We start from the raw sequence: 57,671 nt of genomic DNA on the forward strand, positions 1-57,671 counted from the left end.
TGTTGCTCCAGCGGCTGCCGCCGCCAAGCCGGCACTGCAACAAGTTGCTGCTCCCGGCAAGCCAAGCCTGGAAAACCGTCCTGAAGAGCGCGTGCCGATGAGCCGCCTGCGCGCGCGCGTGGCCGAGCGTCTGCTGCAATCGCAAGCAACCAACGCGATCCTGACGACCTTCAACGAAGTCAACATGCAACCTGTGCTGGACCTGCGCGCCAAGTACAAGGACAAGTTCGAAAAGGAACACGGCGTCAAGCTGGGCTTCATGTCCTTCTTCGTCAAGGCGGTTGTGCACGCACTGAAGAAGTACCCGATCGTCAATGCATCGGTTGACGGCAACGACATCGTCTACCACGGTTACTTCGACATCGGCGTTGCAGTCGGTTCGCCACGCGGTCTGGTGGTTCCGGTTCTGCGCGATGCGGATCAGATGTCCATCGCCGACATCGAAAAGAAGATCGGTGAATTCGGTCAAAAAGCCAAGGACGGCAAGCTGTCCATCGAAGAACTGACCGGCGGCACGTTCACCGTGTCCAACGGCGGCACCTTCGGTTCGATGCTGTCGACACCGATCATCAACCCACCGCAATCGGCGATTCTGGGCATCCACGCCACCAAGGATCGCGCAGTGGTTGAAAACGGTCAGATCGTCATCCGTCCGATGAACTACTTCGCCATGTCTTACGACCATCGCATCATCGACGGCCGCGAAGCCGTGTTGAGCCTGGTCGCCATCAAGGAAGCGCTGGAAGATCCGGCACGCTTGTTGTTGGATCTCTAATTATCAGGACCTGAAACAAGGCGCAGGGAAAACAGAGAAGCCGGATCATCGTCCCTCTGTTCTCTCGGCGCCTTTTTTCTCTTTTGTATTGGTGCCGGACCGTGATCGGTCTGCGCACATTCAAAAACGCACTAGGATAAAACTATGAGCAAAAATTTTGACGTGGTCGTCATCGGCGGCGGCCCTGGCGGCTACATCGCTGCAATTCGCGCAGCACAACTGGGTTTCAACACCGCGTGTATCGATGAGTGGAAAAACGAGAAGGGCGGTCCTGCACCAGGCGGCACCTGCACCAACGTCGGCTGCATTCCGTCGAAGGCGCTGCTGCAATCGTCCGAGCACTACGAGCATGCCGGCCATGCGTTCAAGGATCACGGTATCGACGTCAAGGGCCTGAGCCTGAACCTGCCGCAAATGCTGGGTCGCAAGAACACCGTCGTCAAGCAAAACAACGACGGCATCCTGTACCTGTTCAAGAAGAACAAGGTCACCTTCTTCCATGGTCGCGGCAGCTTCGTCAAGGGCGACGCCAACGGCTACGAAATCAAGGTCGCCGGCGCAACTGAAGAGTCGATCACTGCCAAGCAAGTCATCGTCGCCACCGGTTCCAATGCACGCGCATTGCCGGGCGCACCGTTCGACGAAGAACTGATCCTGTCGAACACCGGCGCGCTGGCCATCACCGAAGTCCCGAAGAAGCTGGGCGTCATCGGCGCCGGCGTGATCGGCCTGGAAATGGGTTCGGTCTGGCGTCGTCTGGGCGCGGAAGTCACCGTGCTGGAAGCGCTGCCGACATTCCTCGGCGCAGTCGACGAGCAAATCGCCAAGGAAGCGCAGAAGCTGTTGGCCAAGCAAGGCCTGACAGTGAATCTGGGCGTCAAGATCGGCGACATCAAGGCCGGCAAGAAAGACGTCAGCGTCGACTACACCGACGACAAGGGCAATGCGCAAAAGGCCGTGTTCGACAAGCTGATCGTGTCGATCGGCCGTACCCCGAACACCACCGGCCTGAACGCTGAAGGCATCGGCCTGAAGCTGGATGAGCGCGGTTTCATCGCCGTCGACGGCGACTGCAAGACCAACCTGCCGAACGTGTGGGCGGTGGGGGACGTCGTGCGCGGTCCGATGCTGGCGCACAAGGCGGAAGAAGAAGGTGTTGCCGTTGCCGAGCGTATCGCCGGTCAACACGGTCACGTCAACTTCAACACCATTCCCTGGGTCATCTACACCTCGCCGGAAATCGCATGGGTCGGCAAGACCGAGCAGCAACTGAAGGCTGACGGCGTTGCTTACAAGGCCGGCACTTTCCCATTCCTGGCAAACGGTCGCGCACGCGCACTGGGCGATACATCGGGTATGGTCAAGTTCCTGGCGGATGCCAAGACCGACGAAATCCTCGGCGTGCACATCGTTGGCCCAATGGCGTCGGAACTGATTTCCGAAGCCGTGGTAGCGATGGAATTCCGTGCCTCCGCCGAAGACATCGCACGTATCTGCCACGCTCACCCATCGTTGTCCGAAGCAACGAAGGAAGCCGCACTGGCAGTCGACAAGCGCGCGCTGAACTTCTGATGAATCGGGTTTACCTTTACTGGTAAACTCCGGTCATCATCGATGGGCGAGCCTGGCTCGCCCATTTTCGTTTTAGTCGTTCCCGTTTTCACAAAGTCGGCCATCCCGGATGCTCCGGATGACGCGAATTAAAAATAAAGATCAACCATGGATGTCCGCGAATTCTACGATCATGCACTAAGCGAGCGTGGTTTCACATCAGACGAGGCGCAACAGCGCGCGATCGATCGTCTGCAGCGCGCCTATGAAGAATGGGTCGCGTTCAAATCGCAGCGCTCCAGCACCTTCAAGCGGCTGATCAATCGCCCGGACGTGCCGCGTGGCGTGTACATGTGGGGCGGTGTGGGGCGCGGAAAATCCTTCCTGATGGACAGCTTCTATTCGGTCGTGCCGCTGGTGCGCAAGACGCGTCTGCACTTTCATGAATTCATGCGCGATGTGCATCATCAGCTTGACGAACTCAAGGGCATCGCCAATCCGCTCGATGAAGTCGCGCGCCGCATCGCCAAGAAATATCGCCTGATCTGCTTCGACGAATTTCACGTGTCGGACATCGCCGACGCGATGATCCTGTACAACCTGTTGACTGGCTTGTTCGACAATGGCGTGTCGTTCATCATGACCTCGAACTACCAGCCGGAGACGCTCTATCCCGACGGCCTGCATCGCGATCGCATGCTGCCGACCATCAAACTGCTCAACGAAAAACTCGACGTGATGAACATCGACGCCGGCGTCGACTATCGCAAGCGCGCGCTGGAGCAGGTCAGGATTTATCATTCGCCGCTCAATGCCAAGACCGACAGCGAGCTGCGCGAAGCGTTTGCCGCCGTGGCGGAAACCGCCGACGAAGATACCCGCGTGCACATCGAAGCCCGCGAAATCCGCGCCTTGCGCCGCGCCGGCAGCGCGATCTGGTTTGATTTTGCGACCTTGTGCGGCGGACCGCGCTCGCAGAATGATTACCTGGAAATCGCCAGCCGTTTCCAGACCGTGATTTTGTCGGGCATTCCCCGCATGTCGGCGGCGATGTCGTCCGAGGCGCGCCGCTTTACCTGGCTCATCGACGTGTTTTACGACCACAAGGTCAAGCTGATCATGTCGGCGGAAGTAGAGCCTGAGGAGCTTTACACCGCAGGCACGCTGTCAAATGAGTTCCACCGCACGGTTTCACGTATCATTGAAATGCAATCGCGCGAATATATGGATTCCGAGCGCCGTCTCGCCGCCGATAAGCTTTCCTGAATATGGACAAGGGTTACATGCATTTATTTTTTGAACATTCTTCCCGTCGATTGCTGGCTTGCGCCGTCGTGTGGCTGACGCTGTTGCCGTTGACCGCGTCGGCAGCGGAGCACGTATATGGAACGCCGGGGCAACCGACGTTCGACCAGCGCCATCCGTCCGGATCGATTCAGTCGGCCGATGCTGCTGACGACATCCTCATCGAGGCGGACAAGGAGCGTCAGGTCATCAACGATCAATACATCGACGATCAGCGTGCCTGCTACCGCAAGTTTTTCGTGGCTTCCTGCCTGGAGGATGCCAAGGAGCGCAATCGTGTCGCCGTGAGGCAGGTGCGCGATGTTGAAGTCGAAGCCAATGCCTACAAGCGCCAGGCCAAGGCCGATGAGCGCGACAAGTCGCTGGCCGAGCAGCACGCCAAGGACGAACAAGAGGCCCTGCGTCGCGCACAAGACCAAAAGGAAAAGGCTGCGGCCTCCGAGCGAAAGATACAGGAGAGCATGGCCAAGCAGAAGCAGGTGACGGAGCGCGAAACCCAGACTGCAGGTCAGGCCGACCTGCGTGTGAAAGCCCATGAAGCGCAAGTGCGCCAGAAGCAGGCCGAAGAAGCCGCCAAGGCGCCGCAACGGGCTGCCAATGAACAGGCCTACAAGGAAAAAGTAAAGCAGGCGGAAGCACACCGCAAGGAAGTCGAAGCCAAGAAGGCCGAGAAAGAACGCGAGCGTGCCGCCAAGCAACGGCAGGCGCCTGCTGCCGCCCCGGATCCGGCAGCGCCGAGCGCGACGCCGTCCAAATAAACCGTCCATGCTGCCGCTCGAGGGCGGCAACGATTGTTGACCGGCAGCAGGTGGATTACACTATCAGCAGTTCTTTTCCTTGGTCGCGGCTGTTTGCAGCCGCTCGCCATTTTTGTAATAGAAGCCACCATGACCATGACGCACCGCGAAGATATACAGCGCCGTATTATCGAATTGGAAGTCGAACATCGTGACCTGGATGCGGTGATCGACATGCTTTCGCAGGAAACCCGTCATGAAGAATTACAATTGCGTCGTCTGAAGAAGCGCAAGCTGCAATTGAAGGATCATATTGTGTTGCTGAAAATGCAATTGACTCCCGATATTCCGGCCTGATCGTCATCACCCGTTCGTGATTTTTGCGGCTGTCCTGTAAGCCTTGTGCATGAAAAGGCCGTATCGGACCTGAGCGACAATTCTTGTCGATGGCCCGTCCGGACAATATCCGGCAGCGCTTCTTTCATCCATTCCCTTGTTGTCCGGTTTAACCTCTTTACAGGCATTAGTCAGTGAGTTCCATCGAAGATACCGCAGCACCCGTTCCACATGGTATCCATGATGCCGAGGTTGAGCAGCTTTTCGGCGCAGGCGGCCCGTTGGGCGGCCAGGTGGGCAGCTACCGTCCGCGCCACTCGCAAACAGAAATGGCCAAGGCCATTGCCGATGCCATCGCCGGTCAACGCACGCTGATCGCAGAAGCCGGCACCGGCACCGGCAAGACCTTTGCCTATCTGGTGCCTGCCTTGCTGTGGGGCGGCAAAGTCATCGTGTCGACCGGCACCAAGAACTTGCAGGACCAGCTTTACCTGCGCGACATCCCCACCGTGCGCAAGGCCTTGAGCGCGCCGGTGTCGGTGGCCTTGCTCAAGGGCCGCTCCAATTACGTCTGTCACTTTCATCTCGAACGCACGCTGCAAAACGGTCGCATGACATCGCGCGACGACGTCGCTTATCTGCGCGAAATTTCGCGCTTCATGAAGACCACGTCGTCCGGCGACAAGGCCGAATTATCCAAGGTGCCGGAGACCGCGCCGATCTGGAATCTGGTCACCTCGACCCGCGACACCTGCTTCGGCGCCGAGTGCCAGTACTATCAGGATTGCTTCGTCATGAAGGCGCGCAAGGAAGCGCAGCAGGCCGACATAGTGGTGGTGAATCATCACCTGTTCTTTGCCGACGTCGCGCTCAAGGACACCGGCGTGGCCGAGCTGCTGCCGACCGCCAATACCGTGATCTTCGACGAAGCGCATCAGTTGCCGGAAACCGCGACGATGTTCTTCGGCGATACCGTGTCGACCTCGCAAGTGCTGGAACTGTGCCGCGACGTGCTGGCCGAAGGCCTGTCGCATGCGCGCGACGGCGCCGATTGGGCCAAGGTGGTGGCGCCGGTCGAAAAAGCCGCGCGCGATTTGCGGTTGGCGTTCCCGGAAGATATCGTGCGTCTGGCGGTCAACCAGATCGCGCCGTCGAGCGTGTTCTTCCCGGCGCTGGAAACCTTGCGCGACAAGATGGATGAGATGATCGCGGTCCTGGAGAAGCAAGCCGAACGGGCCGAGACCATCGAGCAGTGCCGCACTCGCGCGATCGAGCTGTCGCACCAGCTCGATAGCTGGAACGGCGCGCAAGACAAGGCCACAAGCGAAGATGGACAGGCTTACGTGTTGTGGGTCGAGGCGTTCACGTCGTCGCTGCAACTGCATCGCACGCCATTGTCGATTGCGCCGATTTTCAACAAGCAGCGCGAAGGCGTGCCGCGCGCGTGGATCTTCACCTCGGCGACGCTGGCCGTGAAAAACGATTTCAATCACTACACTTCGCAGATGGGGTTGTGGGACGAACCTGCGCAATCGTGGCCGAGCCCGTTCAATTATGAGCAGCAGGGCTTGCTGTATGTCCCCAATAATCTGCCGCAACCCAATTCGTTTGAATACACCGATGCGGTGGTCGATGCCGCCTTGCCGGCGATCATTGCCGCCGGCGGCAGAACCTTCCTGTTGTGCACGACCATACGCGCCGTCAATCGCGCGGCCGAGCGCCTGCGTCAGGAATTCGAGACGCGCGGTTTGCCGTTCCCGTTGATGGTACAGGGAGAAGCGGGCCGCACCGAATTGCTGGATCGTTTTCGCGCCGCCGGCAATGGCGTGTTGATCGGCAGCCAGAGTTTCTGGGAAGGCGTCGACGTGCGCGGCGATGCACTGTCGCTGGTGATCATCGACAAGCTGCCGTTTTCGCCGCCTGACGATCCGGTGCTGGCGGCGCGGATTGCCGAACTGGAAAAACAAGGCTTGAGCGGTTTCATGCACCATCAGTTGCCGGCCGCCATCATCAACCTGAAGCAGGGTGCGGGGCGTTTGATTCGTGACGAGAGCGATCAAGGCGTCCTGATGATTTGCGATCCACGGCTCATCTCGAAGGCGTATGGCCGTCGTATCTGGCAAAGCCTGCCGCCGTTCAAGCGCACCCGCGAAATTGGCGCGGTGGAAGATTTCTTCGCGCGCCGCGCCGCGCTGGCTGCGGCTCCCGACGTCGCTGAATCCTGATCAATTTCAAGAGCGGCGGCGTATCCGGCATCTGCAATTTCCTGGATTGGGCCAAGGATGCCAAAGGCCGTCCCAAGCGTTCTCAGGGCAGCAAGATTTCGCTCGCAAGACGCTATTTCTGTACGAATTTGACGGGGGCGTTCGGTTAAAATGGCGGGATGAAAATTTTAATCAGTAACGACGACGGCTATCAGGCTCCAGGCATCCTGGCGCTGGCTGATGCCTTGTCCGCAATTGCCGAGATCACGGTGGTCGCACCCGACAGCAATCGTTCGGGCAGCTCCAACTCGTTGACGCTGGACCGCCCGTTATGGGTTGAGCGCGCCGGCAACGGTTTTTATTATCTCAATGGCACGCCGTCGGACTGCGTGCACGTCGCCTTGACAGGTTTGTTGCCGGAACGTCCCGACCTGATCGTCTCCGGGATCAACCAGGGACAGAACATGGGCGACGACACCTTGTATTCCGGCACGGTGGCGGCGGCGACCGAAGGCTTCCTGTTTGGCATTCCGGCGATCGCCTTTTCGCAGTTGCACAAGGGCTGGCAGCATCTCGACAGCGCTGCGCGCACCGCGCGCGACATCGTCGAGCGCCAGTTCGAGGAACTCGCCAAGCCTTATCTGCTGAACGTCAACATTCCCAATCTGCCGTATGCGCAGTTGAAACCTTGCGTGGCGACGCGACTCGGCAAGCGGCACACGTCCGAGCCGGTCTACAAGATGCGCGATCCGCATGGCAAGGACATCTACTGGATCGGCCCGGCCGGTGCCGTCAAGGACGCGGGCGAGGGGACGGATTTTCACGCCACTGCGCAAGGACATGTGTCGATCACGCCGCTCCAGATCGATCTGACGCATACGGCGCAACTGGCCAGTCTGAAGAAGGCTTTGGCATGACCGGCAAATCGAGTCGCTTCCCCTTGTCCTTGTCTTCGGTGGTCGAGAAGAAAGGCAAGTCGTCGGCAACGGTTTCCGGCAAGACGTCGACGCAGTCCGCCGCGCCGACGCGCACCGTCGTGACGCCGCAGACGGCGACCAGAAACGCGGCCCAGGATTCCGGTCGCCAGGCGGCCAGGGCACAGGCTGCGCAATCCGCGCAGCCGGTCGGCAAGCCTGCCGCGCGGAGCGCCTTGCCGACGCCGATCCCGACCGCCAACCGGCAAGCGCCGCTGGTGTCGGATGCCGTTCGCAAAGCCATGGTGGCGCGCGTAGCCAGGCAGGGCGTGAGCGACGCCAAGGTATTGGCCGCAATGGAAGCGGTGCCGCGGCACATGTTCATGGAGCCGGCGCTGTCGAGCCAGGCTTACATTGATGCATCGTTGCCGATCGGACATCATCAGACGATCTCGCAGCCTTATATCGTTGCCCGCATGATCGAAATCATGCGCGACAACAATAAAGGCAAGGTGCTCGAGCGCGTGCTGGAAATCGGTACCGGTTGCGGTTACCAGGCGGCGGTGTTGTCGCTGGTGGCCAAGGAAGTGTATTCGATTGAGCGTATCAAACCGTTGCATGAACTGGCCAAAACCAATTTACGACCGCTGCGCATCGCCAACATCCGCTTGCATTACGGAGATGGTATGCTAGGTCTGCCGCAGGTGGCGCCGTTCGACGGCATCATTCTTGCCGCGGCCGGCCTGGAAGTGCCTCAGGCTCTGCTGGAGCAGCTGGCGATAGGCGGGCGTCTCGTGGCGCCGGTCGGGGGGCGTCAGCAAATGCTGCAGTTGATAGAGCGCATCGGCAAGTTTGAGTGGACCAGCGAAACCCTGGAAGAATGCCATTTCGTGCCTCTGCGTCCCGGCACGGTGTAACAAGAAATAGAAAAAGCAGCACAGCCACGGCAACAGGGTGCAGGATCAGGCCTTGCTTGTCCCGATGAACTTCTCGCGCAAGGCGCGGGTCAACGTTATCGTTGTACAAAATTAATGTAATGAGCATGAAAAAAATTCGTTTGGTTTGCTTGGGGATTACCGTCAGTCTGCTTGCAGCGTGTTCGACTACGCCGCGTACCGCGGCCCCTGTCGTGGATCGTACGGGGAGTTCCGCCAAGCCTGTTGTCGACGCGACCAAGCCGGCGGCAGCTGTCGCGGCAACGCGTCCTGATGGAAAAGGTTATTACACCGTGAAGAAGGGCGATACGTTGTACCGCATCGCATTGGAGTCGGGGCAAAGTTATCGCGACATCGTCGCATGGAACAATCTGACCAATCCGAACGACATCAAGGTCGATCAGGTGCTGCGCGTGACGCCGCCTGATGGCGTGCAAACCGGCGCAGTCGTGGTCGGCGGCACGTCGGGAGGGATCGAGGTCAAGCCGTTGGGCGCTTCGACGCCTGCCAACAACGGTATCGCGGCGCCGGTCGCCGGCGTTGGCAGCAACAAGATCGGCCCGCGCGGGGACAAGCGTGCTTATTCGGACAGCACATTGGCTGAGATGGAAAAACCGGATACGGCGCCGACCAGCGCAGCTGCGGCAGCGCCGGCAAAGACCGAGCCGGCCCATGCGGCGGACAAACCGGCGACTGCGCCTGCAACTGCGGCGCCGGCAGCTGACGACGACGCCGTCTCATGGATGTGGCCGGCCGAAGGCAAGGTCGTCGGCACGTTCGACGGCGGCAAGAAGGGCGTCGACATTGCCGGCAAGAGCGGCCAACCGGTGCTGGCGGCCGGGGCAGGCAAGGTCATGTATGCCGGCAGCGGCATCCGCGGCTACGGCAATCTGGTGATCGTCAAGCATACGAACAATCTCTTGTCGGCCTATGCGCACAACAAGACGATATTGGTGAAGGAAGGGCAAGCAGTAACCAAGGGGCAGAAAATTGCCGAGATGGGGAATTCGGATAGCGACAGCGTCAAGCTGCACTTCGAAATTCGTCAACAAGGCAAACCTGTCGATCCGTCGAAATATCTTCCGCCACGTTAGCGTATGAGCTCACGCCCTCACGATCACCTGCCAGATGAAGAGTCCCGATCGGACGATCCAGTCGAGCCATTGGATGCCGCCGACGATCTGGAAGTGATTGACGAGGGCGAGCCTTCAGAAGGCGATGGGGACGCAGAAGTTGTCGTCGCCGTCGAAGGTGTCGAGGAACTGAAAAAGGTCCTCGCCGCGGAACTCTCTACCGATACCACTCAGCATTACCTCAATCAGATTGGCACGCGACCGTTGCTGACTGCTCCAGAAGAGCTGTATTTCGCCACGCTGGCCAAGCAGGGCGATTTCGCTTCCCGTCAAAAAATGATCGAACACAACCTGCGTCTGGTGGTGTCGATTGCCAAGCATTACATCAATCGCGGCGTGGCCTTGCTGGATCTTATCGAAGAAGGCAACCTCGGCCTGATGCGCGCCATCGACAAGTTCGAACCCGAGCGCGGCTTTCGCTTTTCGACCTATGCCACGTGGTGGATACGCCAGAGCATCGAGCGCGCCATCATGAACCAGGCGCGCACGGTGCGTTTGCCCGTGCACATGGTGCGCGAACTGAACCAGATCCTGCGCGCCAAATACCATCTGGAAGCGCAGCAGCATGACGGCCGCGACGCCACCGCCGAAGACATCGCTCATCTTGTCGATCGACCGGTTGAAGACGTGCAGGACGTCCTGACGCTGTCCGAGCATGCCGCTTCGCTCGATACGCCGTTGGACAACGATCCTCAGGCCAGCCTGATCGATCTGCTGCCTGGTTCGAACGATGAAAATCCCGATACCCAGGCGGAATCGCATGAGATGTCGATATTGATCCGCGACTGGCTCAAAAATTTGCCGGATAAACAAAGAATCGTCATTACGCGCCGTTTCGGCCTCGACAACGACGACCCCTCGACGCTGGAGCAACTGGCGACCGAGATGGGCATCACCCGCGAGCGTGTACGCCAGGTCCAGCAAGAGGCGCTCATCAAGCTCAAACGCACGCTGGTCTCACGCGGCGTCAGCAAGGATGCGCTGTTTTAGCTTCCCTCCGCTCCCCGGATCGCCGACAATAGCGGTTTTGGTCTTCTAAGGTTGCGACGGCGGCCGTATTCATAGTTTCTATGCAGCAAAATATCATCGATATCAAAGCCCTTGACATGGACGGGCGCGGCGTCGGCCATCTGGCGAACGAGGATGGCACTCAAGGCAAAGTTGTGTTCGTAGAAGGCGCGTTGCCGGGAGAGCAGGTCAGCTTCCATTCTTATCGTAAGAAACCGAAGTGGGAAGCCGCCACCATGACGGCCTTGCATCGCGAATCTTCATTGCGCGTCAAACCGCAGTGCGATTATTTCGGCATTTGCGGCGGCTGCGCAATGCAGCATCTGGAGCCTTCCGCGCAAGTCGCCATGAAGCAACGCGTACTGGAAGACAATCTGTGGCATCTCAGTAAACTCAAGGCTGAAACCATGTTGCGCCCCATCTACGGGCCGACCTGGGGTTATCGCTATCGCGCGCGGATATCGGTCAAGAACGTGGTCAAAAAAGGCACCGTGCTGGTTGGTTTTCATGAAAAAAAATCGCCCTTCGTGAGCGACATGAAAACCTGCGAAATCTTGCCGCCGAACGTTTCTGCGATGCTGGTGCCGCTGCGTCATCTGATTGGTTCGCTGTCGATCATTGAGCGCCTGCCGCAAATCGAACTGGCGATTGGCGAAGGTGATGACGGGCAGAAAACGACGGTGATGGTGCTGCGCGTGATGGAGCCGCCGAGCGCCGAGGATGAGGTCAAGCTGAAGGCTTTCGCCGACGAATACAAGGTCGAATGGTGGCTGCAACCCAAGGGGCCGGATACCGCCTATCCTTACTATCCGCCGCAGTCGAATCTGCACTACACCTTGCCTGAATTCGGCATCCGGATGCCGTTCAAGCCGACCGATTTCACCCAGGTCAATCATCAGATCAATCGCGTGCTGGTGGCGAGAGCCTTGCGTTTGCTGGATGCGCAGCCGGACGATCGTGTCGCGGATCTGTTCTGCGGGCTGGGTAACTTCACCTTGCCGATTGCGACGATGGCAAAAGAAGTGGTCGGCATCGAAGGAAGCACCGCGTTGACCGAGCGTGCGGCCGAAAATGCCGAGGTCAACAATGTCGCCGGGAAGACGTCGTTCCATTGCCGCAATCTGTTCGAAGCGACGACGGAGGATTTTGTCGCCTTGGGCAAGTTTGATCGCATGCTGATCGATCCGCCGCGCGAAGGCGCGTTGGAAGTCTGCAAAGCCATTGCCGGTCTTGGCGAGCGGCACGCACATTTGAAGCCCAAGCGTATCGTCTACGTGTCGTGCAATCCCGCGACCTTGGCGCGTGATGCCGGTGAGCTGGTGAATGGCGGTGGTTACCGCCTGAAGCTAGCCGGTGTGGTCAACATGTTCCCGCATACGGCGCACGTGGAATCGATGGCGATTTTTGATTTGGACGAATGAATCGATTCGTTGCCTGGTTGAGCTGAAGGCGTAAAAAAGCCGACCGGAAGGTCGGCTTTTTTTATTGGGAACGCCGGATCAGTCGCGGTTGCCGCCAAAGATGCCGAGAATCGACAGCAGGTTGACGAACACGTTGTACACATCCAGGTAAATACGCAGTGTTGCCGAGATGTAATTGGTTTCGCCGCCGTTGATCACTTGTTGTACGTCAAACAAGATGTAAGCGGAGAAGATCGCAATGGCAACCACGGAAATCGTCAGTTGCAGCGCCGGCAATTGCAGGAAAATATTCGCCAGCGAGGCGACGATGATCACCAGCAAACCGGCAAACAGCCATTTGCTCATGCCCGAGAAGTCGCGCTTGGACACCGTGGCGACGGTCGCCATCGCACCGAAAATCAGCGCTGTTCCGCCGAACGCGGTCATGATCAGCGAGCCGCCGTTGGAAAATCCCAGCGTGTATTCGATCAGGCGCGACAGCATCAGCCCCATGAAGAAGGTGAAGCCGAGCAGGACGGCAACGCCCAGTCCCGAATTCTTGGTCTTTTCGATTGCGTAAAAGAAACCGAACGCCACTGCCATGAAGACGACGAAGCCGATCATCGGGCTGCCGGCGAACATGCTGAAATGCATTTGCACGCCCAGCCATGCGCCCAGTACGGTCGGGATCATGGACAATGCGAGCAGCCAGTAAGTGTTGCGCAGCACACGGTTGCGTGCGACGGCGGCGGTGCTGACAGTTTCAAATGCGTTTTGTGGGTATTGGCTCATTCTTCCTCCAGTTGCGTTAAATGCGAACCAAGCATAGCACGATGGTCCTGTGTAAGACAGGATTGGGGGTGCGAAGTTCTGCGAGGGATTTTCTCCCGGATTTGTCAGAATGTCATGCTTTGCAGCGAATTAGGCTGATAAATGGCCTTTTCATGGTAGAATCAAAGGTTGATTGAATTGTTGATTAACGGCTTTAACCCTTTCTTTTTATTGGAGTTTTTACACATGGCAATTGAACGCACCCTGTCGATTATCAAACCGGACGCAGTTGCGAAAAACGTGATTGGTCAGATTTATTCCCGTTTCGAAAACGCCGGCCTGAAAATCATCGCTGCGCGCATGATTCACTTGTCGCGTGCGGAAGCTGAAGGTTTCTACGCGGTTCACCGCGAGCGTCCTTTCTTCAAGGATCTGGTTGACTTCATGGTCTCCGGTCCTGTGATCGTGCAAGCCCTGGAAGGCGAAAACGCCATCCTGAAGCACCGCGACCTGATGGGCGCAACCGATCCGAAGAAGGCAGAAAAAGGCACGATCCGCGCCGATTTTGCTGACTCGATCGACGCCAACGCAGTGCACGGTTCCGACGCAGCAGAAACAGCCAAGGTTGAAATCTCGTATTTCTTCCCGGCGCTGAATATCTATTCGCGTTAATTTGCAGCAAGTTGTCCTTGATGTTTAGTGATCTATGCATCAAGGTTAACGAAAAGTGGTACATGTCATGACAACAGCTCTCACCAATCTGCTGGATCTGGATCCCGCGCAACTCGTCGCTTACTGTGGCGAGTTGGGTGAGAAGCCGTTTCGCGCCAAACAATTGCAACGTTGGATACACCAGTACGGTGTCGCCGACTTTGCCGAGATGACCGATCTCGCCAAATCACTGCGTGAAAAGCTGTCCACGCGCGCGTTCGTCGCAGCGCCGGCCATCATCAGTGATCATACTTCTACCGATGGCACCCGCAAATGGCTGGTGGACGTCGGCAACGGCAATGCCGTTGAAACCGTATTCATTCCCGAAGAAACCCGCGGCACCCTGTGTATTTCGACCCAGGCCGGCTGTGCAGTGAACTGCCGCTTTTGCTCGACCGGCAAGCAGGGTTTCAACCGCAATCTGAGCGTCGGCGAAATCATCGGCCAGCTCTGGATGGCCGAGTTTGAGTTGCGCAAGACCAAAGGTATTGAAGCCGGCCCGAAAGGCGAGCGCCAGATCACCAACGTGGTGATGATGGGCATGGGCGAGCCTTTGCTGAATTTTGAACCTACCGTTACCGCGCTGAAGCTGATGCTCGACGATAACGCGTACGGTCTGTCGCGCCGCCGCGTGACTTTGTCGACCAGCGGCGTGGTGCCGATGATCGACAAGCTGTCGCAGGAATGTCCCGTGGCCTTGGCTGTGTCGCTGCACGCATCGAACGATACTTTGCGCGATGGCCTGATTCCCCTGAATAAAAAATATCCGCTGCAAGAACTGATGGCTGCCTGCAAGCGCTATCTGGAATTCGCGCCGCGTGATTTCGTCACGTTTGAGTACTGCATGCTCGATGGCGTCAACGACAGCGACGCGCATGCGCGCGAGCTGGTCGCGCTGGTGCAGGGCGGCGGCGACGGCAAGGCCGCCGTGCCGTGCAAGTTCAATCTGATTCCTTTCAATCCCTTCCCTGAATCGGGATTGAAGCGTTCGCACAATCCTCGCATCAAGGCGTTTGCCCAGATTTTGATGGACGCGGGTCTCGTCACGACCATTCGCAAGACGCGCGGCGACGATATCGACGCCGCGTGCGGCCAGTTGGCCGGCGAAGTGAAGGATCGCACGCGCGTGCAGGAACGCATGCAAAAGATGACCGAGTATCAGCAAAAATTCGGCAAGGATTTCGGCCGCATCGTGGAGATATCCGGGTGAGGGGAGGTTGGCAGAACAGTGTTGTTGCCTTTGCGCTGGCGCCTGCTTTGCTGCTGACTGGATGTGCATCTTCCAAGTCCGACAAGGCTGCTGCCGCCGTTCCTGATCACTCTGCTCCCAGTCTTCCGCGCGTTGCGGTTCGCGCCGATGCGCAAACGCGCGCCGACATCCGTTTGCAACTGGCGATCGGGTATTACGAGCAGCGTCAGTTTGCAGTGGCCGTGGAAGAAGCCGGGCTTGCCTTGCAGGCCGTTCCCGATTTTGCCGACGCCTATAGCGTGAGAGCGCTGGCTTACATGGACATGGGACAGCCGAAGTCGGCCGAAAGAGATTTTTTGCAGGCGATCAGGCTGGCGCCCGGCAATCCGGACTTTGTCAATAACTACGGCTGGTTTTTGTGCAGCGACGGTCGTGCTGCTGAAGCAATGCCGCTTTTCGAAGCGGCGATCGGCAATCGTTCGTACCGGTCGCCCGGCAAGGCGCTCGCCAACGCCGGTGCCTGTAGTCTGAAATTGCAGGATGCAGAGGCAGCGGAACGCTATTTTGCGCGCGCTTTTCAGTATGAACCTGCCAGTCTTGCGACGAATGTGAATCTGACCAAATTGTATTTCGACCGGCGTGAGTTCGAGCGTGCTCGCTTTCATATCGGTCTTGCAGCAAAGAATAACGTCCTGGATGTTCAGGCACTATGGCTTGCCATCAGGATTGAACGTAAACTAGGCAATCAATCAGCCGAAAATGATCTGGCGGTGCAGTTGCGCCGCCGCTATCCGTCTTCGTCAGAATACGCGGCTTATCAACGTGGAGCATTTGATGAGTGATCAGCAGGGAAATGAAGCGCCCGTCCCCGAATTCGTATCGGGAACAGAAGAGGTAAGGCAGGTCGCATTACCCGGAGCGCAATTGGCGGGACAACGCCAGGCCAAGGGCTGGTCTGTAGAACATGCAGCAAGTCAGCTGAAGTTTGCAACACGACAAGTTATCGCCCTTGAGGCCGATAACTATGCGGCTTTGCCGGGGCCTGTCATCGTCAGGGGGTTTGTACGAGCCTACGCCAAGTTGCTGGGGCTGGACGCCAATGCATTGGTGGCGCTGCTGCCGCAGGAAGGTTCGGCGCATAACGCGGCTATCGTGCCGCAACGCACGCTGTCGACACCGTTTTCGGAGTCGCCGCTGCCTCTCGGGAATCGCAGCAAAATCTCGCCCGGCTTGATCGTGGGCGGCATTTTGGTGGTTATCCTGGCCGGTGCGGCAGTGGCTGTGCATGAGACCGATGTGTTCGACGGCATACCGCAACTGGCCTGGCTGAAATCAGCCGGCAACAAGGCCGCTACAACCGAAGAGCCGCAAGCGCAGGCCCAGGCGCAGGCGGAAACGCAGGATTTGCCTCCGGAAGTTCAGGACGGTTCGGACAAGAGCAAGCTGGAGAAGGTGGAGTCGGCGGTGGCAAGCGCGACGAACTCGGCGATCACGAATGTGTCCGAACGAGTGGCAAGCGTGGTCTCGGCGCAGTCGCCTCAGCCTGAAGCCGCTCCTGCAGAGAAACCCGCAGCGTCGGCTCAGCCTGCCGCTGCCGCTGCCGTTACGTCAGCGCCGGTGAATCCGACCTCTCCTGTAACCGGCGGGCTGAATATCAGCAACAGCAAGGATTTGCTGCGACTGACTTTCCGTGAAGACTCGTGGGTCGAGATTCGCCGCAACGACAAGACGACCATGATTTCCCGTCTGCTGAAGGCCGGCACCTCGGAGTCGTTCGATATTACCGAGCCGGTAACGCTGGTGATCGGCAATGCCGCCGGTGTTGATGCCAGCCTGCGCGGTTCCAGGCTGGATTTGCAGACTAGCAGCAACAGCAATGTGGCTCGTCTGAGTTTGAAATAAACAAGTATGTCATCTTCATTTTCTCCAATTGCATCAGGTCCGCTGGCTCGTCGCCAGAGTCGCCGCGCGGTCATCAGCTATGGTGCGCGTCAGGTTGTCGTCGGCGGCGGCGCACCCGTGATGGTGCAGTCGATGACCAACACGGACACCGCCGACGCCATTGGCACCGCGATCCAGATCAAGGATCTCGCGCGCGCGGGCTCGGAAGTGGTGCGCATCACGGTGAATACGCCGGAAGCGGCAGCTGCGGTACCGGCGATTCGTGAACAATTGGATCGCATGGGCGTGGATGTGCCGCTGGTCGGCGATTTCCATTACAACGGCCATACGCTGCTGAACGATTATCCCGATTGCGCGCAGGCGTTGTCGAAGTACCGCATCAATCCGGGCAATGTGGGAAAAGGCGCCAAGCGCGACACCCAGTTTGCGCAGATGATCGAAGTCGCTTGCCGCTACGACAAGCCGGTACGCATCGGCGTCAACTGGGGCAGTCTCGACCAGGCGCTGCTGGCGCGCATCATGGACGAAAACGCCCGGCGCAAAGAGCCGTGGCCCGCCCAGGCGGTGATGTACGAAGCATTGGTGACCTCGGCGATTGAAAATGCCCAGCGCGCCGAAGAGCTCGGCATGGCCGGCGACAAGATTATCCTCTCCTGCAAGGTCTCCGGTGTGCAGGACCTGATTGCGGTGTATCGCGAACTGGCACGCCGTTGCGATTATCCTTTGCACCTGGGGTTGACCGAAGCCGGCATGGGCAGCAAGGGCATCGTTGCATCGACTGCGGCTTTGTCGGTATTGCTGCAGGAAGGCATCGGCGACACCATCCGTATTTCGCTGACGCCGGAACCGGGTGGCGACCGTACCCGTGAAGTGATCGTCGGCCAGGAAATTCTGCAGACCATGGGCTTGCGCAAGTTCACCCCGATGGTAATCGCTTGTCCCGGTTGCGGCCGGACGACATCGACGGTGTTTCAGGATCTGGCAGACAAGATCCAGACCTATCTGCGCGATCAGATGCCGGTCTGGAAAGGCGTTTATCCCGGCGTCGAGAGCATGAACGTTGCCGTCATGGGCTGCATCGTCAACGGTCCCGGCGAATCCAAGCATGCGAACATCGGCATCAGCCTGCCGGGCACGGGGGAGTCGCCTGCCGCGCCGGTTTTCATCGACGGCGAAAAACGCATGACGTTGCGCGGCGATCGCATCGCGGAAGAGTTCCAGTCCATCGTATTGGAATACGTGCAATCGCATTACAGCAAACAATCCGCGGCCTGAAGGGTCGCGCTGGTCGTCGCAACCGCGGGAAAGCCTGTGTTAAGCCCGTCTGTTGCCGGCGACATAACCTTACTGAATACAAGCATGTCTGAAAACAAGAAAATCGAAAAAATCGTCGGCGTCAAAGGAATGAACGACATTCTTCCCGCCGACGCGCCGTTGTGGGAACTGTTTGAGAACACCGTGCATTCGGTGTTGAAGAGCTACGGCTTCCAGCAGATCCGCACGCCCATCGTTGAACCGACCGCCTTGTTCTCGCGCGGCCTCGGCGAAGTCACCGACATCGTCGAAAAGGAAATGTATTCCTTCACCGATTCCATGAACGGAGACAATCTGACCCTGCGTCCGGAAAACACCGCCAGCGTGGTGCGCGCGGCGCTTGAGCACAACCTGACCTACGACGGTCCCAAGCGTCTCTGGTACGCGGGCCCGATGTTTCGTCATGAGCGTCCGCAACGCGGCCGTTATCGCCAGTTCCATCAGGTTGGCGCCGAAGCCCTGGGTTTCACCGGCCCGGATATCGATGCCGAGTTGATCATGATGTGCCAGCGCCTGTGGGATGATCTCGGCTTGCAGGACATCCGCCTGGAGCTTAACTCCATCGGCAACGCCGAAGAGCGCAACAAGCATCGCGCCGATCTGATCGCCTATTTCGAACAGCACAAGGAGCTGCTCGATGCGGATGCGCAACGTCGCCTGCATTCGAATCCGCTGCGCATTCTGGATACCAAGAATCCGGCGATGCAGGACATGGTCAACGGTGCGCCCAAGTTGCTGGATTATCTGGGCGAAGAATCGCGCACGCATTTCGAAGGCGTGCAGAAGATCCTGAACCACAACAACATTCCATTCACGATCAATCCGCGCCTGGTGCGCGGCATGGATTATTACAATCGCACCGTGTTCGAATGGGTGACGGATCAATTGGGTTCGCAAGGCACCGTTTGCGGCGGCGGTCGTTACGATCCGCTGATCGAAATGTTCGGCGGCAAGCCGACGCCGGCCTGCGGCTTTGCCATGGGCGTCGAGCGTCTGCTGGAGCTGATGAAGGCCAGTGGCGAACAATACGCGCCGAACCAATGCGACATCTATCTGGTCCATCAGGGCGAAGCCGCGCAACTGCAATCCTTTGTCATGGCGGAAAGATTGCGCAGTGCGGGGCTGGATGTTGTGCTACATTGCGCATCGGCGAGCGCCGGCGGCAGCTTCAAATCGCAAATGAAAAAGGCCGATGCCAGCGGTGCGGCGTTTGCGGTCATTATCGGCGAAGACGAGGTGACGAATGCAACGGCGACGGTAAAGAACCTGCGCGCGGCGGAAGGCGAAAGCAACCAGGTCACGGTGCCATTCGATGGCGTGCCGGACTATGTGGTGGATCAGATCGTCGGCGACCACGACCATGATCACGACCACGTTCATTATCACCCTTAATTTTTAGACATATTTCATGGCATACGATCTCGAAGAACAAGAACAGTTGGCTTCCATCAAGGCATGGTGGAGCAAGTACGGCAATCTTCTGACCTGGGTGTTGATCATCGCGCTGGCCGCTTACGCCGCCTGGACCGGCTGGAATACCTATCTGAACAAGCAATCCCAGCAAGCGTCGCAGCTCTACGATGAGCAGTTGCATGCGGTGGAAGCGAAGGACAACGCGAAGGTCTTGCGCGCCGCCACCGACATGCAGGACAAGTTCAGCGGCACCGCCTATGCGCAGATGAGTGCGCTGGTGGCGGCCAAGGCGGCATTCGAGGCCAACGATGTCGATAATGCCAAGAAGCAGTTGCAATGGGTCATCGACCACGGTCGCGACGCGGAATACAAGGCGATCGCGTCGATTCGTCTGGCCGGCTTGCTGCTGGACGCCAAAGCCTACGACGAGGGGCTCAAGCTGCTGGCCGGTGATTTTCCTGCGCAGTTTGCCGGTGCAGTCGCCGATCGCAAGGGCGACATTCTGGTGGCGCAGGACAAGCGCGATGATGCGCGCGCTGCGTATCAACTGGCGCTGGACAAGACAGATCAGCGCAGCCCGGGCCGTCAGCTGATTCAATTGAAGCTTGACGCCATCGGCGGCGCTCCAGCCAAGGCTGCGGCCTGATCATCGCCATAACCGCACTCCAACATCGTGAAATTCGGTAAGAGGAAAAACAATATGCGTCGTGAGTCACAAGTCGTTTCCAAGCGTGCAGGTTCGTTGGCTGTCAAACTGGGGGCTCTGGCTGCAGTCGCCGTGTTGTCGGGCTGCTCGCTGTTTTCCAGCAAGAAGGAAGTGAATCCGCCGGCGGCATTGGTCGAGTTCAAGCAAACCTTGCGCACCACGACCGTCTGGACGGCTTCGGTGGGCAAGGCCGGCAATTTCCAGTTCAGCCCGGTTTATGCTGCCGACAGCATTTTTGCTGCCGGGGCTGACGGCACCGTCACGCGCCTGAACGCGGCGACCGGTCAAGCGATGTGGCGCATCAGCGCCGGCTCGCTGACTGCCGGTGTGGGCAGCGACGGCAATACGGTTGCCGTGGTGGGCGAGAAGGGTGTCGTCCAGGCTTTTGACGCCAGCGGCAAGTCCTTGTGGAAGGCGTCGGCGCCAACCGAAGTATTGTCCGCTCCTGCTGTCGGCTACGGTCTGGTGGTGGTGCGCAGCATCGATAACCGTATCACCGCGTTCGATGCGGAAAACGGCACCCGCCGCTGGAGCATCCTGCGACCGTTGCCGACGCTGACGCTGCGTACGGCGCCAGGCATCGTCCTCGACTCCCAAAGCGCTTATGTCGCCTTGCCGGGCGGTCGTTTGTCGGTGTTGGCGTTGAATAACGGCGGCCCGCGCTGGGAAGTCGCCGTGGGCGATCCGCGCGGCACGACTGAACTCGAACGTATTGCCGACGTGTCCGGCGTGCCGGCGCTGGGCGTGCGCGATGTGTGCGCAGTGGCTTATCAGGGACGTATCGGCTGTTTCGATGTCGGCAATGGCAACGTTCGTTGGGGCAAGGAATTTTCCAGCGATTCCGGCCTGACGCTGGATGGCCAATATGTTTTTTCCGCAGACGACAAGGGTGGTGTCAGTGAGTTTTCCCGCGATACCGGCGCCTCGATGTGGCATAACCCCAAATTGTCTTATCGCCGCCTGTCGGCACCGATTGCGGTTGGCAAAGCGGTCGCAGTGGGAGATTATCAGGGTTACATCCATTTCTTGTCGCGCGACGATGGTTCGTTCGTCGCCCGTACGAGTACTGACGGCAGCCCGATTCAAGTGACGCCGATTGCCGCTGGGCAAAACGTCGTTTTTCAAACTCAAGCAGGAACACTGGTCGCCTTGGCGGCAGAATAATATTTAATGAAGCCGGTTATTGCACTTGTTGGTCGTCCCAATGTCGGTAAGTCGACATTGTTTAATCGGCTCACCCGTTCGCGTGATGCGCTGGTCGCAGACTTGCCCGGGTTGACCCGGGATCGTCACTACGGCGAAGGCCGGGTCGGCGAGCGCCCCTTTCTGGTGATTGATACCGGCGGTTTCGAGCCGGTCGCCAAAGAGGGCATCATGTATGAAATGGCCAAACAGACCAAGCAGGCCGTGGTCGAGGCCGATGTCGTGGTATTCATCGTCGATGGTCGTCAGGGGCTGACCCCGCACGATAAAACCATCACCGATTTCCTGCGCAAGTCCGGACGTTCGGTCATGCTGGTGGTCAACAAGGCCGAGGGCATGAAGTACACCTCGGTGACGGCCGATTTCTACGAGCTTGGCCTAGGCGATCCTTATGTGATCTCCGCCGCGCATGGCGATGGCGTCGCCGATCTGGTCGATGAAGCACTGGATATCGCCGTTGCCCAGCGTCCCGATCTCGGTGAAGAAGTCGATGTCGCGCGCGGCATCAAGATTGCCATCGTCGGCCGTCCGAATGTGGGCAAATCGACGCTGGTCAACACCTTGCTGGGCGAAGAGCGCGTCATCGCGTTCGACATGCCGGGCACCACGCGCGACTCGATCGAAATCCCGTTCGAACGCGACGGCAAGCAATACACGCTGATCGACACGGCGGGTATCCGCCGTCGCGGCAAAGTGTTCGAAGCGATTGAAAAATTCTCCGTCGTCAAGACCCTCCAGTCGATCTCGGAAACCAACGTCGTCCTGCTGTTGCTCGACGCACAGCAGGATATCTCCGAGCAGGACGCGCACATCGCCGGCTTCGTGCTGGAGTCGGGACGCGCGCTGGTGGTGGGCGTCAACAAGTGGGATGGTCTGCAAAGCGATCGTCGCGACGAGATCAAGATGGATCTGGAGCGCAAGCTCAGTTTCCTGTCGTTTGCTAAATTCCATTTCATCTCGGCGTTGAAATCGACCGGCATCGGCCCGTTGATGAAATCCATCGATTCGGCCTACGCCGCCGCCATGTCCAATCTGACCACGCCCAAGCTCACGCGCGCCCTGATTGAAGCAGTCGAACATCAGCAGCCGCGCCGCAAGGGATCGATCCGTCCCAAACTGCGCTACGCGCATCAGGGCGGCATGAATCCGCCTGTCGTGGTGATTCACGGCAACGCCCTTGAGGGCGTGGACGACAGCTACAAACGCTATCTCGAAAAGCATTTTCGTGAAACTTTCTCGCTGGTTGGCACTCCACTTCGTATCGAGTTCCGCTCGAGCAAGAATCCTTTCGTTCGCCAGGATAATAAATAGTCGTCAATCTTGGCGGTACGTAGGAAATCGTTTACATTCATAACGCATAGATTGGTAAAGCACTTGAAATTTTCTCAGGTGCCTCCAAATCCTAATCACAACAACACAGTGGAGCTGCCATGAGCAACAAAGGGCAATTGTTACAAGACCCATTTCTTAACGCCTTAAGAAAAGAACACGTCCCCGTTTCCATCTATTTGGTAAACGGCATCAAACTGCAAGGTCATGTGGAGTCGTTCGACCAGTACGTCGTCCTGCTGCGCAATACCGTCACGCAAATGGTATACAAACATGCCATTTCCACCGTCGTTCCAGCACGTGCCGTCAATTTGAGTCTCGATTCGGCAGAATCGGAATAATGGCTTATTCAGCCGGCTTTACGCCGTGTGCATTTTGATATGCGTGCCGCGCTAGTCGGCCTGGATTTCGGCAAAAGCGATTTTGCCGCTAGTCTGGATGAGCTGTTTCTGCTGGCAAAGTCCGCTGGCGCCGAGCCCGTTACCACCATTACGGGCAAGCGCGCCAGTCCGGACGCAGCCTTATTTGTCGGTTCGGGCAAGGCTCAGGAAGTCGCTGACGCCGTCGCCGATCTGCAACTCGACATTGTTATCTTCAACCACGCTTTGTCTCCTGCCCAGCAGCGCAATCTCGAGCGCGTGCTGAAGACGCGCGTGCTCGATCGCACCAGCCTGATTCTCGATATCTTTGCCCAGCGAGCCAAAAGCCATGAGGGCAAGGTTCAGGTCGAGTTGGCGCAGTTGCAACATTTGGCGACACGCCTGATTCGCGGCTGGACTCACTTGGAACGGCAAAAGGGCGGTATCGGCCTGCGCGGTCCCGGCGAAACCCAGCTGGAAACCGACCGCCGCTTGCTCGGCGACCGCGTCAAGGCATTGCGCGGGCAATTGGCAAAGTTGCACCGCCAGCACGCTACGCAACGTCGCGCTCGCGGGCGCAACGATACCTTTTCCGTGTCCCTGGTCGGCTATACCAATGCCGGCAAGTCGACGGTCTTCAACGCCATGGCCAAAGCCGGCGTGTATGCCGCCAACCAGTTGTTTGCCACGCTGGACACGACCTCGCGTCGCGTCTATCTGGGCGAAGTCGGCCATGTCGTGATTTCCGATACGGTCGGCTTTATCCGCGAGCTGCCTCACCAGTTGGTGGCGGCCTTCCGCGCGACGCTGGAAGAGACCATACACGCCGATTTGCTGCTGCACGTGGTCGATGCGGCAAGCCCGGTCCGGATGGAGCAGATCGAACAGGTCAATCTGGTGCTGAAAGAGATCGGCGCGGATCATATTCCGCAGATTCTGGTCTGGAACAAGATCGATGCCGCCGAGCTGGAACCGGCAGTCGAGCATGACGAGTATGGTAGAATCCACCGGGTTTTTATTAGTGCGAAAACCGGTGCAGGCCTGGATTTGTTGCGGCAGGCAATTGCCGACTCACTCAGGTCTTCGATCGAGGCGCGCCGAGGTGCGCAGTCTCAGGTTGTCGATTCTCAAGATGTGCACGCGCATTAGGTCGCTTCAGTCGTTCGTCGGGCGCTTTGATTGAGCCTGATAAGCCAGATTAAGTCGTTCCCGAAGTTGGCGGGCATTCCCTTTTGATTCAATTTAATAATTAAGCCGGATCGCAACGCATGCTTGTTTCTCTATTCAAAAAACTCGGTTTGACATTCTCGCTGAACGACCCTCAATGGGGGCGCGGTTCGCAAGACGACAACAACCGTCAAAATCAGAATAACGGCGGTAATGGCAACAAGAAGCCGGAAGACGGTCCTCCGGATCTCGACCAGCTCTGGCGCGATTTCAACCAGCGCGTGAGCCGCCTGTTCGGCAAACGCGGCGGTGGCGGCTCCGACAACGGCGACGGCAATTTCAATCGCGGCGACATCAAGGGCGCGGGCATCGGTGTCGGCGTCATCGCGGTGATCGTCGCCTTCCTCTGGCTGGCCAGCGGTTTCTTCATCGTGCAGGAAGGCCAGACCGCAGTCGTCATGACCTTCGGCAAGTACAGTCACACCACGCTGCCAGGCTTCAACTGGCGTTGGCCGTATCCGGTGCAAAGCCACGAAATCGTCAACGTTTCTCAAGTACGTACGGCTGAAATCGGCTATCGCAGCAATGCCAAGAACAAGCAACTCAAAGAAGCGCTGATGCTGACCGATGATGAAAACATCATCGACATCCAGTTCGCCGTGCAATACAAACTCAAGAACGCCGCCGAATGGCTGTTCAACAACCGCGATCAGGACGAAACCGTGCGCCAGGTTGCTGAAACCGCCATTCGCGAAATCGTCGGCCGCAGCAAGATGGACTTCGTTCTCTACGAAGGCCGTGAAAAGGTGGCGCTCGACGTCGGCCAGCTGATGCAACAGATTCTGGACCGCTACAAGTCCGGCGTGCAGATCACTAACGTCACCATGCAGGGCGTACAGCCGCCGGAGCAGGTGCAGGCTGCATTCGATGACGCCGTCAAGGCCGGTCAGGACCGCGAGCGCCAGAAGAACGAAGGTCAGGCTTACGCCAACGACGTGATTCCTAAGGCCAGCGGTGCGGCATCGCGCTTGCTGGAAGAGGCTGAAGCCTATCGTTCGCGCATCGTCGCCAACGCCGAGGGCGATGCAGCGCGTTTCAAGCAGGTTCTGGACGAATACCAGAAAGCCCCGGCCGTCACGCGCGATCGCATGTATCTGGAAACCATGCAGCAGATCTTCACCAATACGACCAAGGTCATGGTGGACGCCAAGAGCGGCAACAACCTGCTGTATCTGCCATTGGATAAACTGATCCAGCAAACAGACAACGCCAACGTCGCCAAGCCGGCGACCGCACCGGCTGCCTCAGCGGCGCCAACACTTCCAGGAAACGATACAGTGTATCCAGTCGATGTTCAGCGCGATTCCCGCAATCGGGATGCGCGCGATTCCCGTGATCGTGAGGTGCGCTGATGAGCCGCCTGATTACCAGCGTTATTGCCGTCATCGTTGCCCTCTGGCTGCTGTCTTCGACCATTTTCGTCGTCGAGCAACGCCAGTCGGCCATCGTGTTTGCCCTCGGCGAGGTCAAGCAGGTCGTGACCGAGCCGGGCCTGCACTTCAAACTGCCGCCGCCTTTCCAGAACGTGATTTACCTCGACAAGCGCATCCAGACCCTGGATACGCCTGACGCCGACCGTTTCATCACGGCCGAGAAGAAAAACGTGCTGGTCGACTCCTTCGTCAAATGGCGTATCGTCGATCCGCGTCTGTACTTCATCAGCTTCGGCGGTGACGACCGTCGCGCCCAGGATCGTCTGTCGCAGATCGTCAAGGCTGCCCTGAATGAAGAAATCACCAAGCGCACCGTGCGCGAAGTGATCTCCGGCGAACGCGGCAAGGTGATGGATGCGATTCAGCGCAAGGTAGCCCTCGAGGCCAAGCAGATCGGCGCCGAGATTATCGATGTGCGTCTGCGCCGTGTCGACTATGTCGACCAGATCAATAATTCGGTCTACGACCGCATGAAGTCCGAACGCGCTCGCGTCGCCAATGAATTGCGTTCCACCGGCGCCGCCGAGTCGGAAAAGATTCGCGCCGATGCAGATCGTCAGCGCGTGGTCATCCTGGCCGAAGCGTATCGCGATGCCGAAAAGATTCGCGGCGCCGGCGATGCCAAGGCTTCCCAGATTTATGCCCAGGCGTTCGGGCAGAATCCCGAGTTTTACAAGTTCTACCGCAGTCTTGAGGCGTACCGCGCCAGTTTCAAGAACCGGCATGACTTGATGGTGGTGGATCCCAATTCCGAGTTCTTCAAATATTTCAAGGGTGTGGGAGGCATCAGCACCAAGAAATAAGGCAAGACCGAGAGCAAGATCGTAATATGTGGGTTTGGGATGGTATTGGACTGATGCTGCTTGTTGAGGGCATCTTTCCATTTTGTAGCCCGCATATTTGTTTCCCTGATTGAATGCGATTTTTACAAGGCATGCACGTCATTTGACGTGTGTGCCTTGCCGCGTGTAAGAAGGGCGTGGCTCAGGCAGGTTTTACGCACGTTGTTAAACATATTTTTCTGATTGATTCGTTTTATGCCGAACTGGCTTCTTCCCGAAAACATCGCCGATGTCTTGCCGTCCGAAGCGCGCAAGATTGAGGAATTGCGTCGTCGCATGCTCGACAATTTCCGCCTGTACGGCTACGAAATGGTCATGCCGCCGCTGCTCGAATATCTTGAGTCCCTGCTGACAGGCGCCGGGCAGGATACCGACCTGCGCACTTTCAAGCTGGTCGACCAGCTGTCGGGGCGCACGCTGGGTGTGCGCGCCGACATGACCACGCAAGTAGCGCGCATCGATGCGCATCTGCTCAATCGTGACTCCGTGACTCGCCTGTGCTATGCCGGCAGCGTGCTGCATACGCGTCCTTCCGGCCTGCATGCGACGCGCGAGCCGCTGCAGATCGGCGCCGAGATCTACGGTCACGCCGGCCTGGAAGCCGATGCGGAGATCCAGGAACTGGCGTTGGCCTCACTGGCGCTGGCCGGCATCGCCAAGGTGCGTCTGGATTTGTGCCACGTCGGCGTGTTGCGCGCGATCATCGCCAATGACGACAAGGCCGGCAAGCAGGCGGCGCAGTTGTTCGGATTGCTGGAAGCCAAGGATATTCCCGGCTTGCAAGTGTTGACCAAAGATTATCAGCCGGTCACGCGCGACGCCTTGCTGGCGCTGCCGGGGTTATACGGCGACAGCGAAGTCATCGAACGCGCGCGCAAAGCCTTGCCGTCGTTGCCGGGCATTGCGCAGGCGCTGGACGAGTTGACGGCGCTGGCGCAACTGGCCGGTGAAGCCAACGTCACCATCGACCTGGCGGATTTGCGCGGCTATCACTATCACAGCGGCGTGATGTTTGCGGCCTATGTGCCGGGCCTGCCCAATGCGGTGGTGCGCGGCGGCCGTTACGACCACGTCGGCGAAGCATTCGGACGGGCTCGTCCGGCCACCGGTTTTTCCATGGATTTGCGCGAACTGGCACGTCTGATGCCCGGCGCGGAAAGAAAACGTGCAATTCGTGCGCCATGGGGTACCGAGGCCGGTTTGCGTGAGAAAATAGCGGAATTGCGTCGGGCCGGGGAAATCGTGATTCAGAGCCTCCCCGGACACGAAAACGACCAGGACGAGTTCGACTGCGACCGCGCAGTGGAACTCAGCAATGGAAATTGGATTATCAAAAACTTAGGTTAAGCCATGTTACAGAAAAGCAATGCAAAGAACGTCGTCGTCATTGGTACCCAGTGGGGCGATGAAGGTAAGGGTAAGATCGTCGATTGGCTGACCGATCACGCGCAAGGCGTGGTGCGTTTCCAGGGCGGCCACAACGCCGGCCACACGTTGGTCATCGGTGGTCAGAAGACCGCCCTGCAACTGATTCCGTCGGGCATCATGCGTCCTGGCGTGGCTTGCTATATCGGCAATGGCGTGGTCCTGTCCGTGCCTGACCTGCTGCGCGAAATCGACAAGCTGGAAGCTGCCGGCGTCGAAGTCGCCTCGCGCCTGAAAGTGTCCGAAGCCTGTCCGCTGATCCTGCCTTACCACGTTGCCCTGGACGTCGCGCGCGAAGCCGCCCGCGGCGCTGCCAAGATCGGCACCACCGGCAAAGGCATCGGCCCGGCCTACGAAGACAAGGTCGCCCGTCGCGCCATCCGTGTCGCCGATCTGCTCAACGAGAAGCGCTTTGCGGAAAAACTGCTGGAAAACCTGGACTACCACAACTTCGTCCTGACCCAATACCTGAAGACCCAGCCGGTCGATTACCAAAAGACATTGGACGACGCGCTGGCCAACGTGCCGCGCCTGAAGCCGATGGTTGCCGACGTCTCCAACGACCTGCACATCGCCAACCAAAAGGGCGCCAACCTGCTGTTCGAAGGCGCGCAAGGCAGCTTGCTGGACGTCGACCACGGTACTTACCCGTTCGTGACCTCGAGCAACTGCGTGGCCGGCAATGCCGCCGCCGGCGCCGGCGTCGGTCCCGACATGCTGCATTACATCATGGGCATCACCAAGGCTTACACCACCCGTGTCGGCTCCGGTCCGTTCCCGGCAGAACTGCCGACCGACGCAGGCGTCGGCAAGCACCTGGCCTCCGTCGGCCACGAGTTCGGCACTGTGACTGGCCGCGCACGCCGCTGCGGCTGGTTCGATGCCGCGCTGCTGAAGCGCTCGGTGCAGATCAACGGCGTGTCCGGCATGTGCCTGACCAAGCTCGACGTGCTGGACGGCCTTGAGTCGCTCAAGCTGTGCACCGGGTACACCCTCAACGGCAAGATCGTGGACATCTTCCCGGTCGGTGCTGAAGAAGCCGCCGCCTGCCAGCCGATCTACGAAGAAATGCCGGGCTGGAAAGAATCGACCGTCGGCGTACAATCGCTGGATGGTCTGCCGTCCAATGCACGCGCCTACATCAAGCGCATCGAAGAACTGGTCGGCGTGCCGATCGACATGATCTCCACCGGTCCTGACCGCGAAGAAACCATCGTCTTGCGCCATCCATTCAAGTAATCAGGCAATCCAGTAATCTGGAGTAAGCGGCGAACAAGCTGTTGTTCGCCGTTCTCACAAGAAAAGCAATTCCGTAAGACGAGTACTCAAAAATGAAAATATCCGACGATAAAGACCTGTGGGTCTCCTGGGATGACTACAACCGCAGCATCGAAAAACTGGCCCTGAAGGTCTACGAATCGGGTTGGCAATTCGATCAGGTCCTGTGTCTGGCGCGTGGCGGCCTGCGTCCCGGCGACGTGTTCTCGCGCATCTTCGACGTGCCGCTGGCGATCCTGTCGACCAGTTCCTACCGCGAAGCCGCCGGCACCATTCGCAGCAGCCTGGACATCGCCAAGTACATCACCATCACCAAGGGCAGCCTGTCGGGCCGCGTCCTGCTGGTGGACGACCTGGTCGATTCCGGCGTGACCCTGCAAAAGGTCCAGATGCACCTCAAGGAACACTATCCGGCCGTGACCGAGATCAAATCGGCCGTGCTGTGGTGGAAGGCATGCTCCATCGTCGAACCGGACTACCACCTCGACTACCTGCCGACCAATCCGTGGATTCATCAGCCGTTCGAAGACTACGACGGCCTTGGTCCGCATCAGCTGGCGGCATGGATCAAGAAGGGCGAGTCGAAGTAATTAATTCATCGTTCTGCAGGACCAAACAAAAAGAGCTTACGCATTTACGTAAGCTCTTTTTTATGCCCGCAATCTCAGGGAATCACCTTGCGGCGGCGGAAGTCGTCAAAGATGGCCATGAACATCGCCTCGGTCTCGACATATTCGTGAAAGCCGGAACGCCGCGCCTTGGAGCCGTCGCCGAACATGTCGTAGTCCCATGAAAAGACGAAGTCGCTGAATTCCCACGACGACAAGTCGGCAAAGCTGTGCGGCGCCAGGTCGTGTTTTTCGGCGATCCGTTGCCACACCTCGGCCTTGTCGGCCATGACCGTGCTCAGCGACAACGGTAGCGGCGGCGCCACCTCCAGATCGAAGTAGCGCGCGATCTTCGGCCACATTTCGCTCCAGCGGAACAGGTCGCCGTTGCCGATGTTGAAGGCCTGATTGCCGCAACGCGGATCGGTTGCTGCCCACACCGTGGCTTTCGCCAGCAGGCCGGCGTCGGTCATCTCCACCAGCTTGTCGTAGGCGCCCGGTTTGCCGGGAAAGCGCAGCGGCAGGCCGAGTTCTTTCGATACCGAGGCATACACCGCAATCGCCAACGCCAGGTTCATCGGGTTGCCCAGCGCAAAGCCGCCGACCACCGCCGGCCGGATGCCGGACCAGGTCCACGACTTGCCTTGCCGGCGTTGCTCCAGATAAGTCTGCTGGTCGAACATGAATTCCGGCGGCATGAAATGCGCATCGGTTTCGCGTGCCGGCGTCTTGAACGGACCGAGATGGCCGCCGTACACCTTGTAGCCCTGCATCAGGCTGACGTGCTGCAAGTCGCCAGCTGCGGCCTCGACGCTTTCCAGCGTGTTGACCAGCATCGCCAGGTTCGGCGCCACCAGTCCGGCCCAGGTCGGACGATGCTGGTAGGCCGCGTAAAAGATGTGGGTGACTTGTCTCAGCCCGCCCAGTTTCGCGCGGGCGTCGTCTTTGTCGAGCAGATCGACGGCGATATGCTGCACGCGCTCGTCCGACTCGCCGCCGCGGCGCGACAGGCCGATGATGCTCCAGTCTGCCAGGCCGCGCAGATGATCGATCAGATTGCGGCCGATGACGCCTTGGGCGCCGACTACCAGAGCTGTTTTTTGCATATTCATGGCGGATTCCTGATGCTGCGTTGGCGTGAGATCCTGAATTAGCAAGCTTCGTTGGCGGTCTTCAGCGAAACGGCAGGAACGGCTTTGCGATCCAGCTTCCAGCTGATCAGCGCGACAACCAGACCGCCTGCGGTGATCAATGCGGCAACCATCGATACCGAATGCAGACCGGGACCGTGATCGATGGTGACGCCGCCCAGCCATGCGCCCAGGGCGTTGCCCAGGTTGAAGGCGGCGATGTTGACCGACGACGCCAGGTTCGGCGCGCCGGTAGCTTTCTCAAGCACGCGCATTTGCAGCGGCGGCACGGTGGCGAAGGCGGCGGCGCCCAGCAAACCGACGGTGATCACGGCAGCCAGCTTGTAATGGCTGGTGAACGAAAACAGCACCAGTACGCCGGCCAGTAACACCAGGCTCACCACCAGTGTCGGCATCAGATACTTGTCGGCGAATTTGCCGCCCAGCAAATTGCCGCCCACCAGGCCCACGCCGAACAGCAAGAGGATCGGCGACACGGCGCCCGGCTGGAAGCCGGTAATGTCGGTCAGGATAGGCGCAATATAGGTGAATGCCGCAAATACGCCGCCGAAGCCCAGCACGGTCATCAACAGGCCCAGCAGCACTTGCGGGCGACCCAGCACGCGCAGTTCGCTGCTGAAGTCGGCATCCTGCTTGTCATCCGAACGCGGCACCAGCCAGGCCGTTGCCAGCAAGGCCACGACGCCGATGGCGCTCACCGCCCAGAAGGTCGAACGCCAGCCGTAGGCTTGGCCCAGCCAGGTGCCGAAAGGCACGCCCAGCACGTTGGCCACGGTCAGGCCGGTGAACATCAGCGCAATGGCGGAAGCCTGCTTCTCCTTGGCGACCAGACCGGTGGCGACCACCGAGCCGACGCCGAAGAAGGCGCCGTGCGAGAACGAGGCGATGATGCGAGAAATCATCAGGGTCGTGTAGTCCGGCGCGATCGCACAGCCGACGTTGCCGATGACGAACAGCACCATCAGGCTGACCAGCAAGGTCTTGCGCGGCAGTTTGCCGGTGGTGGCGGTGACCAGCGGGGCGCCGACGAACACGCCTAGCGCGTAGCCGGTGACCAGCAGGCCGGCCGAGGATAAGGTCGTGCCCAGATTGGCGGCAACTTCGGGCAACAGGCCCATGATGACGAATTCGGTGGTTCCTATCGCAAATGCGCTGATGGCCAGCGCCCATAAAGCAATCGGCATGATTCAACTCCCAGTAGTAGTTTGTTTGACGTATGCCATTGTGACGGCTATCTTTGTTGAGAAAAATACCGTTAAAATCAAAAAATATTTGAATTGGAGTCAATAATGACCATGCAATCGGATGAAATGCGCGTTTTCATCGCCGTTGTCGAGGCCGGCAGCCTGAGCGCGGCGGCCGAGGTGTTGGAACAGACGACGTCGGGCATCAGCCGCGCCCTGACGCGATTGGAAGAAAAACTCGGCACCAGCCTGCTTACGCGCACGACGCGGCGCATGGAGCTGACGGAGGAAGGACAGGTATTCCTGGCGCAGGCGCGCGACATTATCTCCGCCATGGAGCGCGCCGAAGAGTCGATTCGCATCCGCAGCCAGAAGCCGGTCGGCAAGCTGCGCGTGGATGCCTCGGCGCCGTTCATGCTGCACTGTATCGTGCCGCACGTCGCCGCCTTTCGCGAAGCCTATCCCGACATCGAGCTGGATCTGACCACCAACGACCGCTTCATCGATCTGGTCGAGCAGCGCACCGACATTGCGATCCGCATCGGCGAGCTGCAGGATTCGACGCTGCACGCCAAGCCCTTGACCTCGGCGCGGCTGCAATTGCTGGCTAGTCCGGACTACCTGCGACGCCACGGCACGCCCAAGACGGTCAAGGATCTCGACAACCATCAGCTGATCGGATTTACCCAACCCGAAGGATTGAATCATTGGCCGCTGCAGCACGAAGACGGCGACCGCTATCCGATCAAGCCGGCATTCCGCGCTTCCAGCGGCGAGACGATCCGCCATCTGGCGCTCCACGGGCAAGGCATCGCCTGCCTGTCCAATTTCATGTCGGATGCCGATGTGGCGGAAGGGCGCCTGGTGCGCGTGCTGGAAAAATCACACACGGCATTTCGCCAGAAGATCCATGCTGTGTATTATCGGAATACGCAAATTTCGAGACGCATTAGTTGTTTTCTTGATTTTTTGCAGTGCAAGCTGTGAAGCCGGTACAGGACAAAGAACCATTCGAATCACAATCTGTCTTGATCGTGTCACAAGGCTTCGTCACCATGACGCGTCGCCAAAGAACTGATTAAAAAAGATAACGGAGCAAGCATGCCTCTGATTTTCCGGACCCTACGCTGGAACCCGACACTGAAACTGGCAGCGGCGCTGGCGGCAGCCAGTTTGTCGTTGCCGGCAACCGCAGCCGGCGTCGTCGGCTTTTCGCCGCAAGGCGACGTTGCCCAGATCCGCCAGGCGCGCGCGACGTTTTCCGAGCCGCTGGTCAAGTTCGGCGATCCCAAGGCGGCAGCACCTTTCGATATCAACTGCGCGGTGGCAGGCACTTCGCGCTGGGCCGACGGCAAGAACTGGATCTACGACTTCGAGCGCGATCTGCCGCCCGGTACGCGTTGTTCGTTTACCCTGAAACCGGGCGTCAAGGCGGTGTCCGGAGCAGCACTTACCGGCAAGAGCGTGTTCCAGTTCAACACCGGCGGACCTGCCGTCGTACGGCATATGCCGGAAGGGAACGAGATCGAGGAAGAGCAAGCCTTCATCCTGTTCCAGAACGGCGCGGCAAATCAGGACAGCGTGCGAGATCATGTGTATTGCGAGGCGGAAGGCATCCACGAACGCATTCCGGTCAAGTTTGTTCCTGAAGCGACACGCAAAGCTTTGCTGCAGGAATTCGCCAAGAAAATCGACCCGTCGCTGGTCTCCATCGTGCAGTGCCAGCAACGCCTGCCCAACGATGCCGCCGTCAAGCTGACCTGGGACAAGGGCATCGCCACGCTCAACGGCATTGCCACGACGATACCGCAGACCTTCAAATTCAAGGTGCGCAAGGAGTTCACCGCCAGCCTCAGTTGCGAGCGCGAGAACGCCAACGCTGCGTGCTCGCCGATCCTGCCGGTGACGATGTCGTTCTCGTCCGCCGTGCCGCGCAAGCTGGCCGAGGCGGTGGAGCTCAAGAGCAGCAACGGCAAGCTCAAGCCCTTCTTCGAGAAGAACAATACGGATGAGCTGGTCTACAACCTGACCTTCAAACCGCCGTTCCCGGAGAACGGCGAATTCACCGTCAACCTGCCATCCGGCTTCAAGGATGAAAGCGGCCGCGCGCTCAGCAACGCGTCCGCATTTCCGCTGAAGTCGCGCACCGCCGGCTATCCGCCGCTGGCGAAATTCCCGGCGGCGCCGTTCGGCATCATCGAATTGAATGCCGACGCCACCTTGCCGGTGACCTTGCGCCGCGTCGAAGCGAACCTGATGGTGCGCGGCGCCGACGGTACCGCGCTGCCGGGCAAGGTCGCCAATCTCAAGGTCGATGGCGACAAGGGCGTGATCGCGTGGCTGACGCGACTCAATCGTTTTCATGAACGCTGGGGCGACACCACGGGCAAGACGCCCGACACGCGCGCCATCGGCTTGCTGGCCAAAGAGCCTGGCGTGAAGACGCTGAATTTGCCGGCGCTGGCGGACGCCAAGGACGGCGAGCGGCCGTTTGAAGTGGTCGGCATTCCCCTGAAGGATCCGGGCTTCTATGTGGTCGAGCTGGAGTCGCAAAAACTTGGCGCGTCCCTGCTCGGCAAACCGGCGCCGATGTATGTGCGCACCAGCACGCTGGTGACCAATCTGTCGGTGCACGTCAAGCTCGGGCGCGAGAACAATGCGGTGTGGGTGACGACGCTCGACACGGCCAGGCCGGTGGCGGATGCCGACGTGCGCATCTCCAATTGCCGTGGCGACGAGCTGTGGCGCGGCAAGACCAATGCGATCGGCGTGGCGATGATCGCCAAGCCGATCGAAGACATCTGCGCCAGCCGTCAGAACGAAGACGGCGCCATCAATGGCCTGTTCGTCAGCGCGCGCAAGACCGACGAGAAGGGGCGCGCCGACATGGCGTTTGCACTGACCTCGTGGAATGACGGTATCGAATCGTGGCGCTTCAATCTGCCGACCGATCGTTCCCCGGCTGCCAATGCCCGGGCGCATACCGTCTTTGATCGCACTTTGTTCCGCGCCGGCGAGACGGTGTCGATGAAGCATGAGTTCCGGCTGGAGAGCATGAACGGTTTCGCGCTGGCCGGCAAAGACAAGCTGCCCACGCGCGTGCGCATCATTCATCAGGGCAGCGGACAGGAGTTCCAGTTTCCGCTGAAGTGGCGCAATCAGAAAAATGCCGAGACCGTCTTTGCGATTCCGAAGGAAGCCAAACTCGGCACTTATGACGTCATGCTCGACAGCGGCGCGGCGAAAGGCGGCAGCAGTGACGGCAGCGACGGCAATAACGATAGCGACGCCGAAGAAGGCGGTTCTGCACAGGGCAGCTACAGTACCGGCAGTTTCCGCGTGGAGGAATTCCGCCTGCCCTTGATGCAGGGCCGCATCACGCCGGTGATCGCCAACAAGGGCGCCGGCCTGGTGGCGCCGAAGGAGGTGCCGCTCGACGTCCAGCTCAACTACATCAATGGCGGCGGCGCTTCGGGGCAATCGGTGCGCATCACCAGCCTGATGCGCGCGAAGCCGGTCAGTTTTTCGGGTTATGACGGCTATACCTTCAATGCCGGCAACTACGGCAACGAGGACGGCAATGCCGACAGCGACGATCAGAAAATCGTCGCCGACAAACTGCCGGTGACGCTGGATAAAAACGGCGCAGGCCGCACCACGGTCAAGTCCATGCCTGTCATCAAGACGCCGCGCGAATTGTTGACCGAGATGACCTACAGCGATCCGAACGGCGAGATCCAGACCATCTCCAACGTCACGGCGGTATGGCCCTCGGCAGTCGTCATCGGCATCAAGGGCGGCGACTGGGTTTCGGTGAAAAAGAAGCTGGCCCTGAGCATGGTCGTGCTCAACGCGGCAGGTCAGCCGCAAGCCGACGTACCCGTCGAAATCACGGCCCAGAGCCAGCAAACCAATTCGCATCGCAAGCGCATGGTCGGCGGTTTCTATGCCTATGAAAACACGCGTTCGTCGCAAAACCTCGGCACCCTGTGTTCGGGCAAGTCCGACAAGCATGGCGTGCTGATTTGCGACGTGTCGCTGTCGGAAGCAGGCAATGTCGAGCTGACCGCGACGGCCAAGGACGGCAACGGCAACGCCTCGTTCGCCCGGACCTCGGTATGGGTGACGCGCCAGGGCGAGTTGTGGTTCGACGGGGAGAATCAGGATCGCATCGACATTCTCCCCGAGAAGAAGACCTATCAGCCCGGCGAGACCGCCAAGTTCCAGGTGCGCATGCCGTTCCGCTATGCGACTGCTTTGGTGGCGGTGGAGCGCGAAGGCGTGATCGAAACGCAGGTCGTGCAACTGAACGGCCAGGACCCGACCATCAGCCTGCCGGTCAAGGGCGGCTTTGCACCGAACGTCTACGTCTCGGTGCTGGCCGTGCGCGGCCGCATGCGCGAAGTGCCTTGGTATTCCTTCTTCACCTGGGGCTGGAAAGAGCCGATCAACTGGTGGCACGAGTTCAAGGAATACCAAGCGCCCGGCACCATGGTCGATCTGGCCAAGCCGGCCTACAAATTCGGCGTCGCCGAGATTGCGGTCGGCAGCGGCGCGCATCTGCTGAAAGTCGCGGTGACGGCGGACAAGCCGACCTATCCGATCCGCTCGACCGCCAAGGTCAGCGTGCAGGTCACGCTGCCCGACGGCAAGCCTGCCGCGGGCGCCGAGATCGCGCTGGCGGCGGTAGATGAAGCCTTGCTGGAACTGCAACCCAACACCAGTTGGAATCTGCTCTCCGCCATGTTGCAGCGGCGCAGCTACGGCATCGACACGTCGACCGCGCAAATGCAGGTCATCGGTAAACGCCACTACGGCAAGAAGGCTACGCCGGCCGGAGGTGGCGGCGGCAAATCGCCGACCCGTGAACTGTTCGACACCTTGCTGTTGTGGAAGCCGTACGTGGTGCTCGACGCCAACGGCAGGGCGCAGATCGACGTGCCGCTCAACGACGCGCTGACGGCCTTCCGCATCGTTGCGGTGGCGGAGAGCGGCGCCGGCCTGTTCGGTACCGGCTCGGCCAGCATCCGCTCGTCGCAGGACGTGCAGGTCATCTCCGGCCTGCCGCCGCTGGTGCGCGAAGGCGATCAGTTCAACGCCATGGTCACCGTGCGCAACACCACCACGCGCGCCATGCAGCTTCGCCTGAACGCGAAAGCGACGGGCACGGCCCTGGCTCCGGCTGCGACGATTGCCTTGCAGGACAAGGACGTCGCCATTCCTGCCGGCGAAGCGCGTGAAGTCATGTGGCCGGTGACCGTGCCGGCGGACATCTCGCAACTGAACTGGGAAATCGGCGCGCAGGAGCAATCCGTATCGTCAGCATCGGCGGCAAAGGACGCCATCAAATTCGTCCAGCGCGTCTTGCCGGCGATACCGGTGACGGTGCAGCAGGCGACGCTGTTCCAGCTCGACAAGACATCGTCGATGAGCGTGGCGCAACCGGCCGACAGTTTGCCGGGACGCGGCGGTCTGAATATTTCGCTCAAGCCGAGTCTGGCCGGCGGCAGCGAAGGCATCCGCAAATACTTCGCCGACTATCCGTTCTCATGCCTTGAGCAGCGTACTTCCAAGGCCATCGGCTTGCGTGACGACGCTCTGTGGCAGAAGATCGTTACCGACTTGCCGACCTATCTCGATGCCGACGGCCTGGCATATTACTTCCCGCCGAGCGAATCCAATGCGCGGCGCGGTAGCGATACCCTGACGGCCTATCTGCTGGCGGCATCGAACGAAGCAGCCTACGCCTTGCCGGTGCAGAGCCGCGACAAGATGCTGGACGGTCTGGCGGCGTTTGTCGACGGCAAGCTCACGCGCGACTTCTGGTCGCCGAAAAAGGACCTCGACGTGCGCAAGCTGGCGGCGCTGGAAGCCTTGTCGCGCTATCACCGCGTGCAGCCATCCATGCTCGGTTCGATTCAGATCAATCCGAATCTGTGGCCGACCTCGGCGGTGCTCGACTGGATCGCCATCTTGCAGCGCGTGACGACGATTCCCGAGCGCGACAAGCGTCTGGCGGAAGCCGATCAGATCATCCGCTCGCGCCTGAACTATCAGGGCACGCGCATGGGCTTCTCGGACGAGGCGAGCGACTACTGGTGGTGGCTGATGGCCGGCGGCGACAGCAACGCCAATCGCCTTGTGCTGACCATGCTGAACAATCCGGCCTGGCGCGAAGACATGCCCAAGCTGATCAGCGGCGCCATCCAGCGTCAGCAGCGCGGCCATTGGAGCACCACGACCGCGAATGTCTGGGGCAGCCTGGCGCTGGAAAAATTCAGCCGTGCGTTCGAAGCCGAAAAGGTGGGCGGTACTACGCGCATCGCGTCCGATGCGGGCAGCAACGCTTATGCGTGGAGCGGTGCGGGCGTCGCCGGGGGCAAAGTACAGATTCCTTGGGGAACGTCCGCGCCGGGTACGCTGAAGTTCACGCAGGAGGGCAGCGGCAAGCCGTGGATCACCGTGCAGAGCCTGGCCGCAGTGTCGTTGAAAGCGCCATTCTCCAGCGGCTACCGCATCACCAAGACGATCGTTGCCGTCGAGCAGAAGCAGAAGGGCGTCTACAGCCGCGGCGACGTCTTGCGCGTGACGCTGGATATCGACGCGCAGACCGACATGACCTGGGTGGTGCTGAACGATCCGATTCCGGGCGGCTCCAGCTTGCTGGGTTCCGGTCTGGCGCGCGACTCCGCCATCACGCGCAGCGGCGAGGACGATGGCCGCTCGCGCAGCAGTGCGTGGCTGGCGTATGAAGAGCGCAGCTTCGAAGGCTATCGCGCCTATTACGAGCGCATGCCGAAAGGGCGTTCCAGCATTTCCTACACGGTGCGGCTGAACAACGCCGGCGAATTCAGCCTGCCGCCGACGCGGGTCGAGGCGATGTACGCGCCGGAGATGTTCGGCGAGATTCCGAATGCAAAGGTGAGCATCAAGGCGCCGTGATGAACGAGAATCTGCGACGACATATCGCGGCGATACTGTTTGCCGCGTCGACGGCGCTCCTAACGGGAGCGCCGGGTGTCGCGCATGCCGTCCCAAGTTTTATCGAAGTGCAGCAGTCGTTCCGCTCGTCGGACGCCGCGATGTACGACCGTCATGGCGAATTGATCCAGCAACTGCGGCTTAATCCCAATGAACGTCGCCTGTCCTGGATTGCTTTGGAGGATGTGTCGCCGGCCTTGCGCAACGCGCTGATTGCTTCCGAAGACCGGCGCTTTTATCGGCACAGCGGTGTCGACTGGAACGCCGTGGCGGCGTCGGCATGGGGCAACCTGTGGAACACCAAAACGCGCGGCGCCTCGACCATCACGATGCAACTGGCGGGTTTGATCTATGACGATCTGCGCCGCAAGTCGTCGGCGCGGTCGATGACGCAAAAGGTGTCGCAGGTCTTCATCGCGCAGTCGCTGGAGCGCAACTGGCGCAAGGATCAGATTCTGGAGGCCTATCTGAATCTGGTCAGTTTCCGCGGCGAGCTGGTCGGCGTGCATGCCTTGTCGCGCGTGCTGTTCGGCAAGCATCCCAGCGGCCTGAATCAGAGCGAGGCGGCCATCGCCGTAGCATTGATTCGCGCGCCCAACGCCAAACCGGCGAAGGTCTCGGAGCGCGCCTGTTCCATCCTGAAAGAGCAGGGCGCGCCGCAGGAATGCAATGGCTTGCAGGGGCGCACGGAACTGGTGCTGGCGCGCGCCACGGCCAAGGGGGAGCTCAGCGGCGCCGCGACCGCGCAGCAGCTTGCACCGCATCTGGGGCGCAAGCTGCTCAAGGATGCGGGCAAGCCCGTGTATTCAACCCTCGATGCAGCGACGCAGCGTTTTGCCGGCGATGCCTTGCGCCGCCAGTTGTCGGCGCTGGTGGATCGCAATATTGAAGACGGCGCGGTGGTCGTGATCGACAACGCCAGCGGCGATGTCCTGGCCTGGGTGGGATCGAGTGGCTCGCTGTCCGGCGCGGCGCAGGTCGATGGCGTGCAGGCCTTGCGCCAGGCCGGTTCGACCCTGAAACCGTTTCTGTATGAAATGGCGATCGAGAAAAAATGGCTGACGGCGGCATCGCTGCTCGACGATTCGCCGGTCAATCTGGCGACTTCCGCCGGCCTCTATATTCCGCAGAATTATGACCGGCAATTCAAGGGACTGGTGAGTCTGCGTACCGCGCTGGGATCGTCGCTCAATATCCCTGCCGTGCGCACGCTGGTGATGGTGACGCCGGAACGTTTCTTCCGGCGCTTGCAGACGCTCGGTTTCAATCTGCGCGAGTCGGGCGATTATTACGGCTACAGCCTTGCGCTGGGCAGCGCCGATATCAGCCTGTTGTCGCTGACCAATGCCTATCGCGCGCTGGCGAACCAGGGGCGTTACAGCGGCGTGCGTACCGCAATGACCGATCCGCGCGCGACCTATCAACAGGCGATGGACGGCGGCGCCTCTTTCATCGTCGGCGACATCTTGTCCGACCGCAGTGCGAGGGCGCGGACTTTCGGTCTGGAGAATGCCTTGTCGACGCGCATCTGGACGGCAGTCAAAACCGGCACCTCGAAGGACATGCGCGACAACTGGTGTGTCGGATTCTCGTCGCGCTATACCGTCGGCGTCTGGGTCGGCAATGCATCCGGCGCACCGATGTGGGATGTGTCGGGCGTCACGGGCGCGGCGCCGGTCTGGCAGGAGGTGATGCAGTATCTGCACCGTCAATCCGGTTCACAGGAACCGGCCAAACCGGCATCGGTGATTGCACAGCCGGTGCAGTTTGAAAATCAGCTGGAAGCGGCGCGTACCGAATACTTCCTGCCTGACACCAGCCAGCGCATGCTCCATGTGGCGAAGTCGGGCGAGATCGCGCCGATGATCACCTACCCGACGCCGGGCATGCTGGTGGCGATCGATCCCGATATTCCGCCGACGCATCAACGTTTGCGCTTCACCGCGCAAGGTGCGAAGCAGGGCGTGTGGCTGCTTGATGGGAAACCGTTGAAAGCGGCAGGTAAAAAATCCGCAGACCTGGGCTACGATTGGATGCCTTGGCCGGGCAAGCACAAACTGGTTTTGCAGGATGGGAACGGCGCGGTGCTTGATCAGTTGCGGTTTGAGGTGCGTGGCGCGCTGGTGCGGCCGCCTGAAGGCAAACCTCTGAAGAGCAAGGTGAGTTTGTCGGCGAGATAGAAAGCGGTCCCCAAAACGCAAAAGGCCGGTTGATTTTCATCAACCGGCCTTTTATGTTTTGGTGCCCACGGAGGGAGCTCGGTCACGTGCCGCGCCCCCGTTTGGCCTTGCAAGGCCAAACTTTCGAGTCCCACCCGCAAGGCGCGCAGGCGCCTTGCTCGTGGCCCCCAAAACGCAAAAGGTCGGTTGATTTTCATCAACCGACCTTTTATATTTTGGTGCCCACGGAGGGACTCGAACCCCCACACCTTGCGGCACATGGACCTGAACCATGCGCGTCTACCAATTCCGCCACGTGGGCCTAAAACGTCTTCGTACAAAAGTACGTAGCGCTTAGAAGGGCTGAATAATACTGATATTGAATCTGGTGGTCAACAAAATAATGCGTAAAAACGAAACGTGATGAGAGTGGATTCGTTCGATGCGAATTTCATCGGGTCGCGATGAAATTTTCGAAATACGGAAAACCGAAAAGGGGAAGGTCACGCACAAATTAGCAGAGTGATTCCGTTCGAGATGAATATCTGCAAATGTGCGAAGAAAGGCGCTCTGATTTTGCGGCTTCAAAAACGCAAAAGGCTGGTTGATTTTCATCAACCAGCCTTTTATGTTTTTGGTGCCCACGGAGGGAGCTCGGTCACGTGCCGCGACCCCGTTTGGCCTTGCAAGGCCAAACTTTCGAGTCCCACCCGCAAGGCGCGCAGGCGCCTTGCTCGCGGTCGCCAAAAACGCAAAAGGCCGATTGATTTTCATCAATCGACCTTTTATGTTTTTGGTGCCCACGGAGGGACTCGAACCCCCACACCTTGCGGCACATGGACCTGAACCATGCGCGTCTACCAATTCCGCCACGTGGGCAATACCGCGAAAGAACGAGATTATAGCCCATTTTGAGAACTTGTCAATCACTTGGGCCGTTGCCGTCCATTTATTTTCAGGCGGCGCGTGCCGACAGGCCTATCCGGGCTGCGCGTTAGGTAAATACCGGGAACCTCCGTTACACTAGGGCATGTTGCACCCTGGGCCCATGCCCCGTAGTCGTATTCCAGCAGCTCGCCAGGCGAATCCGCTGTCGCGAAACTGATGAATAACAATTTACCTGATTACACTTTTGAGCCAATTTCCCTATACCATCCCCAGCCGCGAGGAAATTCTCGGCATCCTGCGCACCTCTTCGGGCGCACAAAACGCGATGACACTGGCTGCCGCGCTCAGCGTCAAGCCGGAAGAAATGGATGGCCTGACGCGACGCCTGAATGCGATGGAACGCGACGGTCAGATCAAGCCCGACCGCGCCGGCAACTACAAGCTGACGCATTCCCCCGATTTCATCGAAGGGCGGGTCAGCAGCCACCGCGACGGTTTTGGGTTCCTCTTGCCGGAAGACGGCAGCGCCGACATCTTCCTGCCCGAGAAAGAAATGCAGAAGGTCTTGCATGGCGACCGCGTCCAGGCCCGCATCATCGGCACCGATCGCCGCGGACGTCCGGAAGGCACCATCGTCGAAGTGGTGTCGCGCGCCAATACCCACGTGATCGGCCGCTTGCTCAACGAGAACGGCGTCTGGGTGGTGGCGCCAGAAGATAAACGTATCGGCCAGGACGTGATCCTCGCCGGTTCGCCGGGCAAGGCCAAGGCAGGGCAGGTGGTCAGCGTCGAGTTGACCGAGCAGCCTTCGCGTTACACGCAGCCGGTCGGCAAGATTGCAGAAATTCTCGGCGACATCGACGACCCGGGCATGGAAATCGAGATTGCCGTGCGCAAGTACGGCGTGCCGCATGAGTTTTCCGAAGCGGCCAAGAAGCTGGCGGCGAAGCTGCCGGGCGAAGTCAAACCGGCCGACCTGAATGACCGCGTCGATTTGCGCGACGTGCCGCTGGTCACCATCGACGGCGAAGACGCGCGCGACTTCGACGATGCGGTCTATTGCGAACCGATCAAGATCGGCCGCGCCAAGGGATATCGTCTGATCGTTGCGATCGCCGACGTCAGCCATTATGTGAAACCGAACGACGCGCTCGACGTGGATGCGCTGGAACGCAGCACCTCGGTGTATTTCCCGCGCCGCGTGATTCCGATGCTGCCGGAGAAATTGTCGAACGGTCTGTGCTCGCTCAACCCCGACGTCGATCGTCTGACGCTGGTGTGCGATGCCGTGATTACCGCCAAGGGCGAGATCAAGGCCTACCAGTTTTACCCGGCGGTGATTCACTCCGCTGCGCGTCTGACCTATACCGAAGTCGCCGCCGTTCTTGCCAACACGAAGGGCCCGGAAGCCGCCAAGCGCGCCGGCGTGGTGCCGCATCTGCTGCATCTGTATGAGGTCTTCCAGGCGCTGTTGCAAGCACGTCATGCACGCGGCGCCATCGACTTCGAAACGACCGAAACCTATATCGTCTGCAACGCCGTGGGCAAGATTGAAAAAATCCTGCCGCGCACCCGCAACGACGCGCACCGACTGATCGAGGAATGCATGCTGGCGGCCAACGTCTGTGCCGCCGATCTGTTGAAGCGGCACGAGCATCCCGGCCTGTATCGCGTCCATGCCGGACCGACCAAGGAGCGTCTCAATCAGCTGCGCACTTTCCTCAAGCAGATCGGCTTGAGCCTGGGCGGCGGCGACAGCCCGAGTGCTTCCGACTACGCCGAGCTGATGCCGAAGATCAAGTCGCGTCCGGATGCCTTGCTGATCCAGACCATGCTGCTGCGCTCCATGCAGCAAGCGGTGTACAGCCCGGAAAATATCGGTCACTTCGGTTTGTCGTATGAATCGTATGCCCACTTCACCAGCCCGATCCGCCGCTATCCGGATTTGCTGACGCATCGCGCCATCAAGGCGATCCTGCTGGGCAAGCGCTATGACCCGAAGGGCATCGACACCAGCGTGCTGAATACGATGTTGTCGCCCGCCGCGCGCAAAGCGCAGGCATTGGACCGCGCCAACGGCAAGAAGAAGCCGGAAAGCAGCGTCGCCATCTGGGAAGCGCTGGGCATCCACTGTTCCGCCAACGAACGGCGCGCCGATGAAGCATCGCGCGACGTCGAGGCATGGCTCAAGTGTTACTTCATCCGCGACAAACTGGGCGAAGAATTCACCGGCACGATCTCCGGTGTGGCGACCTTCGGCATCTTCGTGCAGCTCGATGCCTTGTATATCGAAGGCATGGTCCACGTCACCGAACTGGGTGCGGATTACTTCCAGTATGACGAAGCACGCCACGAATTGCGCGGCGAACGCACCGGCATCCGTTATCAGTTGACCGACCGCGTGACGGTGCAGGTCAGCAGGGTCGATCTGGATGCACGCAAGATCGATCTGCGTCTGGTGACCGAGCCGGGCATTCGTACGATTCTGAAGAACGAAGCGCGTCGCGCTGAAAATGCACAGCAGGCGCGCAGCAAGACCGGCGCCGCCGGTAAAGGCGGCGCGCCGGCGGCTCGCTCCGGCGGCACTGCCAAGGCAGCGCCGGCGCCTGCTGCAAAAACCGCCAAGGGGGCGAAAACACCCAAGGCGGCGAGCAAATCCGGCAAGGCTTTGCCGCGTGTGAAGGGCGGGATTGAGTCGGACCGCAAGCGTCCGGCCAAGGGTTTTTCCCGGCCAAGCAAGAAAAATCGCTAAAACCGAGGGCGTCGTGTTTTCTTGATGCGACGTCACGGCAGCAGCGTTAACCATGCGCCGAAGGAGGCTGAATCGCGAGATTCGGTCTTTTCGGCGCAGACTTATTTAGTGAAGCAGTATTTAGTGAAGAAGCAGGGCACATGAAAAGTAAAATGATTTTTGGCTTCCACGCCGTCACCTCGCGTATTCGTCACGAGGCGTCGTCGGTCGAGGAATTGTATGTCGATGCCGAGCGCAACGACGCGCGCATGCGCGATCTGCTGCACGCGGCCAAGGCCGCCGGCGTACGCATCATCCAGGCGGACGACCAGCGCCTGTCGAATATCGTCGGCACGCGCCGCCATCAGGGCGTCGTCGCCAAGGCCGGCGAGCTGTCGCTGGCGCGCAATCTGGACGAGCTGCTCGACGTCGTCGAAGGTCCGCCATTGCTGCTGATCCTCGACGGCATTACCGATCCGCACAACCTGGGCGCTTGCCTGCGGGTGGCCGACGGCGCCGGCGCACATGCGGTGATCGCGCCGAAGGACCGCGCGGTCGGCCTGAACGCGACAGCCGCCAAAGTCGCCAGCGGCGCGGCCGAAACCGTTCCCTACATCACCGTCACCAATCTGGCGCGCACCATGCGCGATCTCAAGGATCGCGGCGTCTGGCTGATCGGCATGGCCGATGATGCGGACAAGGATTTGTACGCAGGCGATTTCTCCGGCCCGACGGCGCTGGTCATGGGTTCGGAAGGCGAAGGCATGCGCCGCCTGACGCGCGAAACCTGCGATATTCTGGTCAGCATCCCCATGTTCGGATCGGTCGAAAGTCTTAACGTCTCCGTCGCTTCCGGCGTCTGTCTGTACGAAGCGCGACGGCAGCGTCTGCCCAAGTAATTCTGGGCCGCTCGCCGGGATCCCGGCGGGCAATTTCTCCTCGTGCGATCCCATTATTGACGTCAGGAAAGCCGGCGCGTTTTCGGCAAGCCTGACGGTAAACGATTAAGATTGCACATTCCGCATTGATACCGAAATTATGTTTACTCAACTTCGAGAAGATATTTCCAGCATCATTGAACGCGATCCTGCAGCGCGCAACGCCTGGGAAGTCTTGACCTGTTATCCCGGCCTGCACGCAGTGGTTTTGCACCGTATCGCGCATGGCTGCTGGACCAGCGGCTTGAAGTGGCTGGGGCGCTTCATCTCCCAGCTGGCGCGTTGGTTCACCGGGATCGAAATCCATCCCGGCGCCACCATCGGCAGGCGTGTTTTCATCGACCACGGCTTCGGCGTCGTGATCGGCGAGACGGCGGAAATCGGCGACGACTGCACGATCTATCAAGGCGTGACGCTGGGCGGTACGTCGCTCAACAAGGGCATCAAGCGTCACCCGACGCTGGGGCGCGGCGTGATCATCGGCGCCGGCGCGCAAGTGTTGGGCGGCTTTACGGTCGGTGATGGCGCCAAGGTCGGTTCCAATGCGGTGGTTGTCAAAGAAGTGCCTCCCGGCGCAACCGCCATCGGCAATCCGGCGCGCGTGGTGCAAAAGGCTCCGCAGGATCCTCGCGAACAAGCTGCCGCGCGCATGTTTGCCGCTTACGGCGTGACGCCGAACGGCGATGATCCTTTATCCAAGGCCTTGCACGGCCTGATCGATCAGGCCGCCGCGCAAGAGCATCAGATCGAGGTGATTCTTGCCGCGATCAAATCGGCCGGCATCGGTTGCGAGAAGTTGGCGGAGTTGGAGAAATTCGATGCTGCGCAGTTGAACAAGCTGGTGGAGTAAATAGAGTTGACACGGATCTAAAGCGAATAAAAAAGAGGAGCAAGTCTGCTCCTCTTTTTTTGCCTGCCGCATCCGGCACTGGGCGCGGAAATCTGATGGCGCTTCGTTACTTCAATTCATTACCGGCCGCATCGAAACGATGCAGTACGCCATCGGAAGTCAGGCTCATCCAGCCGCCACGCGCAGGTTCCACGTCGTACTCCCAATCCGGCAAGACGTAGCGCAGGCGGGTTTGCGAGCCCGATTCGTCGACATGCAGAGCAGGGCGGTGCGTGTGACCGTGAATCAGCGTCTGTGTGCCGGTCTGCTCGTACACCCCGCGTATGGCGTCGGCATTGACGTCCATGATCTCGGAGGATTTTTCCTTGTTGGCGTCCTTGCTGTTCTGGCGTACGCCTTCGATGATGGCCTTGCGCTGCGCCAGCGGCATGCCCAGAAACTGCTGCTGCCAGGCCGGTTGGCGCACCTGCGCGCGAAACGCCATGTAGGCCGTGTCGTCGGTGCATTGCGCATCGCCATGTGCCAGCGTGATGTCGCGGCCGGCGAGATGGATGACGTGCGGATCTTCAAGGATCGTCAATCCGGCGGCTTCGGCAAATGCATGGCCCACGAGAAAGTCGCGATTTCCGGCAATCCAGTAGACGGCGACGCCGCTGTCGCTGACGCGGCGCAGTGCATTGACGATGTCGCGGTTATAGGGCGTCTCGATATCGTCGTCGCCGGCCCAGTATTCGAAGATGTCGCCGAGCAGATAGAGCCGTTCGGCCCGGCTCGCATGCTGCTCCAGGAAATCATAAAACGCCTGCGTTGTGCGCGGCAGGCTGGCCTGCAAATGCAGGTCGGAAATAAAAAGCGCAACCGCTTGGGGTTGCGCTTCTTGTACAGATGAAGTGTTCGTCATCGGAGAAAGTCGGGTGCGTCGGTTCAGACGACTTCGGCTTTTTCGATCACGACGTCTTCAACCGGCACGTCGGCGAACATGCCGGAGCGGGTGGTCTTGACGGCCTTGATCTTGTCGACGATATCCATGCCTTCGACGACCTTGCCGAACACGCAGTAGCCCCAGCCGTCCTGGCCCGGGAAATCGAGGAAGCTGTTGTTCTTGACGTTGATGAAGAACTGCGCCGATGCCGAGTGCGGCGCCGAAGTGCGCGCCATGGCCAGCGTATACGGCTCATTCTTGAGGCCGTTCTTGGCTTCGTTTTCAACCGGGTCGTTGGTCGGCTTTTGTTTCATGCCAGGTTCGAAACCGCCGCCTTGCACCATGAAGCCATCGATCACGCGATGGAAGATGGTGCCGGCGTAGTGGCCGGAATTGACGTAGGCGAGGAAGTTTTCAACGGTCTTTGGCGCTTTTTCTGCGTCCAGTTCGACCTTGAAGTTGCCGTGGTTGGTGGTGAAGAGAACAGCCATGAGAATCCCTTTGTGTAAATAATGAAAATGAAATGCTAAAAACAGGCGTGAATGCAGACGCTTACTTGAGCTTATTTAAGTACCGTCGCCGACTGGATGATGACCGGCGTCACAGGCACGTCGTCAAACATGCCGCTGCTGCCGGTGCGCACTTGTTTGATCTTGTCGACCACGTCGCTGCCTTGCACCACCTTGCCGAATACTGCGTAACCCCAACCGTCACGGCTCGGATAATCGAGCGGACGATTGTTGGCGACGTTGATGAAGAACTGCGCGGCGGCAGATTGCGGGTCGGCGGTGCGCGCCATGGCGATAGTATACGCTTCGTTTTTCAAACCGTTCTTGGCTTCGTTCTTGATTGGCGCCTGCGTCGGCTTTTCGCGCATGTTCTGGTCGAAGCCGCCGCCCTGGATCATGAAACCGTTGATCACGCGATGGAAGATGGTGCCGTTGTACTGGCCGCTCTTGACGTACTTGATGAAGTTGGCGACGGTCACCGGCGCCTTGTCCGCGTCCAGTTCGAGCACGATGTCGCCCATGCTGGTCTTGAGCTGTACGCGCGGGGCGTCGGCGGCATGCGCCATCAGGGCGGCGCCGGACAAGGACAGGGCGGCGATGCATTGCAGCAACTTGCGGCGGGACGTCAGGGCTTGAATCATGTATTGCTTCCTTGCTAAGTGAATGTGGTTGAAACCGGCTTTGCATCCATACGCGGATCGCGCTTGTTCAGCGCGGAGCCTCGATGGCGATTGCCGTCCGGATGACGACGATCAGGCGGCGCCTTCGTAGACGATCTTCCATTGCGATCCCTCTTTTTGCCAATACTGGCGCTTGCGGATCGCATTCTTGTTCTTGCCGACGGAGGTTTCCTGGATGAAGGTGCTGACGATCATCTCGTCCTTGCCGGGATAGCGATACAGGCTCAGATCACGGACTTTGACGCTGGAAGGGCGCGCGCCGTTCAGGCTCTTCAACTGGCGGCCGAACCAGGTGCCGAGGCTTTCGCCGAGATTGGAACGGAACGCGGGCGAATAGTTGGCCAGTACCTTGTCGGCGTCGCTGGCTTCCATGTCTTGCTGCCACTGATCCATGAACTTGCCGGCGGAGCTGCGCTCCTTGTCCCATTCCGACTTGTTGACGAACTGGACGTTGTCGCTGATGACGACCACCGTCTTGCCGACTTCCGCCGTCGCGTACAGGCTTTGCAGATCCGGGTTGGCCAGCACCACGCAGCCGTCGGACGACAGCGGCGGACGGCTGAAATTGTCGGACGGCGTACCGTGCAGCCAGATGCCGGAACCGCTGCGGCCGTTGCGCTTGTCCCATTCGTTCGGATAGTTCAGCGGCAGGGCGCCGGTGCCGTAGAAATCGGGCAGCTTCGGACCGGGGATGCGGGCGTTGACGTAGTACACGCCGATCGGCGTGCGCTGGTCGCCTTCGCGCGACTTGTTGACGCCGTAGCGGCCCTGGGAAATGTAATAGTCGGTCATGAACTTGAGCTGACCGCCCTGGTTTTCATAGACGTACATGCGCGAGCGCGACGTGTCGACCACCAGCACGTTCTTCTGGTCGTCGCCGACCTGCAGGACCGGTTTGGGAATCAGGCTCGGGTTGGGACGCTCCTGCAGCGACCTGATGCGCACCATGGCTTCGGCGCGCAGGTCCTTGAGCTTGTCGGCAGGCGCATCTGCGATGGCGCCGAAACTCTTGACCGGGCGCGCGTGCATCATGAGCAAGTCGCCGCGGACCAGATGGCCCAGGCGGAAATGCGGATAGGCCGCGACCAGCGCGTCGGCTTTGGCTTGCGCTTCCTGCAGGCGATTGTTGCCGAGATCCTTGTAAACCTCGATCAGCAAGGCTTCAGGATCGGGCTTGCGCATCTCGGATTGCAAAGCCTGCGGCGGAATCGCCGAAGAGGAGGCAACGCTGCTCGCGACCGGCGTACACGCCAGGCAAGCCAGAATCAGTCGTGCCAGGACTGATGGCAAGGGCAACCCCTTGCCTTGATGTGCAGCGAAACGAACCATTACCCTCCCGAGCGCTCCTGTTTGATCAGCCACTTGTTGCCCTGTTTGACCAGGATCAGTGTCTTGCGGCTGTTAACTGTCAGACGGTTGGAATTATATATCTGACGGAAGCGGACGGTGGCGGTGTCGTTCTTGATTGTGACTTGAGGCACGTCGACCTTGACGCTGATGTGGCCCTTTTCCTCGATGCGGGCGCGCCGCTCGTCAGCCCATTCCTTGCGCGATTCGCCCTTGGGCGTCTGGAAATCGCCGGCGTAAGCCGCCAGGTAGGACTTCACGTCCATGTCGCTCCAGGCCTTTGCCCAGTTGTTGACGGCATTGAGGACCACTGCCTTGTCCTTGTCGGCGCGCGCGGTCTCGGCGGCTTTTTCGGCTTTCTCCGCGGCTTTTTCAGCCGCCTTGTCTGTCTTGGCCGGTTTTTCGATCTTGTCGACCGGCTTTTCAGCAGGTTTCTCTGCGGGTTTTTCAACCGGCTTCGGTTTTTCGGCCGGCGCAGGCGTCGGTTTTACCGGCGCGACGGGTTCAGGCTTCGGTTCCGGCTTGGGCTTGACTTCCGGAACAGGAGCAGGCGTCGGTGCGGTCGCCGCCGGCTGCTTGCTGCCGCTGGTGTTGGCGCTGGCCAGCTTGGGAATGGTGCCGCCGGTGATGTTGCCCGTCAGGGTGCGCACCAAGGCCAGTTTCGGCTGCTGCACGTTGCTGGCGGGGTCGATCTGCAAGGCCTTGTCGTACGCCTGGCTGGCCAGTTTGGCGTAGACGTCGCCGAGGTTTTCCAGCGCCGTGGCGTAGGTTGGATTGGTGCGGATCGCCATATCCAGCGTGGCGCGCGCCTTGTCGTATTGACCATTGGCGGCGTACAGCACGGCCAGGTTGTTGTACGGTTCAGGCAGGTCGGGAAAATCTTCGGTCAGTTTGCTGAAGATGGCGATTGCTTCAGCTGATTTGTTCTGTTCTGCTAAGATCAGGCCTTTGACGAAGCGCATCTGCGCGTCGCGCGGGTGCTTTGCCAGAACGGCGTCGGTTTTTGCCAGGGCTTCCGGATATTGTCCGGCGCGCATGAGTTTGCTGATGTCCGAGACTTCGCTTGCCTGCACCGAGTAGATTGCGGCGATCAGGCCGGATAGAATAACGGTCTTGCTCAAAATGCCACGCAATGCATTGCGATATGGGTGCGGAGATGCAAGAAGCATGGTTTTCATCAATGCTATACTCAAACGAAAAGACGCATTTTATCAAAGAAGCACTACAAAAAGGGTTTTGGCAATCGTGTTGTATTCATGTTGTATACCGCTATAAAAGAATAAGCGCGGGCGCATTGAACCGTGCTGGCGGATGGCGATCAGCGCCGTCCCATCAGCACGATGAAACACACTACGAATAAAGCCGGAACCGATATTTCCCATCCATGAGCAATCTGAAAATCTACAACACGCTGGCGCGTGATAAGCAGGTCTTTTCCCCTATCGAACCAGGTAAAGTCCGTCTTTACGTGTGCGGCATGACGGTCTACGACTATTGCCACCTGGGCCACGCGCGCGTGATGGTGGTGTTCGACATGGTGCAGCGCTGGCTGCGCGCGAGCGGCTTTGACGTCACCTATGTGCGCAACATCACCGATATCGACGACAAGATCATTCATCGCGCTATCGAAAATCGCGAAACCATCGGCCAGCTGACCCAGCGTTTCATCGACGCCATGGACGAAGATTCTGCCGCGCTCGGCGTGCAGAAACCGGATCATGAACCGCGCGCCACTGCTTATGTGCCGCAAATGCTGGATCTGATCAGGACGCTGCAAAACAATGGCCTTGCCTATCAGGGCAGCGACGGCGACGTGAACTATTCCGTGCGCGATTTCCCCGGCTATGGGAAATTGTCAGGTAAATCGCTGGATGATTTGCGCGCCGGCGAGCGCGTCGACGTCAACACCGGCAAGCGCGATCCGCTCGACTTCGTGCTCTGGAAAGCGGCCAAGGAAAGCGAGCCCGCCGAAGTGAAATGGGATTCGCCCTGGGGCAAGGGACGTCCCGGCTGGCATATCGAATGCTCAGCCATGGCCAACGATTTGCTGGGCGATCATTTTGACATCCATGGCGGCGGCCAGGACCTGCAATTCCCGCATCATGAGAACGAAATCGCCCAGTCGGAAGGCGCGCACCAGCACGGTTTCGTTAATTACTGGATGCACAATGGATTTGTGCGGGTCGATAATGAAAAAATGTCGAAATCGCTCGGCAATTTCTTTACCATTCGTGATGTGCTGAAAAAGTATGATCCTGAAGTGGTACGCTTTTTCATCCTGCGTGCGCATTATCGTAGCCCTCTGAATTATTCGGATGCGCATCTCGATGACGCGCGTCAGGCCTTGACGCGGTTTTACACGGCATTGAAAGACGTAGCGGTGGACGACGCTGTTGCAGTGGATTACGCCGAAGCGCACGCGCTGCGTTTCGCCGAGGCGATGAACGACGATTTCAATACGCCGGTCGCGATTGCGGTATTGTTCGATCTCGCCAATGAGATCAACAAAACCAAGTCGCCGGCGCAGGCGCGACAGCTGAAAGCATTGGCAGGCGTGATCGGACTGTTGCAGCGTCCGGCCGACGATTTCCTGAAAGCCCGTGTCGGCAGCGACGCCGACGGACTTTCCGAAGCAGATATCGAAGCAAGGATCGCGGCGCGCGTCGCCGCCAAAAAAGCTAAGAATTTCGCCGAAGCAGACGGCATCCGTGCCGAACTCGCTGCCGCAGGCGTGATTCTCGAAGACAAACCAGGCGGTCTGACCGAATGGCGACGAGGCTGACAAGAATGATAAAAAACAATCCGGCTGATCCGGCGATCAGCGTACCGGCGTATTGGGAGGACGCCAAGGCCGAGCTGATGAAGCGTGATCGCATCATGCGCAAGCTGATCCCGCAGTTCGGGGATTTGCAGCTGACCGGTCGCGGCGATGCGTTTACCACGCTGGCGCGTTCCATCATCGGTCAACAGATTTCCACCAAGACCGCACAGGTGGTGTGGCAGCGTTTCCTGGAAGAATGCCCCAAGTGCACGCCCTTGCAGGTCCTCAAGGCCGGCCCGGAGAATCTTGTCGCCTGCGGCCTGTCCAAACGCAAGGCGGAGTACATCCTCGACCTCGCCAATCACTTCAAGGCCAAGACCGTCCATCCCGACAAATGGGCGGAGATGGAAGACGAAGACGTCATTGCCGAGATGCTGCAGATCCGCGGCCTGGGCCGCTGGACAGCCGAGATGTTTTTGATATTTAATCTGCTGCGACCGAATGTCCTGCCTCTGGATGATCCGGGCTTGCTCAAGGGCATCAGCAACAGTTATTTTTCCGGCGAACCGGTGTCGCGCAGCGATGCGCGCGAAGTCGCCGCCAATTGGGAGCCGTGGCGCACCGTCGCCACCTGGTATCTGTGGCGCAGCCTGGATTCCACCGCCTCCTGAGGAACGCAGCGACGCCGTGATCGCATGTTGACGATGCGGCAACGCGAATAGGGCAGCGGGGCTGTTATACTCCCGCCTGTTCATGAAAATGAGTAAAGGAATACGATGAGCAAGTCGACAACGACATTTCTGGGTTTCGAGCAGGCAATCGCCGAGCTTGACGCCAAAATCGAGGAGTTGCGCTTTGTGCAAGACGACTCGGCAGTCGATATCTCGGAAGAGATCGAGCGCCTGGTCAAGAAGAGCCAGCAACTGACCAAAGATATCTACGCCAAGCTGACCCCGTGGCAAGTGTCGCAGATCGCACGTCATCCGCAACGTCCTTACACCATGGACTACGTGAATGAAATCTTTACCGACTTCCACGAGTTGCACGGCGATCGCACTTATGCCGACGACTTGTCGATCGTCGGCGGTCTGGCGCGTTTCAACGGCCAGGCTTGCATGGTGATCGGTCACCAAAAGGGACGCGATACCAAAGAACGCGCCATGCGCAACTTCGGCATGCCGAAACCGGAAGGCTATCGCAAGGCCATGCGCCTGATGAAAGTCGCCGAAAAATTCAATTTGCCTATCTTTACCTTCGTCGACACGCCGGGCGCATTCCCCGGCATCGATGCGGAAGAGCGCGGCCAGTCCGAAGCGATCGGCCACAACCTTTACGTCATGGCCGAACTGAAAGTGCCGCTGATCGCGACCATCATCGGTGAAGGCGGTTCCGGCGGCGCGCTGGCGATTGCCGTCGGCGACTCGGTCCTGATGTTGCAATACGCGACGTATTCGGTGATCTCGCCGGAAGGCTGCGCATCGATCCTGTGGAAGACCGCCGACCGCGCATCCGACGCCGCCGAAGCGCTTGGCCTGACCGCGCATCGTCTGAAGGCCATGGGCTTGATCGACAAGATCGTCAACGAACCGCTGGGCGGCGCGCATCGCGATCCGAAGCAAATGGCATCGCTGCTCAAGCGCGCGCTGGCAGACACGCTGCGCCAGTTCCAGGGCGTCAAGACCAAGGAACTGCTGGCTGCTCGCCACGAAAAGTTGATGAGCTACGGCAAGTTCAAGGAATTGAACGCACAAGAGTAAGCCGGCACAGCAAGAGCACGGCAACAATCCGCATGGCGGCATAAACTCTGGTTTGTGCCGCCATTGCAGTTTTTAAGCCGACAGGATTGATTTGCGACGCATTGCTTGCGCCTGCAAATCGGTCCCCGGTTCAGTTTGCAGGAAAGTCCGACATGTCTGCCACCTCCGGCGCCAAGTTCACCCTTCAGCAAGAATTGACGCAAGCATTGCAGGCGCTGGCTTCCGCCGGTCGCGACGCCGCTGCGTTCGCTACCTCATTTCCCGCCATCGCTGTCGCCTACAGCGGCGGGCTGGACTCGTCCGTGCTTTTGCATCTTGCCGCCGCATTCGCGCGCGAGCAGGGCGTGCGTCTGTTTGCTTTTCACATTCATCACGGCATCAGCGTCAATGCCGACACCTGGCAGGCGCATTGCCGTCAGCAATGCGAACAGGTCGGCGCCGTTTTCGACACGCGCAACATCGCGCTCAAGGACTTCGACAAGAGCGGCGTCGAAGAAGCGGCGCGCATTGGTCGCTATCATGCGCTCGGCGAGCTGTGCCGCGAGCATGGCATCGCCTTGCTGCTGACCGCGCACCATCAGGACGATCAGGCCGAAACCATCCTGCTGCAACTTCTGCGCGGGTCCGGCGTGGCGGGGATGTCGGGCATGGATCAGGCCAATGCCGCGGCGAACCTGCTCGGCAACGATCAGTTGTTGCTGGCGCGGCCGCTGCTCAACGCATCGCGTGCGACACTGGAACACTATGCCGCGGCGCAGTCGCTGTCGTTCGTTGACGACGAGTCGAACAACGACACGCGCTATGTCCGCAATGCACTGCGGCACCGGATCATGCCGGCGCTGGCTGAACTGTTTCCCGGTTTTCAGGAGCGTTTCACGCGCTCCGCCAGTCATGCGCAATCGGCGCAACGTCTGCTGGTGACGCTCGCACGACAGGATCTGGCGGCGTGTCTGGATGGCGAATACCTGAGCGTGCCGGCCTTGCGCAAGCTCGATATTGACCGCATCGACAATCTCTTGCGGCACTGGTTTGCATTGCGCAACCTGCGCATGCCGTCGTCGGCATGGCTGCTGGAATTGCGCACGCAATTGCTGGAAGCGAAAACCGACGCGCAGTTGTGCGTCACCCATCCTGATTGCCATATCCGGCGTTATCGCGAGCGCGTTTTCTTGACGCCGCGTCGGCCGGCTTTCGACGAACACACCGAGCCGCTGGAATTTGTCTGGCGTGGCGAGGAGAGATTGCATTTCCCTCAATTCGCCGGCAGTCTGTTTTTCGATGCCGAGGAAGTTGGATTCAACGCGGCGTGGTTGCGCGGGCAACATTTGTCGGTGCGTTTACGCAGCGGCGGTGAGCGCGTGAAGCTGGCGTGGAATCGACCGACCAAGAGCGTCAAGTATCACTATCAGGCGATGGATATCCCGGCGTGGGAGCGTCCGTACTTACCGATGGTGTTTGCCGGTGAGCAGATTTTGTATGCGGCGGGCATCGGCATGGATTGCCATGCACAGCGAGAAACGATAGCCGGAGACAGTGCTACCCAGGATGCGCGCATTGCCCTGCGATGGCAGGCGGATCTGAGCTGATATCGCAGCGTCGGATGCGCGCAGCAAGCAGGCGCAGACAACTGCAGACGACAAAACGGCTTGCCATGTTCAGTGGCAAGCCGTTTTGTTTTTACTCCCTGAGCTTTTACTTCCCGGCATGCATGCCGTGATGGTTTTTACCCTGGCTTACTTGGTCTTGGCAGGTGCAGCATCAGTTGCTGGCTTGGCGACCGGTGCTTCTGCAGCCTTTTCCTTCTTGGCAGAAGGCTTCACTTTCTTGTGCTTGGCAGCATGTTCCGCCTTCGGCGCAGCTGTTGCCGCTGCAGGCGCCGTAGTCGCGGCCGGTGTTGCCGGGGCCGCAGGTGCGCCGGTTTGGGCAAACACTGGCAGGGCCAAGGCGGAGAGCAGAGTCGCAACGATGATGGATGTCGATTTCATGGTGGTTTTCCTTTAATAAGTTTCTTGGTTCTGGCTGTTACTTCAGCTCATGCGTGTTTGATTGAGCCTGCTTGCGCTTATCTGTGCTTACTTGGTCTTGGCTGGAGCGGCTTCGGTTGTTGACGTTGTCGCTGGCTTTGCGGCTGTCGTTTCAGCGGCCTTGGCTTTCTTTGCAGTGTGCTTTGCCTTGGTGTGCTTGGCAGTTGCCTTCGGTGTTGCAGTTGTCTTTGGTGTTGCAGTTGCGGTTGCAGGAGCGGTCGCTGCTGGAGCGGCGGCTGGTGCAGCCGGTGCACCGGTCTGAGCGAACACTGGGAGTGTCAGAGCGGAGAACAGAGCAGCAACGATGATGGATTTCGAGTTCATGGCAATTTTCCTTAAAGAGAAGTTTTTCAGTCTCGGCGTTTGCTTTGCTGCGCCTTACTTCCATTAACGAACCTGCCACCGAAGCGACGACGTCAAAGTGTTTCAAAAGATGTCATATTTGTAAGCGTCTGTTGCCGACGGTTTTCTGACATTGGCATGTCACGAAAACGGCCAGCCATGGGAACCGAACAAGCCGACCAGGCCGATGACGATCAGGTAGATGGCGATGATGAAGTTCAGCAGGCGCGGCATCACCAGGATGAGGATGCCGGCGATCAGTGCAACCAGCGGGCCGAAGGAAAGATGGATGTTCATGTCGTACTCCTTGTTAATTGATTTTTAAACGGAACAACGATATCCGTCTGATGGCAATCCGGCCGCGGAGTTCAGGCGATGCATGTGTTGAGCGCATTCTCTGCACAATCCTTATAATGCTGGTCTGATTATTTGCTGAAAG

At 59.3% G+C, this 57,671-nt stretch carries 50 protein-coding genes and 2 tRNA genes; 37 read left to right on the plus strand and 15 right to left on the minus strand.

The annotated features are described in order from the left end of the window. From odhB to rlmD, 11 genes are all read left to right on the plus strand, one after another. On the plus strand, window positions 1-775 hold a 775-nt coding region (odhB, locus tag PMI16_RS05475), incomplete at its 5' end, for a 2-oxoglutarate dehydrogenase complex dihydrolipoyllysine-residue succinyltransferase (protein ID WP_007877241.1). 144 nt (window positions 776-919) lie between these two features. Further along, on the plus strand, window positions 920-2,347 hold the full coding sequence (lpdA, locus tag PMI16_RS05480) for a dihydrolipoyl dehydrogenase (protein ID WP_007877242.1): 1,428 nt from the start codon (window positions 920-922) through the stop codon (window positions 2,345-2,347). 147 nt (window positions 2,348-2,494) lie between these two features. Then, window positions 2,495-3,592: a cell division protein ZapE gene (gene zapE, locus PMI16_RS05485; protein ID WP_007877247.1), complete on the plus strand. Its 1,098-nt coding sequence runs from the start codon at window positions 2,495-2,497 to the stop codon at window positions 3,590-3,592. Between the two features lie 17 nt (window positions 3,593-3,609). After that, window positions 3,610-4,389, plus strand: coding sequence for a hypothetical protein (locus PMI16_RS05490; RefSeq protein ID WP_007877249.1), 780 nt, complete (start codon window positions 3,610-3,612; stop codon window positions 4,387-4,389). A gap of 129 nt (window positions 4,390-4,518) precedes the next feature. Next, window positions 4,519-4,725 carry a YdcH family protein gene (locus PMI16_RS05495; RefSeq protein ID WP_007877251.1) on the plus strand — a complete coding sequence of 69 codons (207 nt, stop codon included), beginning with the start codon at window positions 4,519-4,521 and terminating at the stop codon, window positions 4,723-4,725. Window positions 4,726-4,898: 173 nt separating this feature from the next. Next, window positions 4,899-6,929: an ATP-dependent DNA helicase gene (locus tag PMI16_RS05500; RefSeq protein WP_007877253.1), complete on the plus strand. Its 2,031-nt coding sequence runs from the start codon at window positions 4,899-4,901 to the stop codon at window positions 6,927-6,929. Window positions 6,930-7,087: 158 nt separating this feature from the next. Beyond that, a complete protein-coding gene (gene surE / locus PMI16_RS05505; protein WP_007877256.1) occupies window positions 7,088-7,825 on the plus strand; it encodes a 5'/3'-nucleotidase SurE in 738 nt (245 codons plus the stop codon). Further along, the gene (locus PMI16_RS05510; protein WP_007877258.1) at window positions 7,822-8,739 is read left to right on the plus strand and encodes a protein-L-isoaspartate(D-aspartate) O-methyltransferase; all 918 of its coding nucleotides are present in this window, start codon (window positions 7,822-7,824) and stop codon (window positions 8,737-8,739) included. Before surE ends, PMI16_RS05510 begins: the two co-directional genes overlap by 4 nt. A gap of 125 nt (window positions 8,740-8,864) precedes the next feature. Then, window positions 8,865-9,851, plus strand: a complete 987-nt coding sequence (locus PMI16_RS05515; protein ID WP_007877259.1) for a peptidoglycan DD-metalloendopeptidase family protein — start codon at window positions 8,865-8,867, stop codon at window positions 9,849-9,851. Window positions 9,852-9,854: 3 nt separating this feature from the next. Then, window positions 9,855-10,880, plus strand: a complete 1,026-nt coding sequence (rpoS, locus tag PMI16_RS05520) for an RNA polymerase sigma factor RpoS (RefSeq protein ID WP_007877260.1) — start codon at window positions 9,855-9,857, stop codon at window positions 10,878-10,880. Between the two features lie 80 nt (window positions 10,881-10,960). Further along, window positions 10,961-12,319, plus strand: a complete 1,359-nt coding sequence (rlmD, locus tag PMI16_RS05525) for a 23S rRNA (uracil(1939)-C(5))-methyltransferase RlmD (RefSeq protein ID WP_007877262.1) — start codon at window positions 10,961-10,963, stop codon at window positions 12,317-12,319. 78 nt (window positions 12,320-12,397) lie between these two features. Here rlmD and PMI16_RS05530 read toward each other — a convergent pair whose 3' ends face one another. Next, window positions 12,398-13,090: a Bax inhibitor-1/YccA family protein gene (locus tag PMI16_RS05530; protein ID WP_007877263.1), complete on the minus strand. Its 693-nt coding sequence runs from the start codon at window positions 13,088-13,090 to the stop codon at window positions 12,398-12,400. 225 nt (window positions 13,091-13,315) lie between these two features. On the opposite strand from PMI16_RS05530, the gene ndk reads away from it, so the two are divergent. From ndk to PMI16_RS05610, 16 genes are all read left to right on the plus strand, one after another. Continuing rightward, window positions 13,316-13,741 (plus strand): nucleoside-diphosphate kinase, encoded by a 426-nt coding sequence (gene ndk, locus PMI16_RS05535; RefSeq protein ID WP_007877268.1) that lies wholly within the window; start codon window positions 13,316-13,318, stop codon window positions 13,739-13,741. 67 nt (window positions 13,742-13,808) lie between these two features. Continuing rightward, on the plus strand, window positions 13,809-14,990 hold the full coding sequence (gene rlmN / locus PMI16_RS05540; RefSeq protein ID WP_007877270.1) for a 23S rRNA (adenine(2503)-C(2))-methyltransferase RlmN: 1,182 nt from the start codon (window positions 13,809-13,811) through the stop codon (window positions 14,988-14,990). Next, a complete protein-coding gene (gene pilW, locus PMI16_RS05545; protein WP_007877272.1) occupies window positions 14,987-15,811 on the plus strand; it encodes a type IV pilus biogenesis/stability protein PilW in 825 nt (274 codons plus the stop codon). Before rlmN ends, pilW begins: the two co-directional genes overlap by 4 nt. Then, complete coding sequence (locus tag PMI16_RS05550; protein WP_007877274.1) at window positions 15,804-16,871, plus strand: RodZ domain-containing protein; 1,068 nt, start codon at window positions 15,804-15,806, stop codon at window positions 16,869-16,871. The genes pilW and PMI16_RS05550 overlap by 8 nt, the downstream gene beginning before the upstream one ends. Before the next feature lie 6 nt (window positions 16,872-16,877). After that, window positions 16,878-18,146, plus strand: a complete 1,269-nt coding sequence (gene ispG, locus PMI16_RS05555) for a flavodoxin-dependent (E)-4-hydroxy-3-methylbut-2-enyl-diphosphate synthase (protein ID WP_007877277.1) — start codon at window positions 16,878-16,880, stop codon at window positions 18,144-18,146. Between the two features lie 84 nt (window positions 18,147-18,230). Beyond that, window positions 18,231-19,577 carry a histidine--tRNA ligase gene (gene hisS / locus PMI16_RS05560; protein ID WP_007877279.1) on the plus strand — a complete coding sequence of 449 codons (1,347 nt, stop codon included), beginning with the start codon at window positions 18,231-18,233 and terminating at the stop codon, window positions 19,575-19,577. Window positions 19,578-19,593: 16 nt separating this feature from the next. After that, on the plus strand, window positions 19,594-20,244 hold the full coding sequence (locus PMI16_RS05565; RefSeq protein WP_007877281.1) for a tetratricopeptide repeat protein: 651 nt from the start codon (window positions 19,594-19,596) through the stop codon (window positions 20,242-20,244). 54 nt (window positions 20,245-20,298) lie between these two features. After that, window positions 20,299-21,468 carry an outer membrane protein assembly factor BamB gene (gene bamB, locus PMI16_RS05570; protein WP_007877283.1) on the plus strand — a complete coding sequence of 390 codons (1,170 nt, stop codon included), beginning with the start codon at window positions 20,299-20,301 and terminating at the stop codon, window positions 21,466-21,468. Between the two features lie 6 nt (window positions 21,469-21,474). After that, complete coding sequence (der, locus tag PMI16_RS05575) at window positions 21,475-22,818, plus strand: ribosome biogenesis GTPase Der (RefSeq protein WP_007877285.1); 1,344 nt, start codon at window positions 21,475-21,477, stop codon at window positions 22,816-22,818. Window positions 22,819-22,937: 119 nt separating this feature from the next. Further along, entirely contained in the window at window positions 22,938-23,177 is a 240-nt protein-coding gene (hfq, locus tag PMI16_RS05580) for an RNA chaperone Hfq (RefSeq protein ID WP_007877286.1), read from the plus strand. 39 nt (window positions 23,178-23,216) lie between these two features. After that, window positions 23,217-24,344: a GTPase HflX gene (gene hflX / locus PMI16_RS05585; RefSeq protein WP_007877288.1), complete on the plus strand. Its 1,128-nt coding sequence runs from the start codon at window positions 23,217-23,219 to the stop codon at window positions 24,342-24,344. A gap of 119 nt (window positions 24,345-24,463) precedes the next feature. Then, window positions 24,464-25,774: an FtsH protease activity modulator HflK gene (hflK, locus tag PMI16_RS05590; RefSeq protein WP_007877289.1), complete on the plus strand. Its 1,311-nt coding sequence runs from the start codon at window positions 24,464-24,466 to the stop codon at window positions 25,772-25,774. Continuing rightward, a complete protein-coding gene (hflC, locus tag PMI16_RS05595; protein WP_007877290.1) occupies window positions 25,774-26,658 on the plus strand; it encodes a protease modulator HflC in 885 nt (294 codons plus the stop codon). The genes hflK and hflC overlap by 1 nt, the downstream gene beginning before the upstream one ends. A gap of 234 nt (window positions 26,659-26,892) precedes the next feature. Continuing rightward, complete coding sequence (locus PMI16_RS05600; protein WP_007877291.1) at window positions 26,893-28,044, plus strand: ATP phosphoribosyltransferase regulatory subunit; 1,152 nt, start codon at window positions 26,893-26,895, stop codon at window positions 28,042-28,044. Between the two features lie 3 nt (window positions 28,045-28,047). After that, entirely contained in the window at window positions 28,048-29,361 is a 1,314-nt protein-coding gene (locus PMI16_RS05605; RefSeq protein WP_007877292.1) for an adenylosuccinate synthase, read from the plus strand. Window positions 29,362-29,453: 92 nt separating this feature from the next. Next, a complete protein-coding gene (locus PMI16_RS05610) occupies window positions 29,454-29,990 on the plus strand; it encodes a phosphoribosyltransferase (protein ID WP_007877294.1) in 537 nt (178 codons plus the stop codon). Between the two features lie 74 nt (window positions 29,991-30,064). On the opposite strand, the gene PMI16_RS05615 is transcribed toward PMI16_RS05610, so the two are convergent. Together PMI16_RS05615 and PMI16_RS05620 are read right to left on the minus strand one after the other, a co-directional pair. Beyond that, on the minus strand, window positions 30,065-31,120 hold the full coding sequence (locus PMI16_RS05615; RefSeq protein ID WP_007877297.1) for an SDR family oxidoreductase: 1,056 nt from the start codon (window positions 31,118-31,120) through the stop codon (window positions 30,065-30,067). Window positions 31,121-31,158: 38 nt separating this feature from the next. Next, entirely contained in the window at window positions 31,159-32,343 is a 1,185-nt protein-coding gene (locus PMI16_RS05620; RefSeq protein WP_007877301.1) for an MFS transporter, read from the minus strand. A 105-nt stretch (window positions 32,344-32,448) separates the two neighbouring features. Here PMI16_RS05620 and PMI16_RS05625 point away from each other — a divergent pair, with 105 nt between their 5' ends. From PMI16_RS05625 to pbpC, 3 genes are all read left to right on the plus strand, one after another. Next, the gene (locus PMI16_RS05625) at window positions 32,449-33,330 is read left to right on the plus strand and encodes a LysR family transcriptional regulator (RefSeq protein WP_007877303.1); all 882 of its coding nucleotides are present in this window, start codon (window positions 32,449-32,451) and stop codon (window positions 33,328-33,330) included. A 114-nt stretch (window positions 33,331-33,444) separates the two neighbouring features. Continuing rightward, window positions 33,445-39,285, plus strand: coding sequence for an MG2 domain-containing protein (locus tag PMI16_RS05630; RefSeq protein WP_007877308.1), 5,841 nt, complete (start codon window positions 33,445-33,447; stop codon window positions 39,283-39,285). Further along, complete coding sequence (gene pbpC / locus PMI16_RS05635) at window positions 39,285-41,504, plus strand: penicillin-binding protein 1C (RefSeq protein WP_007877309.1); 2,220 nt, start codon at window positions 39,285-39,287, stop codon at window positions 41,502-41,504. Before PMI16_RS05630 ends, pbpC begins: the two co-directional genes overlap by 1 nt. A 216-nt stretch (window positions 41,505-41,720) precedes the next feature. Here pbpC and PMI16_RS05640 read toward each other — a convergent pair. The 3 genes from PMI16_RS05640 to PMI16_RS05645 form a co-directional block, all read right to left on the minus strand. After that, window positions 41,721-41,805: transfer RNA gene (locus PMI16_RS05640), tRNA-Leu, on the minus strand. Window positions 41,806-41,837: 32 nt separating this feature from the next. Continuing rightward, the gene (locus tag PMI16_RS25745) at window positions 41,838-42,287 is read right to left on the minus strand and encodes a hypothetical protein (RefSeq protein WP_157212535.1); all 450 of its coding nucleotides are present in this window, start codon (window positions 42,285-42,287) and stop codon (window positions 41,838-41,840) included. After that, window positions 42,278-42,362, minus strand: a tRNA-Leu gene (locus PMI16_RS05645). Before PMI16_RS05645 ends, PMI16_RS25745 begins: the two co-directional genes overlap by 10 nt. Before the next feature lie 253 nt (window positions 42,363-42,615). On the opposite strand from PMI16_RS05645, the gene rnr reads away from it, so the two are divergent. From rnr to cysE, 3 genes are all read left to right on the plus strand, one after another. Continuing rightward, window positions 42,616-45,123: a ribonuclease R gene (rnr, locus tag PMI16_RS05650; RefSeq protein WP_007877311.1), complete on the plus strand. Its 2,508-nt coding sequence runs from the start codon at window positions 42,616-42,618 to the stop codon at window positions 45,121-45,123. A gap of 140 nt (window positions 45,124-45,263) precedes the next feature. Next, window positions 45,264-46,001 carry a 23S rRNA (guanosine(2251)-2'-O)-methyltransferase RlmB gene (gene rlmB / locus PMI16_RS05655; RefSeq protein WP_007877313.1) on the plus strand — a complete coding sequence of 246 codons (738 nt, stop codon included), beginning with the start codon at window positions 45,264-45,266 and terminating at the stop codon, window positions 45,999-46,001. 139 nt (window positions 46,002-46,140) lie between these two features. Further along, window positions 46,141-46,890 carry a serine O-acetyltransferase gene (gene cysE / locus PMI16_RS05660; RefSeq protein WP_007877315.1) on the plus strand — a complete coding sequence of 250 codons (750 nt, stop codon included), beginning with the start codon at window positions 46,141-46,143 and terminating at the stop codon, window positions 46,888-46,890. Window positions 46,891-46,996: 106 nt separating this feature from the next. Here the strand turns inward: cysE and PMI16_RS05665 are convergent, their stop codons facing one another. The 6 genes from PMI16_RS05665 to PMI16_RS25750 all read right to left on the minus strand — a co-directional run bounded on the left by PMI16_RS05665 (window position 46,997) and on the right by PMI16_RS25750 (window position 51,730). Beyond that, complete coding sequence (locus PMI16_RS05665) at window positions 46,997-47,791, minus strand: UDP-2,3-diacylglucosamine diphosphatase (RefSeq protein ID WP_007877317.1); 795 nt, start codon at window positions 47,789-47,791, stop codon at window positions 46,997-46,999. Window positions 47,792-47,814: 23 nt separating this feature from the next. Continuing rightward, a complete protein-coding gene (locus PMI16_RS05670; protein ID WP_007877325.1) occupies window positions 47,815-48,303 on the minus strand; it encodes a peptidylprolyl isomerase in 489 nt (162 codons plus the stop codon). 71 nt (window positions 48,304-48,374) lie between these two features. Beyond that, on the minus strand, window positions 48,375-48,962 hold the full coding sequence (locus tag PMI16_RS05675; protein WP_007877327.1) for a peptidylprolyl isomerase: 588 nt from the start codon (window positions 48,960-48,962) through the stop codon (window positions 48,375-48,377). A 111-nt stretch (window positions 48,963-49,073) separates the two neighbouring features. Next, window positions 49,074-50,330, minus strand: coding sequence for a L,D-transpeptidase family protein (locus PMI16_RS05680; protein ID WP_007877329.1), 1,257 nt, complete (start codon window positions 50,328-50,330; stop codon window positions 49,074-49,076). Beyond that, a complete protein-coding gene (locus PMI16_RS05685) occupies window positions 50,330-51,526 on the minus strand; it encodes a L,D-transpeptidase Cds6 family protein (protein WP_007877331.1) in 1,197 nt (398 codons plus the stop codon). Before PMI16_RS05685 ends, PMI16_RS05680 begins: the two co-directional genes overlap by 1 nt. Window positions 51,527-51,559: 33 nt before the next feature. After that, complete coding sequence (locus PMI16_RS25750) at window positions 51,560-51,730, minus strand: hypothetical protein (protein WP_157212536.1); 171 nt, start codon at window positions 51,728-51,730, stop codon at window positions 51,560-51,562. 2 nt (window positions 51,731-51,732) lie between these two features. Between PMI16_RS25750 and cysS the strand changes: the two genes are divergently transcribed. The 4 genes from cysS (at window position 51,733) to tilS (ending at window position 56,452) form a co-directional block, all read left to right on the plus strand. Beyond that, complete coding sequence (cysS, locus tag PMI16_RS05690; RefSeq protein WP_007877333.1) at window positions 51,733-53,130, plus strand: cysteine--tRNA ligase; 1,398 nt, start codon at window positions 51,733-51,735, stop codon at window positions 53,128-53,130. 5 nt (window positions 53,131-53,135) lie between these two features. Further along, window positions 53,136-53,780, plus strand: a complete 645-nt coding sequence (locus tag PMI16_RS05695; RefSeq protein ID WP_007877336.1) for a DNA-3-methyladenine glycosylase family protein — start codon at window positions 53,136-53,138, stop codon at window positions 53,778-53,780. 105 nt (window positions 53,781-53,885) lie between these two features. Next, the gene (locus tag PMI16_RS05700) at window positions 53,886-54,866 is read left to right on the plus strand and encodes an acetyl-CoA carboxylase carboxyltransferase subunit alpha (RefSeq protein ID WP_007877338.1); all 981 of its coding nucleotides are present in this window, start codon (window positions 53,886-53,888) and stop codon (window positions 54,864-54,866) included. Window positions 54,867-55,018: 152 nt separating this feature from the next. Beyond that, the gene (tilS, locus tag PMI16_RS05705; RefSeq protein WP_007877340.1) at window positions 55,019-56,452 is read left to right on the plus strand and encodes a tRNA lysidine(34) synthetase TilS; all 1,434 of its coding nucleotides are present in this window, start codon (window positions 55,019-55,021) and stop codon (window positions 56,450-56,452) included. 147 nt (window positions 56,453-56,599) lie between these two features. Here tilS and PMI16_RS05710 read toward each other — a convergent pair whose 3' ends face one another. The 3 genes from PMI16_RS05710 to PMI16_RS25200 form a co-directional block, all read right to left on the minus strand. Next, a complete protein-coding gene (locus PMI16_RS05710; protein ID WP_007877341.1) occupies window positions 56,600-56,851 on the minus strand; it encodes a hypothetical protein in 252 nt (83 codons plus the stop codon). Window positions 56,852-56,938: 87 nt separating this feature from the next. Further along, window positions 56,939-57,214, minus strand: coding sequence for a hypothetical protein (locus PMI16_RS25195; RefSeq protein WP_081493369.1), 276 nt, complete (start codon window positions 57,212-57,214; stop codon window positions 56,939-56,941). Between the two features lie 159 nt (window positions 57,215-57,373). Continuing rightward, window positions 57,374-57,529 carry a DUF3096 domain-containing protein gene (locus PMI16_RS25200; RefSeq protein ID WP_007877342.1) on the minus strand — a complete coding sequence of 52 codons (156 nt, stop codon included), beginning with the start codon at window positions 57,527-57,529 and terminating at the stop codon, window positions 57,374-57,376. Window positions 57,530-57,671 lie beyond the last annotated feature (142 nt).

It is taken from the genome of Herbaspirillum sp. CF444, assembly GCF_000282135.1.
Classification (GTDB): Bacteria; Pseudomonadota; Gammaproteobacteria; order Burkholderiales; family Burkholderiaceae_D; genus Herbaspirillum.

Coding starts and splice junctions, on each gene's coding strand:
- lpdA (WP_007877242.1), top strand. CDS start 920: ATGAGCAAAAATTTTGACGTGGTCGTCATCGGCGGCGGCCCTGGCGGC.
- zapE (WP_007877247.1), top strand. CDS start 2,495: ATGGATGTCCGCGAATTCTACGATCATGCACTAAGCGAGCGTGGTTTC.
- PMI16_RS05490 (WP_007877249.1), top strand. CDS start 3,610: ATGCATTTATTTTTTGAACATTCTTCCCGTCGATTGCTGGCTTGCGCC.
- PMI16_RS05495 (WP_007877251.1), top strand. CDS start 4,519: ATGACCATGACGCACCGCGAAGATATACAGCGCCGTATTATCGAATTG.
- surE (WP_007877256.1), top strand. CDS start 7,088: ATGAAAATTTTAATCAGTAACGACGACGGCTATCAGGCTCCAGGCATC.
- PMI16_RS05510 (WP_007877258.1), top strand. CDS start 7,822: ATGACCGGCAAATCGAGTCGCTTCCCCTTGTCCTTGTCTTCGGTGGTC.
- PMI16_RS05515 (WP_007877259.1), top strand. CDS start 8,865: ATGAAAAAAATTCGTTTGGTTTGCTTGGGGATTACCGTCAGTCTGCTT.
- rpoS (WP_007877260.1), top strand. CDS start 9,855: ATGAGCTCACGCCCTCACGATCACCTGCCAGATGAAGAGTCCCGATCG.
- rlmD (WP_007877262.1), top strand. CDS start 10,961: ATGCAGCAAAATATCATCGATATCAAAGCCCTTGACATGGACGGGCGC.
- PMI16_RS05530 (WP_007877263.1), bottom strand. CDS start 13,090: ATGAGCCAATACCCACAAAACGCATTTGAAACTGTCAGCACCGCCGCC.
- ndk (WP_007877268.1), top strand. CDS start 13,316: ATGGCAATTGAACGCACCCTGTCGATTATCAAACCGGACGCAGTTGCG.
- rlmN (WP_007877270.1), top strand. CDS start 13,809: ATGACAACAGCTCTCACCAATCTGCTGGATCTGGATCCCGCGCAACTC.
- PMI16_RS05550 (WP_007877274.1), top strand. CDS start 15,804: ATGAGTGATCAGCAGGGAAATGAAGCGCCCGTCCCCGAATTCGTATCG.
- ispG (WP_007877277.1), top strand. CDS start 16,878: ATGTCATCTTCATTTTCTCCAATTGCATCAGGTCCGCTGGCTCGTCGC.
- hisS (WP_007877279.1), top strand. CDS start 18,231: ATGTCTGAAAACAAGAAAATCGAAAAAATCGTCGGCGTCAAAGGAATG.
- PMI16_RS05565 (WP_007877281.1), top strand. CDS start 19,594: ATGGCATACGATCTCGAAGAACAAGAACAGTTGGCTTCCATCAAGGCA.
- bamB (WP_007877283.1), top strand. CDS start 20,299: ATGCGTCGTGAGTCACAAGTCGTTTCCAAGCGTGCAGGTTCGTTGGCT.
- der (WP_007877285.1), top strand. CDS start 21,475: ATGAAGCCGGTTATTGCACTTGTTGGTCGTCCCAATGTCGGTAAGTCG.
- hfq (WP_007877286.1), top strand. CDS start 22,938: ATGAGCAACAAAGGGCAATTGTTACAAGACCCATTTCTTAACGCCTTA.
- hflX (WP_007877288.1), top strand. CDS start 23,217: ATGCGTGCCGCGCTAGTCGGCCTGGATTTCGGCAAAAGCGATTTTGCC.
- hflK (WP_007877289.1), top strand. CDS start 24,464: ATGCTTGTTTCTCTATTCAAAAAACTCGGTTTGACATTCTCGCTGAAC.
- hflC (WP_007877290.1), top strand. CDS start 25,774: ATGAGCCGCCTGATTACCAGCGTTATTGCCGTCATCGTTGCCCTCTGG.
- PMI16_RS05600 (WP_007877291.1), top strand. CDS start 26,893: ATGCCGAACTGGCTTCTTCCCGAAAACATCGCCGATGTCTTGCCGTCC.
- PMI16_RS05605 (WP_007877292.1), top strand. CDS start 28,048: ATGTTACAGAAAAGCAATGCAAAGAACGTCGTCGTCATTGGTACCCAG.
- PMI16_RS05610 (WP_007877294.1), top strand. CDS start 29,454: ATGAAAATATCCGACGATAAAGACCTGTGGGTCTCCTGGGATGACTAC.
- PMI16_RS05615 (WP_007877297.1), bottom strand. CDS start 31,120: ATGAATATGCAAAAAACAGCTCTGGTAGTCGGCGCCCAAGGCGTCATC.
- PMI16_RS05620 (WP_007877301.1), bottom strand. CDS start 32,343: ATGCCGATTGCTTTATGGGCGCTGGCCATCAGCGCATTTGCGATAGGA.
- PMI16_RS05625 (WP_007877303.1), top strand. CDS start 32,449: ATGACCATGCAATCGGATGAAATGCGCGTTTTCATCGCCGTTGTCGAG.
- PMI16_RS05630 (WP_007877308.1), top strand. CDS start 33,445: ATGCCTCTGATTTTCCGGACCCTACGCTGGAACCCGACACTGAAACTG.
- pbpC (WP_007877309.1), top strand. CDS start 39,285: ATGAACGAGAATCTGCGACGACATATCGCGGCGATACTGTTTGCCGCG.
- rlmB (WP_007877313.1), top strand. CDS start 45,264: ATGAAAAGTAAAATGATTTTTGGCTTCCACGCCGTCACCTCGCGTATT.
- cysE (WP_007877315.1), top strand. CDS start 46,141: ATGTTTACTCAACTTCGAGAAGATATTTCCAGCATCATTGAACGCGAT.
- PMI16_RS05665 (WP_007877317.1), bottom strand. CDS start 47,791: ATGACGAACACTTCATCTGTACAAGAAGCGCAACCCCAAGCGGTTGCG.
- PMI16_RS05670 (WP_007877325.1), bottom strand. CDS start 48,303: ATGGCTGTTCTCTTCACCACCAACCACGGCAACTTCAAGGTCGAACTG.
- PMI16_RS05675 (WP_007877327.1), bottom strand. CDS start 48,962: ATGATTCAAGCCCTGACGTCCCGCCGCAAGTTGCTGCAATGCATCGCC.
- PMI16_RS05680 (WP_007877329.1), bottom strand. CDS start 50,330: ATGGTTCGTTTCGCTGCACATCAAGGCAAGGGGTTGCCCTTGCCATCA.
- PMI16_RS05685 (WP_007877331.1), bottom strand. CDS start 51,526: ATGAAAACCATGCTTCTTGCATCTCCGCACCCATATCGCAATGCATTG.
- PMI16_RS25750 (WP_157212536.1), bottom strand. CDS start 51,730: ATGGGAAATATCGGTTCCGGCTTTATTCGTAGTGTGTTTCATCGTGCT.
- cysS (WP_007877333.1), top strand. CDS start 51,733: ATGAGCAATCTGAAAATCTACAACACGCTGGCGCGTGATAAGCAGGTC.
- PMI16_RS05695 (WP_007877336.1), top strand. CDS start 53,136: ATGATAAAAAACAATCCGGCTGATCCGGCGATCAGCGTACCGGCGTAT.
- PMI16_RS05700 (WP_007877338.1), top strand. CDS start 53,886: ATGAGCAAGTCGACAACGACATTTCTGGGTTTCGAGCAGGCAATCGCC.
- tilS (WP_007877340.1), top strand. CDS start 55,019: ATGTCTGCCACCTCCGGCGCCAAGTTCACCCTTCAGCAAGAATTGACG.
- PMI16_RS05710 (WP_007877341.1), bottom strand. CDS start 56,851: ATGAAATCGACATCCATCATCGTTGCGACTCTGCTCTCCGCCTTGGCC.
- PMI16_RS25195 (WP_081493369.1), bottom strand. CDS start 57,214: ATGAACTCGAAATCCATCATCGTTGCTGCTCTGTTCTCCGCTCTGACA.
- PMI16_RS25200 (WP_007877342.1), bottom strand. CDS start 57,529: ATGAACATCCATCTTTCCTTCGGCCCGCTGGTTGCACTGATCGCCGGC.